52 protein-coding genes, 8 tRNA genes and 1 pseudogene (1 of these 61 running past the window's edge) are annotated in these 57671 nt (G+C 41.6%); 31 read left to right on the top strand and 30 right to left on the bottom strand.

Annotated features, from left to right (window positions below; translation table 11 throughout):
- From PE36_RS04815 to hemB, 3 genes and pseudogenes are all read left to right on the top strand, one after another.
- Positions 1–242: pseudogene (locus PE36_RS04815) on the top strand (coniferyl-aldehyde dehydrogenase); the annotation flags it as partial.
- Position 243: 1 nt separating this feature from the next.
- Positions 244–834 (top strand): TetR/AcrR family transcriptional regulator, encoded by a 591-nt coding sequence (locus tag PE36_RS04820; protein ID WP_006030838.1) that lies wholly within the window; start codon positions 244–246, stop codon positions 832–834.
- A gap of 75 nt (positions 835–909) precedes the next feature.
- Complete coding sequence (gene hemB, locus PE36_RS04825) at positions 910–1926, top strand: porphobilinogen synthase (protein WP_006030839.1); 1017 nt, start codon at positions 910–912, stop codon at positions 1924–1926.
- Between the two features lie 52 nt (positions 1927–1978).
- Here hemB and PE36_RS04830 read toward each other — a convergent pair whose 3' ends face one another.
- A complete protein-coding gene (locus tag PE36_RS04830) occupies positions 1979–2215 on the bottom strand; it encodes a DUF2798 domain-containing protein (RefSeq protein WP_006030840.1) in 237 nt (78 codons plus the stop codon).
- A 105-nt stretch (positions 2216–2320) separates the two neighbouring features.
- Between PE36_RS04830 and PE36_RS04835 the strand changes: the two genes are divergently transcribed.
- Complete coding sequence (locus tag PE36_RS04835; RefSeq protein WP_006030841.1) at positions 2321–3226, top strand: LysR family transcriptional regulator; 906 nt, start codon at positions 2321–2323, stop codon at positions 3224–3226.
- A gap of 16 nt (positions 3227–3242) precedes the next feature.
- Here the strand turns inward: PE36_RS04835 and gppA are convergent, their stop codons facing one another.
- Positions 3243–4751, bottom strand: coding sequence for a guanosine-5'-triphosphate,3'-diphosphate diphosphatase (gene gppA / locus PE36_RS04840; RefSeq protein WP_043993969.1), 1509 nt, complete (start codon positions 4749–4751; stop codon positions 3243–3245).
- Positions 4752–4784: 33 nt separating this feature from the next.
- A complete protein-coding gene (gene rhlB, locus PE36_RS04845) occupies positions 4785–6083 on the bottom strand; it encodes an ATP-dependent RNA helicase RhlB (RefSeq protein ID WP_006030843.1) in 1299 nt (432 codons plus the stop codon).
- Positions 6084–6201: 118 nt separating this feature from the next.
- Between rhlB and trxA the strand changes: the two genes are divergently transcribed.
- The 4 genes from trxA to fre all read left to right on the top strand — a co-directional run bounded on the left by trxA (position 6202) and on the right by fre (position 10394).
- The gene (gene trxA, locus PE36_RS04850; RefSeq protein WP_006030844.1) at positions 6202–6528 is read left to right on the top strand and encodes a thioredoxin TrxA; all 327 of its coding nucleotides are present in this window, start codon (positions 6202–6204) and stop codon (positions 6526–6528) included.
- Positions 6529–6802: 274 nt separating this feature from the next.
- Entirely contained in the window at positions 6803–8065 is a 1263-nt protein-coding gene (rho, locus tag PE36_RS04855; RefSeq protein ID WP_006030845.1) for a transcription termination factor Rho, read from the top strand.
- A gap of 111 nt (positions 8066–8176) precedes the next feature.
- A complete protein-coding gene (gene ubiD / locus PE36_RS04860) occupies positions 8177–9643 on the top strand; it encodes a 4-hydroxy-3-polyprenylbenzoate decarboxylase (protein WP_006030846.1) in 1467 nt (488 codons plus the stop codon).
- 61 nt (positions 9644–9704) lie between these two features.
- On the top strand, positions 9705–10394 hold the full coding sequence (fre, locus tag PE36_RS04865; protein ID WP_006030847.1) for an NAD(P)H-flavin reductase: 690 nt from the start codon (positions 9705–9707) through the stop codon (positions 10392–10394).
- A gap of 81 nt (positions 10395–10475) precedes the next feature.
- Here fre and PE36_RS04870 read toward each other — a convergent pair whose 3' ends face one another.
- The 16 genes from PE36_RS04870 to PE36_RS04950 all read right to left on the bottom strand — a co-directional run bounded on the left by PE36_RS04870 (position 10476) and on the right by PE36_RS04950 (position 22828).
- The gene (locus PE36_RS04870; protein ID WP_006030848.1) at positions 10476–11648 is read right to left on the bottom strand and encodes a heme biosynthesis HemY N-terminal domain-containing protein; all 1173 of its coding nucleotides are present in this window, start codon (positions 11646–11648) and stop codon (positions 10476–10478) included.
- 15 nt (positions 11649–11663) lie between these two features.
- Complete coding sequence (locus tag PE36_RS04875; RefSeq protein WP_006030849.1) at positions 11664–12794, bottom strand: uroporphyrinogen-III C-methyltransferase; 1131 nt, start codon at positions 12792–12794, stop codon at positions 11664–11666.
- Entirely contained in the window at positions 12795–13562 is a 768-nt protein-coding gene (locus PE36_RS04880) for a uroporphyrinogen-III synthase (protein WP_006030850.1), read from the bottom strand.
- Positions 13559–14497: a hydroxymethylbilane synthase gene (gene hemC / locus PE36_RS04885; RefSeq protein WP_006030851.1), complete on the bottom strand. Its 939-nt coding sequence runs from the start codon at positions 14495–14497 to the stop codon at positions 13559–13561. Before hemC ends, PE36_RS04880 begins: the two co-directional genes overlap by 4 nt.
- A gap of 258 nt (positions 14498–14755) precedes the next feature.
- Complete coding sequence (locus PE36_RS04890) at positions 14756–15409, bottom strand: hypothetical protein (protein WP_006030852.1); 654 nt, start codon at positions 15407–15409, stop codon at positions 14756–14758.
- Between the two features lie 51 nt (positions 15410–15460).
- Positions 15461–18580 (bottom strand): efflux RND transporter permease subunit, encoded by a 3120-nt coding sequence (locus tag PE36_RS04895; protein WP_006030853.1) that lies wholly within the window; start codon positions 18578–18580, stop codon positions 15461–15463.
- Positions 18580–20034, bottom strand: coding sequence for an efflux RND transporter periplasmic adaptor subunit (locus PE36_RS04900; protein WP_006030854.1), 1455 nt, complete (start codon positions 20032–20034; stop codon positions 18580–18582). Before PE36_RS04900 ends, PE36_RS04895 begins: the two co-directional genes overlap by 1 nt.
- Before the next feature lie 8 nt (positions 20035–20042).
- Positions 20043–21299 (bottom strand): TolC family protein, encoded by a 1257-nt coding sequence (locus PE36_RS04905; RefSeq protein WP_006030855.1) that lies wholly within the window; start codon positions 21297–21299, stop codon positions 20043–20045.
- 576 nt (positions 21300–21875) lie between these two features.
- Positions 21876–21951, bottom strand: a tRNA-Lys gene (locus tag PE36_RS04915).
- 55 nt (positions 21952–22006) lie between these two features.
- A tRNA-Val gene (locus PE36_RS04920) sits at positions 22007–22082 on the bottom strand.
- A 39-nt stretch (positions 22083–22121) separates the two neighbouring features.
- Positions 22122–22198: transfer RNA gene (locus tag PE36_RS04925), tRNA-Met, on the bottom strand.
- Positions 22199–22249: 51 nt separating this feature from the next.
- Positions 22250–22325 (bottom strand) — tRNA-Lys (locus PE36_RS04930).
- A gap of 56 nt (positions 22326–22381) precedes the next feature.
- Positions 22382–22457, bottom strand: a tRNA-Val gene (locus PE36_RS04935).
- Between the two features lie 39 nt (positions 22458–22496).
- A tRNA-Met gene (locus PE36_RS04940) sits at positions 22497–22573 on the bottom strand.
- A 38-nt stretch (positions 22574–22611) separates the two neighbouring features.
- Positions 22612–22687: transfer RNA gene (locus PE36_RS04945), tRNA-Lys, on the bottom strand.
- A gap of 65 nt (positions 22688–22752) precedes the next feature.
- Positions 22753–22828: transfer RNA gene (locus PE36_RS04950), tRNA-Val, on the bottom strand.
- Between the two features lie 407 nt (positions 22829–23235).
- On the opposite strand from PE36_RS04950, the gene PE36_RS04955 reads away from it, so the two are divergent.
- Both PE36_RS04955 and PE36_RS04960 read left to right on the top strand, forming a co-directional pair.
- Positions 23236–25740, top strand: coding sequence for a class I adenylate cyclase (locus tag PE36_RS04955; protein WP_006030857.1), 2505 nt, complete (start codon positions 23236–23238; stop codon positions 25738–25740).
- A 939-nt stretch (positions 25741–26679) separates the two neighbouring features.
- On the top strand, positions 26680–27336 hold the full coding sequence (locus PE36_RS04960; RefSeq protein WP_006030859.1) for a Qnr family pentapeptide repeat protein: 657 nt from the start codon (positions 26680–26682) through the stop codon (positions 27334–27336).
- Positions 27337–28040: 704 nt separating this feature from the next.
- Here the strand turns inward: PE36_RS04960 and cyaY are convergent.
- Entirely contained in the window at positions 28041–28352 is a 312-nt protein-coding gene (cyaY, locus tag PE36_RS04965; RefSeq protein ID WP_006030860.1) for an iron donor protein CyaY, read from the bottom strand.
- Positions 28353–28428: 76 nt separating this feature from the next.
- Here cyaY and PE36_RS04970 point away from each other — a divergent pair, with 76 nt between their 5' ends.
- The 8 genes from PE36_RS04970 to PE36_RS05005 all read left to right on the top strand — a co-directional run bounded on the left by PE36_RS04970 (position 28429) and on the right by PE36_RS05005 (position 36238).
- Positions 28429–28641, top strand: a complete 213-nt coding sequence (locus tag PE36_RS04970) for a lipoprotein (RefSeq protein ID WP_006030861.1) — start codon at positions 28429–28431, stop codon at positions 28639–28641.
- Between the two features lie 68 nt (positions 28642–28709).
- Positions 28710–29966, top strand: a complete 1257-nt coding sequence (gene lysA / locus PE36_RS04975; protein WP_006030862.1) for a diaminopimelate decarboxylase — start codon at positions 28710–28712, stop codon at positions 29964–29966.
- 57 nt (positions 29967–30023) lie between these two features.
- Complete coding sequence (gene dapF, locus PE36_RS04980) at positions 30024–30854, top strand: diaminopimelate epimerase (RefSeq protein ID WP_043993972.1); 831 nt, start codon at positions 30024–30026, stop codon at positions 30852–30854.
- The gene (locus PE36_RS04985) at positions 30851–31576 is read left to right on the top strand and encodes a DUF484 family protein (RefSeq protein WP_006030864.1); all 726 of its coding nucleotides are present in this window, start codon (positions 30851–30853) and stop codon (positions 31574–31576) included. The genes dapF and PE36_RS04985 overlap by 4 nt, the downstream gene beginning before the upstream one ends.
- Positions 31554–32555, top strand: coding sequence for a tyrosine recombinase XerC (gene xerC / locus PE36_RS04990; protein WP_006030865.1), 1002 nt, complete (start codon positions 31554–31556; stop codon positions 32553–32555). The genes PE36_RS04985 and xerC overlap by 23 nt, the downstream gene beginning before the upstream one ends.
- Entirely contained in the window at positions 32555–33271 is a 717-nt protein-coding gene (locus PE36_RS04995) for an HAD-IA family hydrolase (RefSeq protein WP_006030866.1), read from the top strand. The genes xerC and PE36_RS04995 overlap by 1 nt, the downstream gene beginning before the upstream one ends.
- 46 nt (positions 33272–33317) lie before the next feature.
- The gene (gene uvrD, locus PE36_RS05000; RefSeq protein WP_006030867.1) at positions 33318–35486 is read left to right on the top strand and encodes a DNA helicase II; all 2169 of its coding nucleotides are present in this window, start codon (positions 33318–33320) and stop codon (positions 35484–35486) included.
- 110 nt (positions 35487–35596) lie between these two features.
- Positions 35597–36238, top strand: a complete 642-nt coding sequence (locus tag PE36_RS05005; protein ID WP_232286530.1) for a chromophore lyase CpcT/CpeT — start codon at positions 35597–35599, stop codon at positions 36236–36238.
- A gap of 72 nt (positions 36239–36310) precedes the next feature.
- Here the strand turns inward: PE36_RS05005 and rarD are convergent, their stop codons facing one another.
- The 6 genes from rarD to PE36_RS05035 form a co-directional block, all read right to left on the bottom strand.
- Positions 36311–37219 carry an EamA family transporter RarD gene (gene rarD, locus PE36_RS05010; RefSeq protein WP_006030869.1) on the bottom strand — a complete coding sequence of 303 codons (909 nt, stop codon included), beginning with the start codon at positions 37217–37219 and terminating at the stop codon, positions 36311–36313.
- Positions 37220–37315: 96 nt separating this feature from the next.
- Entirely contained in the window at positions 37316–37810 is a 495-nt protein-coding gene (locus tag PE36_RS05015; protein ID WP_006030870.1) for a thioesterase family protein, read from the bottom strand.
- 117 nt (positions 37811–37927) lie between these two features.
- Positions 37928–40069 carry a hypothetical protein gene (locus PE36_RS05020; RefSeq protein WP_232286531.1) on the bottom strand — a complete coding sequence of 714 codons (2142 nt, stop codon included), beginning with the start codon at positions 40067–40069 and terminating at the stop codon, positions 37928–37930.
- A 28-nt stretch (positions 40070–40097) separates the two neighbouring features.
- Positions 40098–40778 (bottom strand): polyphosphate polymerase domain-containing protein, encoded by a 681-nt coding sequence (locus PE36_RS05025; protein WP_006030872.1) that lies wholly within the window; start codon positions 40776–40778, stop codon positions 40098–40100.
- Entirely contained in the window at positions 40775–43387 is a 2613-nt protein-coding gene (locus PE36_RS05030; RefSeq protein WP_006030873.1) for a CotH kinase family protein, read from the bottom strand. Before PE36_RS05030 ends, PE36_RS05025 begins: the two co-directional genes overlap by 4 nt.
- Before the next feature lie 2 nt (positions 43388–43389).
- Positions 43390–44112 carry a DUF4956 domain-containing protein gene (locus tag PE36_RS05035; RefSeq protein WP_006030874.1) on the bottom strand — a complete coding sequence of 241 codons (723 nt, stop codon included), beginning with the start codon at positions 44110–44112 and terminating at the stop codon, positions 43390–43392.
- Positions 44113–44355: 243 nt separating this feature from the next.
- Between PE36_RS05035 and recQ the strand changes: the two genes are divergently transcribed.
- Both recQ and PE36_RS05045 read left to right on the top strand, forming a co-directional pair.
- Positions 44356–46176 (top strand): DNA helicase RecQ, encoded by a 1821-nt coding sequence (gene recQ / locus PE36_RS05040; RefSeq protein WP_006030875.1) that lies wholly within the window; start codon positions 44356–44358, stop codon positions 46174–46176.
- Between the two features lie 67 nt (positions 46177–46243).
- Entirely contained in the window at positions 46244–46537 is a 294-nt protein-coding gene (locus PE36_RS05045) for a DUF3630 family protein (protein ID WP_006030876.1), read from the top strand.
- A gap of 14 nt (positions 46538–46551) precedes the next feature.
- Here PE36_RS05045 and PE36_RS05050 read toward each other — a convergent pair whose 3' ends face one another.
- Both PE36_RS05050 and PE36_RS23915 read right to left on the bottom strand, forming a co-directional pair.
- Complete coding sequence (locus PE36_RS05050) at positions 46552–46917, bottom strand: STAS/SEC14 domain-containing protein (protein ID WP_006030877.1); 366 nt, start codon at positions 46915–46917, stop codon at positions 46552–46554.
- Positions 46918–47071: 154 nt separating this feature from the next.
- On the bottom strand, positions 47072–47203 hold the full coding sequence (locus PE36_RS23915) for a DUF3149 domain-containing protein (protein ID WP_083797978.1): 132 nt from the start codon (positions 47201–47203) through the stop codon (positions 47072–47074).
- Between the two features lie 682 nt (positions 47204–47885).
- On the opposite strand from PE36_RS23915, the gene PE36_RS05055 reads away from it, so the two are divergent.
- Together PE36_RS05055 and PE36_RS05060 are read left to right on the top strand one after the other, a co-directional pair.
- The gene (locus tag PE36_RS05055) at positions 47886–48323 is read left to right on the top strand and encodes a Panacea domain-containing protein (RefSeq protein WP_006030878.1); all 438 of its coding nucleotides are present in this window, start codon (positions 47886–47888) and stop codon (positions 48321–48323) included.
- A gap of 2 nt (positions 48324–48325) precedes the next feature.
- A complete protein-coding gene (locus PE36_RS05060; RefSeq protein WP_006030879.1) occupies positions 48326–48742 on the top strand; it encodes a hypothetical protein in 417 nt (138 codons plus the stop codon).
- On the opposite strand, the gene PE36_RS05065 is transcribed toward PE36_RS05060, so the two are convergent.
- Complete coding sequence (locus tag PE36_RS05065; protein ID WP_006030880.1) at positions 48739–49449, bottom strand: tyrosine-type recombinase/integrase; 711 nt, start codon at positions 49447–49449, stop codon at positions 48739–48741. The two genes, PE36_RS05060 and PE36_RS05065, sit on opposite strands and share 4 nt — an antisense overlap.
- On the opposite strand from PE36_RS05065, the gene PE36_RS24530 reads away from it, so the two are divergent.
- From PE36_RS24530 to PE36_RS05105, 8 genes are all read left to right on the top strand, one after another.
- The gene (locus tag PE36_RS24530) at positions 49448–49624 is read left to right on the top strand and encodes a hypothetical protein (protein ID WP_006030881.1); all 177 of its coding nucleotides are present in this window, start codon (positions 49448–49450) and stop codon (positions 49622–49624) included. The genes PE36_RS05065 and PE36_RS24530 overlap by 2 nt on opposite strands.
- A gap of 544 nt (positions 49625–50168) precedes the next feature.
- Positions 50169–50468 (top strand): hypothetical protein, encoded by a 300-nt coding sequence (locus tag PE36_RS05075; RefSeq protein WP_157517760.1) that lies wholly within the window; start codon positions 50169–50171, stop codon positions 50466–50468.
- Between the two features lie 91 nt (positions 50469–50559).
- Entirely contained in the window at positions 50560–51189 is a 630-nt protein-coding gene (locus tag PE36_RS05080) for a DUF2971 domain-containing protein (RefSeq protein WP_006030884.1), read from the top strand.
- A gap of 134 nt (positions 51190–51323) precedes the next feature.
- Positions 51324–51719, top strand: coding sequence for a hypothetical protein (locus tag PE36_RS23670; RefSeq protein WP_006030885.1), 396 nt, complete (start codon positions 51324–51326; stop codon positions 51717–51719).
- Between the two features lie 118 nt (positions 51720–51837).
- Positions 51838–52461 carry a hypothetical protein gene (locus PE36_RS05090; RefSeq protein WP_006030886.1) on the top strand — a complete coding sequence of 208 codons (624 nt, stop codon included), beginning with the start codon at positions 51838–51840 and terminating at the stop codon, positions 52459–52461.
- 447 nt (positions 52462–52908) lie between these two features.
- A complete protein-coding gene (locus tag PE36_RS05095) occupies positions 52909–53577 on the top strand; it encodes a hypothetical protein (protein WP_043993975.1) in 669 nt (222 codons plus the stop codon).
- A gap of 222 nt (positions 53578–53799) precedes the next feature.
- Complete coding sequence (locus PE36_RS05100; RefSeq protein ID WP_006030888.1) at positions 53800–54471, top strand: 7-cyano-7-deazaguanine/7-aminomethyl-7-deazaguanine transporter; 672 nt, start codon at positions 53800–53802, stop codon at positions 54469–54471.
- A gap of 169 nt (positions 54472–54640) precedes the next feature.
- The gene (locus tag PE36_RS05105; protein WP_006030889.1) at positions 54641–55783 is read left to right on the top strand and encodes a 1-acyl-sn-glycerol-3-phosphate acyltransferase; all 1143 of its coding nucleotides are present in this window, start codon (positions 54641–54643) and stop codon (positions 55781–55783) included.
- 33 nt (positions 55784–55816) lie between these two features.
- Here PE36_RS05105 and PE36_RS24350 read toward each other — a convergent pair whose 3' ends face one another.
- Positions 55817–55975 carry a hypothetical protein gene (locus PE36_RS24350; RefSeq protein WP_006030890.1) on the bottom strand — a complete coding sequence of 53 codons (159 nt, stop codon included), beginning with the start codon at positions 55973–55975 and terminating at the stop codon, positions 55817–55819.
- A 1009-nt stretch (positions 55976–56984) separates the two neighbouring features.
- Here PE36_RS24350 and polA point away from each other — a divergent pair.
- Positions 56985–57671 carry the start of a DNA polymerase I gene (polA, locus tag PE36_RS05110; RefSeq protein WP_006030891.1) on the top strand. It continues 2109 nt past the right edge of the window, so 687 of the gene's 2796 nt are visible here — the first part of the coding sequence; it begins with the start codon at positions 56985–56987; its stop codon lies off the right edge, out of view.

Raw genomic sequence — 57671 nt, forward strand, 5'->3', positions numbered from 1 at the left:
GAGAGACTATTTCCGGTGGTGTTGCTATCAATGATACAATTATGCATGTAGCAGCGGAAGATGCTCCATTTGGTGGTGTTGGACCTGCAGGTATGGGGCATTATCATGGTGTTGAAGGTTTCCGTACTTTTTCAAAATCAAAAACCATATTGAAACAAGGCAAATTCCATTCTACGCGCTTTGTTCACGCGCCTTATGGGAGTTTGATACAAAAAATAATTTTGAAATTTTTCTTGAGATAATATGACTAAATCAAAAAGAACACTGATCTTGGATGCCGCATTAGCGTTATTCACGATCAATGGTTTTCACGGCACCACGACAGCTGCGATTGCACGTGAAGCTAAAGTTGCCACGGGTACCTTGTTTCATCACTTTGCGACCAAAGAAGCGTTAATTGAAGCCTTGTACCTTGAGGTGAAAAAAGAATTTGCGCAGGCGCTGTTACAGAAAAATGATCCAGATTCGGTGTTCCCATTAACCGATATTTGGGTTAACGGGGTCACTTGGTTAGTCTGTCAGCCTCAAAAAATGGCGTTTATTCTACTATGTAGCCATTCACTTTATTTTGATAAAAAGATCCAACTGGCGATATGGCAAGAGGTATTAGGCTTTTTTACCCAGTTGCTTAATGCCGGTATTAAAAATGGCACTATTAAGGACCTACCTATCCAGTACCTACTCACCACATGTGAGAGTATCTTATTATCCACTGCGAGTTATGTGTATGCATTACCTGCGGCAGATCAAAAGGCTGCGATTAATTCGTCAATTAGTGTAATTGTTGATGCTATTTCAGTACCAGGTGCTGATATTCACTTACTCTCGCGGTAAGATGAGCATATAACCAAGTTCAAATCCTTGAACTTGGTTGCCCAATTCGCATTCCTATCCTCGCAAGGAGATATCGTGAGTAAAACTATTCTAGGCGGCTTTCCGAACCGTCGCCCTCGTCGTAATCGTAAAAATGATTTTTCTCGCCGCTTAGTTGCAGAGCATCAATTAACGGTGAATGATCTCATCTACCCGATGTTTGTATTGGAAGGTAATGGCCGTCGCGAAGCTATTGAGTCAATGCCGGGTGTTGAGCGTTTATCGATTGATTTACTGTTAGAAGAGGCCGCAGAATTGGTCGTGTTAGGCATACCAATGATTGCCATTTTCCCGGTAACGCCGTTAGAACAAAAAAGTTTACAGGCTGAAGAAGCCTATAATGCCAATGGCTTGGCACAAAAAGCGGTTCGAGCGTTAAAAGCGTCATTCCCTGAGTTAGGTGTGATGACTGATGTGGCGCTAGACCCGTTCACGACGCATGGTCAAGACGGTATTATTGATGATAGCGGTTATATCCTTAACGATATTACCACGGATATATTGGTGAAACAGGCGCTTTCTCATGCTGAAGCTGGCGCTGATGTTGTTGCCCCGTCAGATATGATGGATGGTCGTATTGGCGCTATTCGTGCTGCGCTTGAAGAAGCTGGACATGTAAATACCCAAATCATGGCTTATTCTGCAAAATATGCATCTAATTACTATGGTCCTTTCCGTGATGCGGTGGGTTCCGCGAGTAATTTGAAAGGTGGCAGTAAGGTTACTTACCAAATGGACCCGGCTAACTCTGATGAAGCCCTGCAGGAAGTCGCGATGGATATTGAAGAGGGCGCTGATATGGTCATGGTTAAACCGGGCATGCCTTATTTAGACATTGTTCGTCGGGTTAAAGATGAGTTTGGTGTACCGACATTTGCTTATCAAGTCAGTGGTGAATATGCGATGCACATGGCGGCAATTCAAAATGGTTGGTTGAAAGAGCAAGAGTGTGTTCTAGAATCATTACTCTGCTTCAAACGTGCGGGTGCTGACGGCATTCTGACGTATTTTGCCAAACGTGTGGCAATCTGGTTAAAAGCACAGAATGCTTAATTGCATACATATAAATAGTTAAACGAGAACCGGGCAATTGCTCGGTTTTTTATTATTTGGATTTAAAAATAAAGCGATCGAGAATTTTATTATAAAATGTTGAGAAAGCGAGGCCAATAATAAAAGAAAACGGCAGTGCTGTAATGGTGCTCTGTAACCAAAGTGCTAGAAACCCTTCTGTTAACCCTTGTTGTTGCAATATTATAACCGCAGACATAGACGTGCTCATGGTGATTGCCATGCATGATCCCATGACCAGTCCTTTAAGTTTTAATGATAGTTGTGGCATAAAAATAACTTCCTGAATTAACAAAACTGAGCGTTAGCATAAGGTTAATTATATTATTTCATTTATATTAGTAAACTGGCTTTTTTGAATTAGTAGCATTCATAAATGAAATCAATAGATTTAAACTCTCTGGCTTGGTTTTGTAAGATTGTCGAGCAGGGCTCGATCCAAGCCGCAGCGCAATTATTGTTGGTGCCAGCACCGACGTTGTCACGGCATTTGAAGCAGTTAGAGCAGCGTTTAGGGGTTAAGTTACTGAATCGTTCGGCTCATGTTATGGAGTTAACACAAGAAGGTCAGCGTTATTATCAGGGCTTACATGCCAGTATCAATGCGATTGACGAAGCGTTATTACAACTTGAGAATGATAATGTTAGTTTGACTGGCATGATCCGTTTGTCAGCGCCAAATTCGGTAATTAATAGTTATTTAAATCTTTGGTTAATTGAATTTATGCAAACCTATCCCGGGGTTAAATGCGAGCTGAACACAGCCTTAGATGATAATCAGGCAATCTTGGAGGGCGTTGATTTAGCACTGACAGTATACCCTTCTAAACAAGCTGATTGGGTGCAAAAAAGGTTATTTTCGCGCACCTTTTGTGTTGTGGCCAGTCCGGAATATTTAATCCTGGCTCGGGCGCTTGATAATCCGACCATGCTTAGCGAACATCATTTATTAGGCAGTAATTCTGACCATCAATGGGTCTTTATTAACGGCGACGATAGCACTGTGGTCAGTCCTAGTTTTCGTTATATTAATAATGATGTGCATAATATATTAGCAGCTTGTTTACAGGGGCTCGGGATCTGTTGTGTGCCGGAATTTTTTATTCGTCAGCATATTGGCAAAGGCAGGTTAGTTCAATTACTAACGGATTATCAATTACCGGAAAGGGGCTTGTATATGACTTATCCGGATCGGGTGTTACTCCCTTTACGGGTGCGGCGCTTAATTGATTTTTTGACCGAGAAGTTTACTGTGATGTTAGAAGATAAGCGCGTTGGTTAACGCGTTTATCAAAGCTTTACTTTGAGAGTTCAACAATCTGTAATGATAACTGATGTTGCGCTTGTAATTGCTGCTCAATTTTTAATGCCGCTGCACGTAATGGATGCTGGGCTAACCACTGTGCGGGTAAAGTGATGATTAAGGTATTTTCTTCTGCGAGAGTGAGTGAGAAATTTGGGATCGTACCATCAGTGCGTCGCAAGGCTAATGTGCATGATACTCTTAAAATACGACAAAGCAGTAACGCACTTGCGTAGCTGATTGCTGATTGTTGCGCTAACAAAGATAAATTTAATTCATCACGCTGATTAATCAATAACGCCGACAGCAGTTGTTTCTGCGCTTTGGTAAAACCAAGCATCACAGTGTTATCGATAATATAAGCGGCATGTTGTGGCGCTTTTTTATAATCAATTGATAAACCGATTTCGTGTAAGCCGCTGACGTAAGCCAGTAAAGGACCGGCTTGAGTATCGTCTGCTGCAAGGGTAGATTTTAACTGATCGAAGGCTTTTAGCGCGGTGTGTTTAACACGCTCAGCTTGTTCTTGATCTAACTGATGTTTTACCATCAATCCATAGACCGTTTGTTGGCGAACATTGTGACTGGCACGGAGTCCGGTCATTTCGTAAATCACGCCTTCTCTTAACGCGCCCCCGGCTAAAAACATATTGTTAATTTCGAGGCTTTCAAATAACGCGGTAAGAATAGCTAAACCACTGGTAAATACTGGCTTTCTATCGGTTGCTAAGCCTTTAATATTCAGGTTATCAATATGAGCACAAGCAATAGCTTGCTGCTGAATACGGTGTAGTTTAGCCAGTGTTATGTGTTCGTTTTCACCTTGTGCAACCATAATTTCTTGCAGGGCTTGGATCGTACCGGAAGCGCCGATACAAGTATCCCAGCCCAAGGTTAAATACTTTTCTAGCAGAGGGTTCAACACCGCTTTTGCCGCATCAATAGCCAGCGTAAAGTTATGTTGATTGAGCTTACCATCTGTAAAATAGTGCTTTAACCAAGTGACACAACCCATTTTAAAGCTATAAAGTAATTTAGCTTGGGCTTGTTCACCAATAATGAGTTCAGTGCTAGCGCCGCCAATATCCACAACTAAACGATTACCTTGACCACTGCTGGTATAGGCAACGCCTTTGTAGATAAGTGCAGCTTCTTGTTCCCCGGAAATAATATTTACCGGATGAGCCAATATTTGTTCTGCTGTTGTCAGAAACTCCGCTACGTTATTCGCTAAGCGTAATGTCGCCGTGCCAACAATACGAATATTCGCAGTCGGAATATCCTGTAATTGTTCTGCAAACAAACTTAAGCAATCCCAACCACGTTGTAACGCGGCTTGGTCAAGATGATTGTTGGCATCAAGGCCGGCAGCAAGTCTCACTTTGCGTTTAACTTTAGCTACAGTTTGTAGACTATTGTTAATTTCACGAACAACCAGCATATGAAAGCTGTTTGAACCAAGGTCAATGACAGCATATAAATTTGACGAACGTTTTTTACTCACACTAATCACTTTATCTATAAACAAACTATTTAATTAATGGGTTTTGTTATGCGTATTATGCTGACGTTGGCCAGTACGACGCGTTCTGTTATTGCGATCACTCATTGATCTTGAATTACCTGGACGCGCACGTTTCGTGTGAATTGGTCGTGGTAAGTCAGTGAGCAATGCTGATTTATCGTAATGGCAAACCGGGATCGTACCTTCAATGAATTCTTCAATCGCGGGTAAATTATAAATGTATTTTTCACAAGCGAAGCTAATTGAATGACCTTCTGCACCAGCACGACCGGTACGGCCAATACGGTGTACGTAATCACCACAATTATCTGGTAAATCATAGTTAAATACATGACTTACTGCAGGAATATGTAGACCACGTGCTGCCACATCTGTTGCGACTAAGATGTCTAATTTACCTTGGGTAAACTGCTCGAGAATGCTGTTACGTTTCTTCTGCGGGATATCGCCAGTTAACAAGCCAACGCGATGTTTATCTGCCGCGAGGTGTCCCCAAATTTCTTCACATTTGTGTTTAGTGTTAGCGAATACAATAGCGCGTTCTGGCCATTCTTCTTCGATTAACGTTTGTAACAGAGCCATTTTGTCATCATTTGACGGGTGGAATAGCTCTTGAGTAATGCTGCTGCCAGTCACTTTTTCTGCTGGAACCGTCACTTCTTCTGGTTCATTCATGTGCTGATAAGCCAGTTCGCGAATATCCCAAGTAAAGGTAGCTGAAAACAGTAAGTTTAGGCGCTGTTTTGGCTCCGGCATTTTACGCATTAAATAGCGTATATCTTTAATGAAACCTTGGTCTAACATGCGATCGGCTTCATCAAGTACTAATGCTTCAACACCAGACAAATCCATTGCTTTTTGTTTTTCAAAATCAATAATTCGGCCAACGGTACCAATAATAATATCAACACCTTTTGCAAGGTTATCACGTTGAATATCGTAGCTTTCACCACCATAAACCAGCCCCATTTTAAGGCCTGTCGCTTTGGCGATTGGTAATGCATCTTTATGAATTTGAATTGCAAGTTCGCGAGTTGGCGCTAAGATAATGGCGCGAGGCTTATTTTTTGGACGATCTTCAGCGACTGGTTTTTTCAATAAATGATGGAAAATAGCGGCTAAAAATGCAATCGTTTTGCCTGTCCCTGTCTGTGCTTGACCGGCGACATCTTTACCTTTGATGGCAAATGGCAAGCTAAGCGCTTGAATTGGTGTACAATATTCGAAGCCTGACGCTTCTAACCCAGACAGTACGTCGGCATTAAGGCCAAACTGGGAGAACTTATGTTCTGTAAGATGTTTTTTGCTCATTTAATTAGCATATCAGGTTAAGCTTGCATTAAGAACTTAAATCTATTGAAATAGGGCAATGAGTCCCACATATATATAGTAACTATATAGTAACGAAATTATTTTATTGGAGTAAAAAATGAGCGACAAAATTATTCAGCTAACGGATGCTGCTTTTGATACGGATGTTATAAATTCAGAATTACCTGTACTAGTTGATTTCTGGGCTGAATGGTGTGGACCTTGCAAAATGATCGCACCAATCTTAAGTGAAGTTGCGGAAGAGTACGCAGGTAAAGTAATTATCGGTAAACTAAATATCGATCAAAATTCAGGTACGCCACCTAAGTTTGGTATTCGCGGTATCCCGACTTTATTGTTATTTAAAAATGGTGCTGTAGCAGCAACTAAAGTTGGCGCATTATCAAAAGCGCAATTACAAAGTTTTCTAGACGAAAACCTGTAACATGTAAAATACTGACGAGATTTTGTTTTTTAATCTCGTCAGTATGCTACTATTCAGTGGACGAATAAAATTATTAATGCTAATTTCACTGTTCGTTTATTGTTCTATGTGTCGAATCAGACATCATAATCAATGATCCAATCATTGATTCAATAACTCAAAAATATCGATTCATTACTTAGTTAATGTTTCACACACTCGATCATTGATTCAATTACTTTATCCTTGGTTGACTCCCGTTACGCAAAGGTTGCATAAGCTCGAACTCATCATTATGAATTTAACCGAATTAAAAAACACACCAGTTTCTGAACTTGTAAAACTGGGCGAATCTATGGGTCTAGAAAATCTGGCTCGCTTAAGAAAACAAGATATCATCTTCTCGATCCTAAAAGCTCACGCGAAAAGCGGCGAGGACATTTTTGGTGATGGTGTTTTAGAGATCTTGCAGGATGGCTTTGGGTTCTTGCGTTCAGCAGACAGCTCATATCTCGCCGGACCTGATGATATTTATGTATCACCAAGTCAGATACGTCGCTTTAACTTGCGAACGGGTGATACCGTTGGCGGTAAAATTAGACCGCCAAAAGATGGCGAACGCTATTTTGCGCTGTTAAAGATTGACCAAGTTAACTATGACCGTCCAGAAAACTCTCGTAATAAAATCCTCTTTGAAAACCTAACGCCAATCCACCCGATTGAACGTCTTCGTTTAGAACGTGGTAATGGCAGTACCGAAGATATAACCGCACGTATTCTAGATTTAAGTGCGCCGATCGGTAAAGGTCAACGTGGTTTAATTGTGGCACCGCCGAAAGCCGGTAAAACCATGTTATTACAAAACATTGCCTCTTCAATTGCGTTAAATCACCCCGATGCGATATTGATGGTTCTACTTATCGATGAACGTCCGGAAGAAGTAACAGAGATGCGCCGTCTGGTGCGTGGTGAAGTTATTGCTTCTACTTTTGATGAGCCCGCGAGCCGTCATGTACAAGTAGCAGAAATGATGATTGAAAAAGCCAAGCGTCTTGTAGAACACAAAAAAGACGTGATCATCTTACTGGATTCTATCACCCGTCTGGCACGTGCTTACAATACGATAACGCCATCATCCGGTAAGATCTTATCTGGTGGTGTTGATGCCAATGCTTTACACCGTCCAAAACGTTTCTTTGGTGCTGCACGTAAAGTTGAAGAAGGTGGTTCTTTAACTATTATCGCAACAGCATTGATTGATACTGGTTCGAAAATGGACGAGGTCATTTACGAAGAATTTAAAGGTACAGGTAACCAAGAGTTACACCTTAATCGTAAAATTGCAGAACGTCGTATTTATCCTGCGATTGATTTCACGCGTTCAGGTACCCGTCGTGAAGAACTATTAGCAGATAAAAATGAGCTACAAAAAATGTGGATCCTACGTAAGATTATTCATCCAATGGGTGAGATCGATGCGATGGAATTCCTGATTGATAAGCTGGCCATGACGAAAACGAATGATCAATTCTTCGAAGCAATGAAGAAGCAAAAATAATAATCGTTTAAGTTAACTGTCTGTGATTAATATTTAAAATAAACGCCATACATTTTGTTTTTATAACAAGTGTGTGGCGTTTTTTTTTCAAAAAATAGCGTGGAATTGTTTATGAAATATAAAGATCTGAGAGACTTTATTGCCTTACTTGAAAGCAAAGGCGAATTAAAACGTATTCATCAAGAAATTGACCCGTATTTAGAAATGACGGAAATTTGCGATCGCACATTAAAAGCAGGCGGTCCGGCATTATTATTTGAAAATCCGAAAGGTCATACTATGCCGGTATTGGGTAACCTGTTTGGTACACCCGATCGCGTGGCGATGGGTATGGGTCGTGAAAGCGTCAGTGAACTGCGTGAAGTGGGTGAGTGGTTAGCTTATTTAAAAGAACCTGAGCCACCGAAAGGTTTTAAAGAGTTAATGGAAAAAGTACCGATATTTAAACAGGTACTGAATATGCCCACCAAAAGACTGCGTAAAGCACCTTGCCAGGAAATCGTGTTAACAGGCGATGACGTTGATTTAAGTCAGATCCCTATTCAGCATTGCTGGCCAGGAGACGTGGCCCCATTAATTACCTGGGGTTTAACGATCACCCAAGGTCCTTATAAAAAACGTCAGAATTTAGGTATTTATCGTCAGCAAGTGCTGAGTAAAAACAAATTAATTATGCGTTGGTTATCACATCGTGGTGGTGCGCTGGATTTTAAAGAATTCCAAGAACTAAACCCAGGTGAAAACTACCCTGTGTCTGTGGCGCTAGGTGCTGATCCCGCAACAATTTTAGGGGCGGTAACGCCGGTACCAGACTCGTTATCTGAATATGCTTTTGCAGGTTTATTACGGGGTAGTCGTACTGAAGTCGTTAAGTCTATTTCCAATGATTTAGACGTGCCAGCGGGTGCTGAAATTATTTTGGAAGGCTACATCGCGCCGGGCGAAATGGCAGAAGAGGGCCCTTATGGTGATCATACTGGTTATTATAACGAGACTGACTCTTTTCCTGTCTTTACGGTGACGCACATCACGATGCGTAAAGATGCCATTTATCATTCGACGTATACAGGCCGTCCTGCGGATGAACCTGCGGTACTGGGTGTGGCGTTAAACGAAGTCTTTGTGCCTATTTTACAAAAGCAATATCCTGAAATTGTTGATTTTTATTTACCGCCAGAAGGTTGCTCTTATCGCATGGCGATAGTGACAATTAAGAAACAATATCCAGGCCATGCGAAACGCGTGATGCTGGGGGTATGGTCATTCTTACGTCAGTTCATGTATACCAAATTTGTGATCGTCTGTGATGATGATATTAATGCGCGCGATTGGAAGGATGTGATCTGGGCGATCACCACCCGCATGGATCCTGCGCGTGATACCACGCTGATTGAGAATACGCCAATTGATTACCTTGATTTTGCATCACCGGTATCGGGTCTGGGCTCAAAAATGGGCATGGATGCAACCAATAAATGGCCGGGTGAGACAGATCGCGAATGGGGAACACCGATTGTGATGGATGAGAAGGTTAAGCAGCGCGTCGATGATTTATGGGACGAATTAGGGATTTTGTGATATAAATGAGCTAGTTCATAAAAATTCGTGCTTGTCAGAGATTGAGATTGAAAGGGAATGTATGTTAAGAATTAAGTGTGAAGTGACATTATTAGAGTCGTATACAGAGACTGTATTTAACGTGAAGTTAAAGCCAGAACAAAAAGTTGAGTTCCAGGCTGGACAATATCTAATGGTGGTCATGGCCGAAGACGACAAGCGCCCATTTTCTATTGCGTCAAATCCAAGTAATAATGATATTTTAGAATTGCATATTGGTGCATCAGAACAAAATTCGTATGCAATGCAAGTCGTTGAAAGACTAAAATCAGGCACTATCGAAATTGAACTGCCAGGGGGTAATGCTGGCCTAAGAGAAGAGTCTGAGCGTCCTTTAGTATTAATTGCTGGCGGCACTGGTTTTTCTTACACAAAATCTATTTTAGAACGAGCTGTAGAAGTTAGCTCTCGTCCAATCTCATTATATTGGGGTGCACGTGAAGCATCGCATTTATATGCATTCTCGTTGGCACAAGAATTAGCTGCCGCGCACCCACAGGTGACGTTTATTCCTGTTGTCGAAACAGCGCCAGAACAATGGTCTGGTAAAGTTGGCCAAGTGCATAAAGTGGTGATGGATGATGTTGCAGATTTAGCTGCGTGTGATATCTATATCGCCGGTCGTTTTGAAATGGCGGGTGCAGCGCGTACTGACTTTGCGCCATTAGGTGTGAAAGACCATTTATATGGCGATGCATTTGAATTCATTTAATCGATAGTTAATTTGCTCGTATAAAAAAAGCCGTAACAAATGTTACGGCTTTTTTATTATCTGCAATTTAGTAATGGTTAACTAAACGTGCTGATGATAGTTTAAACTTTGCTTATATGTTGTGTTGGCATCATTAACTAGACCTAATTTCTCGTAGGCGTGTGCGAGCGCGCAATAAGCAGAGGTAGACGGTGATTGGCTTATGCCTTGGCTTAATTCGTCAACTGCTTCATTCCAGCGACCTTCTTTCACCATTAACTGACCAATACATACTGCTAATAGGCCAGAACCTTCACGTGTTTTTTGTAGGCGCTTAAGGCGTTCGATTAAGGCGTGGTAGTCAGTTAGGTTTAATTTTGGCGTTAAACGGATCAGCTCTGGGTATAACTCATTACTTAACGCATCCATCATCAGCAGGTAAGCAGATTGGTGATCATTGCGACCCATCAATAGGCTTGCTGTTTCAGCTAAATAGCGGCCGTCATGTTTCAGTGTCTTAGGCAATGCGCTCCAAGTATCAAGCAAGCCTGTACTACCTTGCTGTTTAGCTACTTCACCTAAATGTTGGAAATGACTATGTTTACTTAGCTCATCTGCTTCATTTGAGGTTAATAATTTTTGTTTTTGCAAGGGTGGAATAAGCGCGAGTAATTGGCCCCATTCTTTTCTTTCAATACACACGTCTTTGAATAACGCGAGTACCACTTTATGCTTTGGATATTTGCCATGTAAAGTGGACAGAGATACAAATGCTTGTTCAAATTGTTGCTGCTGAATTTGCAACTTGGCTTGGGTGAGCTCGACTGCAAGGGTATTTTTATCGGCGTTCTCGAGCGCTAATAATAAATACTCATCACGTTTTCTTTCATTACCCAATTCTTGTGCTGATTGCGCCGCAGTAAGGTAGTTTAATACCGGTACTCGTGCTTTTTTGGCTGCTTTTAAAGTTAACGTTTCTGCTTTTTTAAAATCGCCACTGACTAATGCTAAGATGCCTTTTTCTGTTTGTATTTTAGCACGAGCTTGATGATAGCGATTAAACCAACCTAGACTGTGAGTCAGTTTATTGATTAATGCTTCGATTGCTAATAACGCAAAATAGAAGCCAACGACCATGATTACGGCACTGCTCACCGTTGCATCAATGATATAGTCTCCGGCCGCAATCATCACATAACCTTTGTTGCCGATTAAGTAAGGGGCAACTATTGCACCTGCAAGCAGCAGCGCGATTAATACTATAAATCTAACCATGTTCTCTGCCTCCGCTTATTCTGCGCCAGTGTTATTTGTTAATGCGTTGATTTTACGATCTCTAATTGTCGTTTGAATCAATGCGGCACTGTTTAATTTAGTTGGGTATGTTGTCGTTATGATCTCGTTACTGAGACTATCCAAACTCGCTAACATACTTGTTGTTGCTGGCTGGTTGACGTCGTAATAACGTTTGATCCAGGCTTTGGCTGTTTTTAGCGCCTGGTTAAATTTAGCTTGGTCTTGACGATGTACGGCTAACTCAGCTTGTAATAATTGGGTTTTTAAATTTTCAGTTAAATACCAAGCTGTTTGTGGTGATAGTAGCGCATCGACAGAGTTATCTTGACGGCGAATAGTAATAAAATTATCGCTGAACGATTTCCATGATTTAGTTAAGTTGGCTTTCCAATCAGCACTATCACTCGACAATTGCGTCTCAGACGCCACGATTTCTGGACGGGTAAACCCGGCTAATGCCAAGTTATCAACTTCTTCTGCTTGGATCGCGAGTTTTAACGCTAAACCATCATGATCAATGTGGGGTAATTTACTCAGGGTGGTAATGTCTTGCTCAATTACTTTACGCAGTGGTAATAGGCTCGGATCATTTAATTGCGTTAGACGACGACTTGCTGATGATAATAATGCGAGGCTGGTATCAATATCTTGCTCTAAGGCTATCTTACGGCCAGCGATTCGAATTAAATACTCGGCTTCTGCAAGCATCCATTCATTAGGGTTACGCATTTTCAGGTTAGCTATTGCAAGCTGTACGGTTTCCAATTGGGCAGCCGTTAATTTTTCGCTGCTTTGGATCTTAGTCAGTTGTTGCGTGGTTTTGGTTAATTGGTTAGCAACAATTTGTTTGTCTGCGCTTAGCTGTAGGCGTAACGATTGCTGGGTATCTTTTTGATCTTGTAGCTGCGCTTGTAGTTTTGCCAATACTTGTTGTTGCTGCAGGTTTTGTTGATGACTATGATAATAAAGACCAGCACCAAGCCCTAGCGTTAATAATATCGCGACGGCACCTGTGACTACACCGGCTTTACTTGCTGGTTTACCTTCCGTTGCGGTCGTGTCAGTCGAGCCATTATTTGTTGTTTTAGTATTGGCACTTTGACTGCTATTCTTCTTGTCTGTCATTTAGCTTATTCCTATCTGCATATCCAATTGCTTAATAGCATTAAATAATGAATTATTTGATGCACCAGTAGCAATGGTGACGTGTTCTATTCCTAACGTATGAGCAAGTGCTGCTATTCGTTGACTAGGAACAATAAAGTGTAAGTTCAGTATCCAAGGTAACGCTGTGTAGGGTATCGTTTTTATCAGATTACCTAGAATTTCACCGCTAGTGATAATAACACTATTGATAGCGAATTGTTGCCACTTATTAATCAGCATATCTGGATCATAATCTGGAGCAGTTCGTTGATAAACTTCACAATATGTCACGTTTGCGGTGCGTTTGGTAAGATCTTCGGCCAGCGTTTCTCGGCCACCATTACCGCGTAGAATGACAATTTTTTTGTGTTCTACTGATGCGTTGGCGAGTAGTTTTAGCACCCCTTCGCTATCATGTGTATCGGGTATTTGGGCGTGATTGATACCGTACTTCTGCCAGCTAAGTGCTGTCGTTGGGCCCACTGCAATATAGTTAATTTGCTGTGGCCAAGTTCTATTTGCGTTTATTAGACTGGTGTTAGCATAATTTACAGCATTATCGCTTATGGCAATAATATAGTCATCGGGCTGTAATTCTGCCAGTAATGAGCTGACTTTAGTAAACTGTTGTCCTGCAGAAATATCGATAAATGGACAGCATAAGGCTGCCCCATCGGCAGCCTCAATTTGGCGAGCAAGTTGTTCGCCTTTAACACGTGGGCGAGTGATTAACGCCCTGATCTTCATGTGTCAGATGAGTCGTAAACAGCGGCTAAAATTTCTTTTGCACCTTGTGCCAGTAATTTATCTGCAAGTTCTAAACCCAGTTGACGGGCATTTTTACGGTCACCACGGATCTCGGCGCGAATTACTTCAGTGCCATCTGGCTTGCCAACCAGTCCACGTAACCACAACTCATCACCGTCGATTATCGCGTAACTACCGATTGGTACCTGGCAACCACCTTCAAGCGCTAAGTTCATCGCCCGTTCTGCCAATACGCGATCACTGGTTAATGCGTGGTTTAATGGTGCAAGTAGTGCTTTTACACGTTCATCATCAATGCGACATTCAATGCCTACAGCACCTTGGCCAACCGCTGGCAGACTTTGCTCTGGCTCAATATAGCTAGCAATACGGTATTCCATATCCAGACGTTTTAGACCCGCAGCCGCTAAAATGATGGCATCATAGTCTTTGTTATCAAGCTTATTCAAACGCGTATTCACGTTACCACGTAAGTCCATAATTTTTAGATCTGGACGGGCTTCGCTTAACTGGCATTGACGGCGTAAGCTACAAGTACCAACTATTGCACCCGGTGGTAGTTCTTCAATCTGACGATAGGTATTTGAAACAAATGCATCACGAGGGTCTTCACGTTCACAAATGACTTCTAAGTCTAAACCTTCTGGAAATTCAACTGGCACATCTTTCATTGAATGCACGGCGATATCAGCACGGTTTTCAAGTATTGCCACTTCAAGCTCTTTCACAAAAAGACCTTTACCACCCACTTTTGCTAACGGCGTATCTAAAATGATGTCACCCTTAGTTACCATTGGAATTAATTCAACGGTAAGATTTTGATGGATCGCTTCTAGACGTGCTTTTACATATTCAGCTTGCCACATTGCCAGTGGGCTCTTACGGGTTGCAATTCTTAGCGTTTCAGTTGCCATGTTATTTCCAAATTTAACTAGATTGGCTAAATATTAACAGATTTAATCTGTTAATGGTTGATCTAAGATGGGGTTATTTGTAAAAAATACCGCTTATTTAACGACTCAATAACATACGTAATTGGGCCAAAAGTAGTAAATTATTTAGTGGGAAGTTGCGTGATAGATAAGTAATGGCGAGGTTGAGATCATGCTTATAGCGTGGGTTATTAGGCTGCAGCGCGTTCTGCTGCAGCTTAATAAATTAATGACGATTAATTAGTCGCAATTAAGGCGGAATGCTTTATGACTTTTCTTGATGTGCTGCTTAATGTTGCCAAGTGCCGTTTTAACTTCACCTTTTGTTGTTGCGTCTTGCAACTGGTTAAAAAGGTGCGTTAATTTGTCTATACCTTGCTGGTAATCCATATGTTGCATATGGGTACTATGATCCATGCCTTCCATATTCGCCATATTGCTGTGGTCCATGTCTTTCATGTTTTGCATGTTCGCCATGTTGCTGTGGTCCATGCCTTTCATGTTTTGCATGTTCGCCATGTTGCTGTGATCCATGCCTTTCATGTTTTGCATGTTCGCCATGTTGCTGTGGTCCATGTCTTTCATGTTTTGCATATTAGCCATATTGCTGTGATCCATGCCTTTCATGGTTGGCATGTCTTGCTGCAGTTTTAACGGTACTTCATCTTTCGCCTTCGTGCTGTTCGCCAATAATTTTGTCAGCTGAGTTTGCATTGCGGCTTGGTCTCCACGCTTAAATGCACCGACATAGGTTTTTAAATCATCACTCATCTCTTTCATGATACTGCCGAGTTGGGTATCTTTACAGTGACCGTCACCATCGCTGTGGGCAAATGCCGCTGAGCTGATTGCGGCGCTAAGTGCGATTGCTATGGTTATCTGTTTAAATATCATGTTGCTTCCTTTTATATAAAAACTTAATTTATTTATTGTTACTCGACTCTGTTAATCAATCATTTGAGATTTTAAACTGACTGATTTCCACAAGTAGAATGACGCTGGTAATACTAATAGTGTCAGAATAACGGCTGAGCCCATGCCACCAATCATAGGTGCTGCAATACGTTGCATTACTTGTGAACCGGTACCGTCACCATACATAATGGGTATTAAACCTATGATCACCGTCGCGACAGTCATCATCACGGGACGCACCCGAAGTCCAGCTCCATCCATCACCGCTTGCTGTAATTTAGCTTTGGTTAACTGACCCGTTGCCAGCGTACTTTCTAATGATTGGTTTAAATAAACTAACATGATCACACCAATTTCTACCGCAACACCGGCTAAAGCGATAAAGCCAACCCCAACGGCAATGGAGAAATTATAGTTGAGTAAATATAACAACCAGATACCGCCAATCATAGCCAGGGGCAAGGTGGCTAAAATAAGTAACACTTCGCCAACGCGGCGGAAAGCTAAATACAGTAATAGTACAATAATCGCTAATGTGGCAGGGATCACTACCGATAGCGTGGCTTTAGCTCGTTGCATATATTCGTATTGCCCCGACCAGGTAATTGAATAACCCGCCGGTAAGACGAGCTGCTCGGCGACTGCTTGCTGAGCATCGATCACATAAGAGCCAAGGTCGCGGCCATCAATATCCACGTAAATCCAACCGTTCGGGCGGGCATTTTCGGTTTTGATCATCGGTGCGCCGTCTTCGATGTAGATATTCGCGACATCACCTAAAGCGATCCGCGCGCCTTGCGGTGTGACCAGTGGTAATAACCTCATCTGTTCGATGCTGTCGCGATAAGCTTGCGGATAACGGATATTCACTGGGTAACGCTCTAAACCTTCAATCGTTTGTGTCACGTTCATACCACCGACGGCGGTGGAGATCACCGCTTGAACATCGACAATGCTAAGGCCGTAACGCGCGGCTTTTTCACGTTGAATATCAACCTTAACATAACGACCACCGGCGACGCGTTCGGCATAAGCGGATGCGGTACCAGGTACGTTAAGCAAGATCTTCTCTATCTGTTTACCTATTTTTTCGATTTCAACTAACTTTTCACCGGCGATCTTGATGCCAATCGGGGTTTTAATACCTGTTGCGAGCATATCGGTACGGGTTTTGATTGGCATCACCCAGGCGTTGGTTACCCCTGGGAATTGCACTAATTGATCCAGTTCTTGACGTAAACCTTCAGAGGTCATGCCTTCTCGCCACTGGGCTTTGGGTTTTAGCGTAATAAAGGTTTCTATCATGGTTAATGGCGCTGCATCGGTGGCGGTTTCGGCTCGTCCTGCTTTACCCCAAACCCGTTCTACTTCTGGTACTGTTTTGATTAATTTGTTGGTTTGTTGTAATAATTCTCTGGCTTTACCTATGCTGATACCTGGGTAGGTAGTTGGCATATACATGAGATCGCCTTCATCCAATGGCGGGATAAATTCACTGCCGATTTTATTCACCGGGTAAAAGCCGACGACTAATAATCCGGCCACGAGGCAAAGTAACAATACCGGGGATTTTAAGCTTAATGCCAGCACCGGACGGTATAGCGCAACTAATCCACGGTTAATCGGATTTTTATGCTCAGGTAATACTTTACCGCGGATGAAATAACCCATTAAGACGGGTACTAAGGTGACAGCCAGTCCCGCCGCGGCGGCCATTGAATATGTTTTGGTGAAGGCCAAAGGCGCAAACATTTTGCCTTCTTGTCCTTCCAGTACGAATACGGGCACAAAACTGAAGGTAATGATCAGCAACGAGAAAAATAGTGCCGGACCCACTTCAGACGCCGCTTTCGCGATCACCTGCCAACGATTGGTATTGGTTAGCGGGGTCTTTTCTATGTGTTTGTGGACATTTTCGACCATCACAATCGCGCCATCAACCATGGCGCCAATCGCGATCGCAATCCCCCCGAGTGACATGATATTGGCATTAATGCCTTGCCATGACATGATGATAAAGGCCACCATAATGCCAATGGGTAAGCTGACTAACACCACTAACGAACTACGAATATGGAATAAAAACAAGGCACAAACGACGATAACGACAAGAAATTCTTCCAGTAATTTCAGGTAGAGATTCTCGACTGCATTATCGATTAATGTCGAGCGATCATAGGTGGGAACAATCTCAACACCTTCCGGTAGCGAGGCTTGTAAGGTTTGCAGTTTGGCTTTTACTGCGGCGATCACTTCACGTGCATTCTCGTTATAGCGCATGACGATAATGCCACCCACCACTTCACCTTCACCGTTAAGTTCGGAAACGCCACGGCGCATTTGTGGACCAAGTACAATATCGGCGACATCACCAAGCAGTAATGGCGTACCCGTGCTGCTGAGCTTTAAGGGGATGTTTTTCAAGTCATCAATTGAGCTAATGTAGCCATTGGCTCGTACCATGTACTCGGCTTCGCCCATTTCGATGACGCTGGCGCCTGCTTCCTGATTCCCATCTTTAATCGCTTTGGTGATCAATGATAATGGGAGCTGATAACTGCGCAGTTTATCTGGGTCGACAATGATCTGGTATTGCTTAACCATACCACCAACCGTGGCGACTTCAGATACACCGGGCACTGTTTGCAGTTCATACTTTAAAAACCAATCTTGAATACTGCGCAGTTGGCTTAAATCGTGATTACCGCTGGTATCGGTCAGGGCATAAGAATATACCCAACCCACACCCGTCGCATCAGGGCCTAACGCCGGTTTGGCAGTGCTGGGTAAATTTGGTGTTACTTGCGATAAGTATTCTAACACCCGTGAACGCGCCCAGTACATGTCGGTGCCATCAGCAAAGATGACGTAAACATAGGAATCACCGAAGAACGAATAGCCACGTACCGTTTTGGCTCCGGGTACAGATAACATCGCCGTTGTCAGTGGATAGGTGACTTGGTCTTCGACTACCTGAGGTGCTTGTCCGGGGTAACTGGTTTTAATAATAACCTGGACATCGGACAGATCGGGGATCGCATCAATCGGGGTATTTTTGATCACGTAACTGCCGTAGATCAGGATCACTAAAGTGGCGAGTAACACCATGATGCGATTGTTAATCGACCATTCAATTATTTTCTTGATCATTACAGCTCTCCCTCATCATCAAAGTCTAACCAAGATAGGTCTTCATCTTCAGTGGTGGTCGCTGGTTTTTGGGTTTGCTGCATTTGGCTATGGTCCATTGGTTCAGTCATATCACTGTGGTCCATGCCTTCCATCATCCTATTATCTCTTGCCCCAATACGAGCAAAATCGGCGGTGAGACTCGATTCTGAGTCAATCAAAAATTGCGCGCTGGTGACAACGTTATCGCCATCGTTTAAACCCGCTAATACTTCCACATAACCTGCGGACTCTCTGCCTAAGGTGATCTTGACTGACTGATATTGGCCATTGCCTTTGGCAAGTACGATACGATCAAAGTTACCGGCGCGAATAATCGCTTCACGTGGTACTTGTACTGAATCGGTTTGTATTTGGCTGATTAATTTTAATCGCGCGAACATATTCGGTTTTAATTGCTTATCAGTGTTCGTAATTTTCACCCGTACTTTTAAGGTTCGGGTCACCGCATTTAATACCGGATAGATATAATCGACTTCACCAAGCCAAGTTTTACCTGGAAAACTGTCTAATTGCATTTCGGCTTTATCACCCATTTTCACTAATCCGGCCTGTGATTCAAATACCTCGGCTTGCAGCCATATTTCGGTTAATTGACCGGCTTCGACGATTTGTGCTGACGGGGAAATATAGGCGCCTTCACGTATGCTTAATTTAGTGATGTAACCGGATTCTGGCGCATAGATAGTGATGTTCTGCAGTACTTTTTTACTGCGGTTAACTTGGTTGATTTGGTTTTGGCTGATGCCCAATGCCGATAATCGATGTTTGGCTGACGCGATCAGGGTTTTATTGCCGATGCGTAAGGTATTAAGCAGCTCTTCCTGTGCTTTGATGAGCTCGGGTGAATACAGAGAAAGTAGTTTTTGGCCTTTATTTACATATTCACCTTCGCTATTAATATAAAGCTTATCTACCCAGCCTGATACGCGGCTGTTAATTTGCCACAGGGTATCTTGATTAAACTCTAACATACCGACGGTATTGATCTCGGCAATGAAAGGGCGTAATACGGCTGTTTGAGTGCGTACCCCTAAGTTATTTTCTACTCGCGCTGAGATAGTGACTAAACCGGCATCGCTTGCGGTTGTCGCATCGGCATAAACCGGGATCAAGTCCATGCCCATTGGCGATTGACCCGGTTTATCGCGACGATAGTTAGCATCCATGGGCGCGACCCAATAGAGTAACTCTGGTTCTGCTGCTTTGGTGTCGGCATAAACAGGGACGAGATCCATGCCCATCGGTGATTTACCGGGTTGATCACGACGGTAGTTGGCATCCATTGGTGCGACCCAATAGAGGATACTTGGTGCAGCGGTAGTTTCGGTATTATTTGTTTGTGGATTGGTAAACCAGGCACCTACTGCAATACCGAGTGCCAATGTGATTGAACTGGCTAATAATGTTTTCATGTCGACCTCTATAATGCTTGAAAGTAGCGAATGCGGGCTAAAGTTTTTAAACTTTGGAAATGCAGTTGATGGTATTCGAGCTCGAAAGCCTGTTCATCCATTAATGCTTTGATAACTTGTTCAAAATCATTGGTATTAGCTTGGTAGCCTTGCATTACTGCCGCACTATTTAATTTGGCTTGTACCAGTAACGTGTCTTGATAACGTTGCATCCGGGCTTCGGTATTATTGAAATTAGCGATAGCACCATTTAATATGCCATTGAATTTTATCAGTAATAAGTCTTTTTCAGCTTGCTTCATGCCTTTACCTTGGGTGGCTGCGATCACCACTTGATCCTGGCGGTTACTGGTAAAAAGCGGAACATTCATCGTGACAAAACCACTGATTAAATCACTGCGACTAGAGCCGGTATTCATGTCCATGGTTTCGCGGTGACCATAGCCAATATCCACTTTGAATGCGGGTTTATACGATTCATTGGCGGAGGCAATGGTATTTTGAGCGACATCAATGGCTTGTTGCGCGGCTAATACTTGTGGGTGACTGGCGAGTAATGCGTAATGTCGCACCTGTGCTAGCTGCGCATACTCACGACTTTGTGACCATTGTGGTAATTGCGGATCTAAGTCGGTAAACGCTTGCGGGCCAACCCAAGAGACCAGTTGTCCGCGTAAGGCTTGCTCTTGCTGGGCAAAGGCGGAAATTTTGTCATCAAATTTCGCTAGTTCAAGTTCTGCCTTTATTAGATCTTGATTTTGTTTGTAACCAAGTTCGAATTGGCGATAGAGATTCGTTACGTTCTGACGGAACAGATCCTGATTTTTAACCAGTATCTGCTGTGCCATACGGGTAAAACGAATATCGAACCAAAGTTCTCTGATCTGCAGTTTTAATTCCAATTGACGATTTTCTGCTAAATGCATACTTTGTTGCGTTTGTAGGGTAAATCCTTTGGCATTGAGCTCGAGCGTATCACCCCGTGCGAACTGTTGTGATAGGCCAAGACTAAATTGAGTCATGGGATCGTCTGACAACGAAAAACTGTCGATCGGTACATTCGCTAAACCGAGTTTTATCATTGGATCGGCAAGTTGCGATTGGCTGATGGCTTGTGCTTTAAAGCTCGCTTGTTGAGCTCGATATAATGTTGCGGAGGGATCGCGTTGTAGCGCAATATTTTCTGCAACAGATAGCGTTAATTGTTGGGCATTAACATTTAATGTCAGTAATGCTAATAACCCCAAATAAAATTTGGATGGCATGGTATTCCCTTAATTAATTGGTGTTTAAAAACGATTAAAAATCAATTAATGAGAGGAGGGCGATAGAGGCTATCTTGGTGTTGTTTTAGAGGCGGGGTTAATTCGTAACGTAGCGAGTTACTTTGTTTATAGCTGTTTAAGAGCAGCTTATTATTGTAATTAATAAATGATGATACGCAGGTGGTATTACAGTCATTACAATTATCCATATTGCTGCAATCTTCGTTATCATATTGGTTTGTGGCATGCTGAACTTGCGGATTATCATGCTGCATTTTACTCATACTATCTTGAGAGTCGCATGGCATGTTTTGCATATCACAAGAAATAGTAGCGGACATAGTTCGCATGCTCATTGCCTGAAGCGGTAATGAGAATGTGTTTATTAATACTAATAAAATTAATAGCACTATGCGCATAAAGTAAAATACATTAAAAGTGAATGATGAATATAACGGGATGATAATCTTTACCTTAAGGGGAAGGTCAAGTGTTGAGGTGGGGATATTGGTGGTAAATTTTAGGTATAAAAAAACCTCGATAAACGAGGTTTCTTTATTTATTCTGGTAAGAAAGTGGTGGGCTGTGAAGGATTTGAACCTTCGACCAATTGATTAAAAGTCAACTGCTCTACCAACTGAGCTAACAGCCCCCGAATTCTTTCTTTTATAGCTTTATGTTTTATGACATAAACACCACAATTTAAGTGGTGGGTCCTACTGGGCTTGAACCAGTGACCCTCGCCTTGTAAGGGCGATGCTCTCCCAACTGAGCTAAGGACCCACAATATTTTTTAGCGATAGTTGTGGCTATCGTTTAAACTGGTTGCGGGAGCAGGATTTGAACCTACGACCTTCGGGTTATGAGCCCGACGAGCTACCAGACTGCTCCATCCCGCGACAATTTTGTTTTCACTGCTTATCTAATAATAAGAAATAACAGTAAGAAAGTGGTGGGCTGTGAAGGATTTGAACCTTCGACCAATTGATTAAAAGTCAACTGCTCTACCAACTGAGCTAACAGCCCCCGTATTCTTTCTTTTTATAGCTTCATGTCTTATGACATAAACACCACAATTTAAGTGGTGGGTCCTACTGGGCTTGAACCAGTGACCCTCGCCTTGTAAGGGCGATGCTCTCCCAACTGAGCTAAGGACCCACATTATTTTTTAGCGATAGTTGTGACTATCGTTTAAACTGGTTGCGGGAGCAGGATTTGAACCTACGACCTTCGGGTTATGAGCCCGACGAGCTACCAGACTGCTCCATCCCGCGACAATGCTGTGTCTTACTTACGTAAGTTATAAAGAAAGTGGTGGGCTGTGAAGGATTTGAACCTTCGACCAATTGATTAAAAGTCAACTGCTCTACCAACTGAGCTAACAGCCCCCGAATTCTTTCTTTATAGTAAATCCCGTTACTTATCTTATAAAGATATAACCAGACTTAATATATGGTGGGTCCTACTGGGCTTGAACCAGTGACCCTCGCCTTGTAAGGGCGATGCTCTCCCAACTGAGCTAAGGACCCCATACTTTCGATTAATGTTGGAAACGTTGTTTTGAAGCAGCGCCCCTAATCGAGGAGGCAGATATTATCCAGATCCAAATGTTTATGCAACCCCTAAATCAATTATTTTATTTAAATTGATTGCTTGCGATCTTTTTTACTGCTTTTTGCCTACAAAGTGCGCGTAATTGGTTTGTTTACAACAGAGTTTCTAATAGTAGGAAACAAATTAACGAACGGCCACAATAATATGAATACCAAGTTACCCTAATCCAACATTAATAATGTGACTATTTTGGCGCTATAAGTTTACCATTATCTAGAAAACTGTTAGCATCATCACACTTCTATGCCTGCCTTATAGGCTAAATTTTATTGTAAAAAATCAACAGAATTTAAGCATGGGTTCTCTCATTTAAGGTTTTATTTTGCAGAATAAAATTGCTGAACTGAAACATAAAGCTAAGTTGTTCAATCAGCTTAGACTTGATCGCGCCTTATCCTTAATGGATGATAATGGGCGTAAAGTGACAGCTATTTTACCTCTTTTACTGCATTGTAATCACCCAAACTTACCTGTTTATCTTGATGGTGCAGTGCCAACTGGCATCTGTTTATTTACCCCAGATGAACAACAACAAGATTATTTAACCTCATTAAATGTAGCACTAGATGATGACAAATGTATCACGTGCTCACCAATATATAGCTTATATGCGATGGGGAGTACCGGTTCCATCGGTCAAAATTGGCGTAGTGATTTAGATATTTGGGTATGTCACGATCCTGCCATGAGTGATGAGGATGCGCAGTTATTAGAGCAAAAATGCACATTGATAACCGCGTGGGCTGAGACCTTTAATGTTGAAGTTAACTTTTTCTTGATTGCTGAAGATAAATTTAGAAAAGTGAATAATGCAGTGATGACGAAGGAAAGTTGTGGCAGTGCTCAGCATTTCTTGTTACTCGACGAATTTTATCGTAGTGCACTGCGGATCGCAGGTAAACCAAGCCTTTGGCATATATTGCCGGTTGAATTTGATAATAATTATGATGATTATGTTGATCAATTGGTGGTAGATGGTGTCATTGATCGCGAAGAGTGGGTCGATTTAGGTGGTTTCCCGTGTATCCCCGCTGAAGAATATTTTGGTTCAGCGTTGTGGCAGCTCTATAAAGGCATCGATTCTCCTTATAAGGCGGTATTGAAAACCTTATTAATGGAAGCTTACTCGGCGGAATACCCAAATAACCGCTTGTTATCGCAAATCATGAAAGAAAATTTTCAATTGGCGTCTTCACAACAATTAGCTTCTTCACCGCAATTGGCATTATCACACGATACCTATTACCAGATCTTAATCAAAGTAACGGCTTATCTCGAGAAAATCGGTGACAATGCCCGCGTTGATTTATTACGTCGCTGTTTTTACTTGAAAATGTTTAGCGGTAATTGCGCGGCAGAAAAGCTCGCGCGCCCAGAATGGCATCGAACCTCTGTTGCTGAAGTCATTAGTGAATGGAATTGGCACCCTGATCGTATTGCCCATCTGGATAATCGTGACAATTGGAAGATCGAGCAAGTACAAGAAGCACATCCCGAATTACTTGATGCCATGATGAAGGGTTATCGTAATCTGATTGGTTTTGCCCGTCGTAATAATATTAGTGAATCGATTAATCCAGCCGATATCGGCATCTTATCGCGTAAGTTATATGCCGCGTTTGAGTCTCTGCCGGGGAAAGTGACTTACATAAACCCCCAGATCTCGCCAGACTTATCCGAACAGCAACTCAGTTTTGTGCAAGTACCCGATGGCCGTTTTAATAATTCCGGTTGGTACTTATATAATTCGTCGTTAGAGCCAATGCAGATTGTTGGTCGTAAACCTTTAGAGCATAACGGTTATCTGAGTAAGTTGGTGGCATGGAGTTACTTCAATGGCTTGATGGCGGATAAAACTCAAGTGGATATTTTCAACCAAGATTCAGATATGAATAGCGATGTATTGAATTCATTCTGCAAAGATCTTAAAAGTAAATTTCCTATTCAAGCAAAACCTGCATCGAATCAAGCATTAAGCCGACCTTGTGAAATTCGCGACTTATCCATATTTTTGAATTTAGAATACGACCCGACCAACCATTGGGGCGGTCGTATTATTGAATTTGATACCAATACCAGTGATGTATTTTCATTTGGTGATTGTAAAGCTTGCTTAGTCGGTAGTATCGACCTGATATATCGTAATTCTTGGAATGAAGTACGTACGCTGCATTTTTCTGGTGAAGAACGTATTGTCGATGCATTAACCACGATCATGGGCAAGATGCATCAAGATGCAACGGAACCCGATTCAATTAAAGTCTTTTGCTATAGCTTACATTTCCGTGGTTTGATCCGGCATAGTTTCGAACGCTTGGTACGTGATTGTATTAGTACCCGATTACAGCGTGATAAAGATCAGATTGTGAAAATGATCACGATTAGTGACGACCGCTTTGGTATTTATTTTGAACGCCGCGGTGTGTCTATTCGTAAACTAGAAACCTCTTTGGATCTGTATAACCATATTTCAGAGCGTAAATTACAGCAAATGCCGCTACGAATTGATAAAACCACCACGGCTGAAGGTACGCCATTAGCGGTGGAATCACATTCATCAGAAGGGTTAGTGCAGTTCTTCTTTGAGAATTATAAAAACGGCTTTAACGTTTATATTGTTGATGAGGCTAACCGCGTAGAAACTTACCAGCATTTAAGTGGCAATAAAGATGAGCTGATCAAAGGTGTGCACCGTTTTTATACCAACTCCCAAGAAGAATCTCGTAACGAAGGTGCCTTTGCTAATTTCAACTTACCGCAATTTTACGATATCGTTTATTCCGAAAATAAAGAATTAGAAGTCATTCCTTACGTATCCACTAAATAACCCCCATTTTATATAAATAATTCTTATCGCTTAGTTGGTTTTATTGAAAACGGCTAACGTTATTTTATAGTTTGTTTTTGCACTGTAAGACATCGTCCATTTAAGCTGTAAGATTATGCCATTTATCTATTGTAGTCGTATTCGTTTTAGCACATGTGATACACTCTGTCCTGAAATTTAATGTGTTGATATAAAACAACTTAATTATTTATGTGACTTGGATCTTGTATTTATTTTGAAAAATAAGTAATTTCCGTGTTGCAGCAATATCGGATTTCTCTATAGTAGGTACCCGTAAGGACGCACAACATAGTTGGTAAGGATTACTGACTAGATATGGATTATCGAATAGGATTTACCACAGGATGTGGTCGCAAGGAAAAGTCTTCAGGATGAAGATGCGATGGACACTCAACGGATATGAGTATAAAGGACACCTCCAGGATGGAGATGAAATAAATCGGCATGATTTATTGTACCAGGATGGTAATAACAAAAACCCGATGGATTGGGAGTTAAACCTAAAGGAAATTAGGTAAGTCAATTTGCAGGGAGCAAAATAAGTTCAAGGATTGGGCTACATGACTACTTAAGGACGGCATTTATGCCGTCCTTTTCTTTTATCTGCGTTTTATTTCTACTGCTCTTTCAATGATAACCAAGCGCTTGATTTGCTGGTTTATCGTACGATCCCTTGCCGTTATCGCTCATTTATTACCATGCCTTTTGATAGCGTTTAACAACGCTTACATGAATAGTTGTTGAGCATTCGATTGCCATCCAGTTATATTCATTTTATCTTCTCTACAGCGTAATTACCCCGCTCAAAATGGCAGTTTTATTAACCTGCTTTTATTTAAAATAACGCATGTAATAGTGCTAGGTAAGATGCCTATGTTGATAGTAATCTGATGCTAATTCGAGCAAGAGAACAAGATTATGAAGACGACTGATAACACCTTTATTGAAGCAGACTTTACCGATCAGGATTTAGAATCGATGATCTTTACTCGCTGTGCATTTCACCGTTGTAATTTTAATCATGCGCAGCTCAGTGATGCGCAGTTTATTGATTGCCAATTTTTTGAATCGGGTAACATCTCTGGCTGCCGATTCGATTATGCCGATTTAAAAGGCGCGAGTTTTAAAAACTGCGATTTAAATATGAGTCAGTTTGTTGGGGCTGAGTGTTTTGGCATTGAATTTCGTGGCTGCAATTTGAAAGGCGTAGACTTTAATCGCGCTAGTTTTGCTAATTACATTACGCAAAAGTCCTTCTTTTGTTCTGCGTACATTACCCAGTGTAATTTGAGTTATGCCAATTTGGCTGATCAGCTGCTCGAAAAATGTGAATTATATGAAAACCGTTGGACGGGCTGTAATTTAGTGGGGGCCTCATTACAGGGCTCGGATCTGAGCCGTGGTGAATTTTCGCAAGAGAGTTGGCAGCAGTTTAATCTTCAACATTGTAATTTAAGTCACGTGGATCTCACCGGTCTCGACCCAAGACGGGTTAATTTACAGGGTGTGACCATTTGCAGTTGGCAGCAGGAACAACTATTAGCGCCTTTGGGATTAATTATTCATGGTGATTAATAAGGTTGAGTGATCACGATCACAGATTAACTGCTGTTCATTCATACGATACCGGCGTTGAGATTATTGGCTGTTACCGGCGTGTAAGAGATCGACTATTTATGTTGATAGACAAAGTCGCTATATTTAAGTGTGATCCTAGGCTGTGAATAGATTTATTGCTATTACTGTAATGCTTAAAGCCTATTCTCGCGGTATTTGTAGCGATTCGCACTGAGGAATTAGTGTTCATGCACTAATGTAATTTGTTTTTTATCGCTATTTATTGTTTTTAGGTTTGCTATATTTGTTTCCAGAGACGCAGGAAGCTCATCAGGATGATGACTTGGCACTCTATATGAAACCGCAAGGATGTGGTGGATTACAAGGATAGCACTCACGGATTTAGAGTGAATAAAGGACACCTCCAGGATGGAGATGAGAAGCAGGTTAGGATGACTTGTTAGGCTAGGATTGCCAAAGGAACAACTCAAAGGATTGGGGAAAAGTGAATCACCTAATGGATTAGGTAAATGTCTAAGTGCAGGGAGCACAATCAGTTCAAGGATATGAGCTATTACGACAACGTAAAAGGGCTGCACTAGTTACTAGTGCAGCCCTTTTCTTTTGCCTAAAATTTACTTTCACACAAGCAAGACCTATCACATAAACAATACCAGTCACGTAAATCCGGTATTATTTACGTCATAAGAATTCACTTCATATTAGAAACTAACGTTTTCACCGCCTTGATTTTTAACGGCCTCAGTTAATACTGCTGACAATACTTGTTGAGTGCGGTTATCAACCCATACATCATTGATTAATGCGAAATGGTGGCCATTGGCTTTTGTTGCTACCCATATCTGGTGTAATGGTGTTTGTTTGTTTAAGATAATTTGCGAACCATCACGACAGTATAAAGTCAAAATACTGTTGCTGTTTTCATAATCGAGTTCAACATCACTGTCATCAATGATCTCTTCAAAGCTTATTAATAGTTCGTCAACCTGTTGGTGGAATTCTGAATCAGTCATTTTTTATTAATCCTATTGCTTTTAATTTTGTCAGTGCGATTATAAGGGATAGAATTAATTTATCATTGAGTCGGTTATGAGCCAAGCAAGAAAAACAATATTTATTACATTAGCCTTTATGTTTAGCGCTGGTTTACTCAGTGGTTGTGGTATTTCAGGTCCTTTATATGCACCAGGCACGGGACCCGATGCCAACAAAACCAAACAAATCCAGGTAGCAACACCGGCTACCGAAAGTGTAGAGCGTGATGACGCAGCTGGCAAGACGCTAAGTAGCGACGCAGAATAAACATAATATTGGCACATGATGTGCTGTGAATGAGTTAGTTTACGAATTAAAAGACAAGGAATAGAGCATTGGATTACTTTAATTATCAGGATGATGGCCAGTTATTTGCGGAACAATGTGCAGTTGCAGACGTAGCAGACAAATTTGGTACGCCAACGTATGTATACAGCAGAGCGACAATTGAACGTCATTGGCATGCATTTAATGATGCCGCTGGTGCGCATCCGCATTTGGTTTGTTATGCCGTAAAAGCTAATTCAAATATTGCCGTGTTAAATGTGCTGGCACGTTTGGGCTCGGGTTTTGATATTGTCTCTGGCGGTGAGCTATTACGGGTGATTGCGGCCGGTGGTGATCCAAGTAAAATTGTATTTTCTGGTGTTGGTAAAACCGTCGCAGAAATTAATTTAGCGCTCGATCATAATATTCATTGTTTTAATGTTGAATCGACGCCGGAACTGGAACGTATTAATGACATTGCGCTGAGTCGCGGTGTCCAGGCGCCGATATCGATTCGCGTGAACCCTAATATTGATGCTGGCACTCATCCTTATATTTCGACCGGTCTGAAAGAAAATAAATTTGGTATCGATATTGATTTAGCCGAAGGCGTGTATCAAGTTGCAAGTAAAATGCCGGGGATTAAATTAAAAGGCGTTGATTGCCATATCGGTTCACAATTAACCGAGTTATCACCCTTCTTAGACGCTGTAGATAAGCTTTTGCTATTAATTGATAAATTATCAGCGCAGGGTATTGTACTTGAACATCTCGATGTTGGTGGTGGCTTGGGCGTACCTTATAACGGTGAAACACCCCCACAACCCGCTGAATATGCGCAGGCATTAAAAGCTAAATTAGCGGGACGTAAACTGGCGCTTATTTTTGAACCAGGTCGGGCGATCATGGCCAATGCCGGTATTTTGGTCAGTAAAGTTGAGTATATTAAACTTACGGAACATAAAAACTTTGCTATCGTTGATGCTGCCATGAACGATCTTATTCGTCCTGCGTTGTACAGTGCGTGGCAAGCGATTGCACCAGTGAACAAATCATTAGAGCGTGAGTGTTTAAACTATGATGTGGTTGGTCCTATTTGTGAGACCGGCGATTTTTTAGGTAAGAACCGTGATTTAACGATCGCGATGGATGATTATATTGTCGTCCGTTCTGCCGGTGCTTATGGTTCAACCATGAGTTCAAATTATAATTCTCGTAGTCGCCCTGCCGAAGTGATGGTGGATGGTGATGTTGCCCATTTGGTCCGTCGTCGAGAAGGACTGGCAGAGATCTGGAAAGACGAAGCGATTTTACCTGCGGAATAATAGTTTACCTGCGTAATAATAGTTTACCTACTGAATGATATAAGGGTACAGGGTCATATGTTTATACAGTTTTCAAAGATGCACGGTCTGGGTAATGATTTCATGGTCGTAGACTGTGTTACTCAAAATGTATTTTTTAATAATGATAATATCCGTCGTTTGGCAGATAGAAATACCGGTATTGGCTTTGATCAACTACTTGTGGTTGAAGCGCCTTATGATCCTGATCTTGATTTTCATTATCGTATCTATAATGCTGACGGTAGCGAAGTCGAGCAGTGTGGTAATGGTGCACGCTGTTTCGCTAGTTTTGTTCGTCATAAAGGCTTAACCAATAAGACCAAGATTGCGGTAAGTACCAGTGGCGGTAAGATCTCCTTGCAGGTTGAATACGATGGTCAGGTTACGGTGAACATGGGGGTGCCAGAATTAGCCCCGGATAAAATTCCGTTCCGTGCCACCAAGCAGGAAAAAACCTATATTTTACGTGCGTTAGACAGCACGGTATTTTGTGGTGCGGTGGCGATAGGTAATCCGCATTGTGTGACAATCGTCGATGATATTGAAACTGCACCATTGGCCGATCTTGGTCATGCGATCGCCCATCATGAGCGTTTTCCTAACCGTGTTAATGCTGGCTTCATGCAAGTATTATCGCCGGACCATGCCAAATTACGGGTATATGAACGTGGTGTTGGTGAAACCCAAGCTTGTGGCACTGGTGCATGTGCCGCGGCGGTGGTGGGTCAATTACAAGGGAAGCTCGGCCAAGATGTGTGTATTGAGCTGCCTGGTGGTAAATTGCAAATCTCATGGCGAGGTCCAGGTACACCGGTATTTATGACCGGTCCGGCAACACATGTATACGATGGACAAATTAATATATGATCGACGTTGAAGCTTCGATGTTGATCGCGGAAAAGCCTGCTATTTCAGAGCAAAATGTGATTGCTTTTTTGCAGGCTGACCCTGATTTTTTTGTGCGTAATAATGACTTAGTCGATACGCTAGCTATATCTCATGGTGCGCAAGGCTGTGTGTCTTTAGTGACATTGCGGTTAGAAAGACAACGCCAACGCATTGCAGATTTAGAGCTGCAGTTACAGCAGTTAGTGGCGATTGCTGCAGACAACGATAAATTATTCCGTATCTATGCAGATATTTATACGGCGCTATTTAATTGCACTTCTGTGATGCAAATGCAGCGCATTCTGGTGACGCAGATCCAATCTCAATTGCCGTTAGCGGCCGTCAATTTACATCTGAATGAAGCTTATTTTCACCTTAAATCGCAATATCTGCCGCTCGCTATTTCAGCTGGGCAGTTGGTGCGTATTCGTCAAAAACAGTTTGCCGGTGGTGATCATTACTTTGGCCCTGTTACAAGCGCTGATAAAGCATTACTGTTTGGTCAAGATGCCTTGGTTAACTCGATGGCATTAATGGCATTGGGCGAGCGTGGAGAGTATGGTTTACTCGCTATCGGTAGTGCTAACGCCGATCATTATCAAGCGGGCATGGATAACTTGCTGTTAGGTCAGCTTTGCCGCATTATCTCTACCCTGTTACCGCAACTGATGCCTTCACGTGACAACGCCATTAAAAAATAATACTACTGCAGGTAGTGAACTACCTGCACGATCTGATCTACCGACACAGTGCGATTTACCTGTGCAACTGCTGAAACCTATCGAACGATTTTTACGTTATATCACCAGTGAACGACAACTGAGTCTACATACTGTGCGTAATTATCGCCGCCACCTGATCTTATTCGCCGAGCAAATGCTGACGTTACCGATCACGGAATGGCGTGCGCTTGATGCATCTCAGGTTCGCAAGTTAGCGACCTTAAATCATAAACTGGGTCTATCACCTCGCAGTCTAGCAACCAAATTATCAGCCCTGCGCAGTTTCTGTGATTACTTGGTATTACAAGGTGATCTCACCGCCAACCCTGCGAAAGGTGTATCGGCACCACGCCAACATAAACCGTTACCGAAGAACCTCGATGTTGATGAAATTAATCAATTATTATCCGTGTCTAATGCGGTAGAGTCTGACGACCCGTTTTTAGTGTTACGTGATAAAGCCATGATGGAGTTAATGTACTCGGCGGGTTTGCGGTTAGACGAACTGGTTAATTTGGATTTAACAGACGTTAAGTTGCGTGAAAAAACCATGCGGGTAATTGGTAAAGGTAATAAACAGCGCCAGTTACCGATTGGTAGTATCGCGATCACGGCATTACAAGCCTGGTTAGCAGTACGTGGTGAATATGCTGACAACGCGCAACCGGCATTATTTGTCAGTCAGTTACGACGCCGTATCTCTCATCGTAGTGTACAAAGCCGGATGGCGAAGTGGGGCCAACAACAAACGCTGACTAGCCATGTTAATCCCCATAAGTTACGTCATTCATTTGCGACTCACATGCTCGAGTCGAGTGGTGATTTGCGTGCGGTACAGGAATTATTAGGGCATGCCAATATTAGCACCACCCAGATCTACACCAGTTTGGATTTTCAACATCTAGCCAAAGTGTATGATGCCGCTCATCCTCGTGCGAAAAAGAAAAGAGAAGACTGATGAAATTCTATCGACGATTACACCAGATCAAAGCCATGAGCTTCGATCTTGACGATACCTTATATGATAACTATCCGATCGTGCGCCGTGCCGAGGCTTGGATGCACATGCATTTACGCAGTCAATATCCGCACATTACCCATTTAGATAATAATGCTTGGTTACAATTAAAGCGCCATGTTCTGCATCAACAACCGCACTTGATACATGATGTCAGTGGCATCCGTATTGCTTGTTTAACCGCGTTATTTTTACGCCACGGTTATAGCGAACAAGACGCTGAGTCTGTCGCTAATACTATTTTCACCCAAGTGCTGGCAGTGCGCAGTGACTTTGTCGTGCCGGAAGATACCTTTGCCGTATTAGCTGAATTAGCGAGTAAGATCCCGTTAATTGCGGTGACTAATGGCAATGTCGATACCGATAAAATTGGTTTAACGCCATTTTTTACCGCGGTGATAAAACCCGGTAATGGCTTGAGAATGAAACCGTACCCTGATTTATTTTCATTAGCAGCAGAAACATTAGCGTTACCGCCACAACATATCTTACATGTCGGCGATCATCTTAAGTCCGATGTGGCTGGGGCGATCACCAATGGTTTTATGTCAGCGTGGTTTAATGACCAGCAACAATCGCTAATGACGAGTCCTAGAGCCAGTCATTTACCAGATATTGAAATAACGCACTTGGATGAATTAACAAGCCTGTTATAATCCCCCCATTCTACTGATTAAATATACAGTCTAAGGTGACTAAATTATGGATGTATCTCTCTTACTGGACGGCCTCAACGACAAACAGCGTGATGCTGTTGCGGCACCACAATCGAGTATGCTGATTTTAGCGGGTGCTGGTAGTGGTAAAACCAGAGTATTGGTACATCGCTTAGCTTGGTTAATGCAGGTGGAGCAGTGCTCACCTTATTCTTTATTAGCGGTGACCTTTACTAATAAAGCCGCCGCAGAAATGCGTGGCCGTGTTGATAAGTTATTAGAAGGCCGTCAGCAAGGCATGTGGATTGGCACTTTCCATGGTATCGCCCATCGGCTATTACGCGCCCACCATTTAGATGCAGGTTTACCGGCTGAATTCCAGATCATTGACAGTGATGATCAACTGCGATTATTAAAACGTTTGATCAAAGCCATGAACCTTGATGAGAAGCAGTGGCCGGCTAAACAAGCGATGTGGTATATCGGCGGTAAAAAAGACGAAGGTCTGCGCCCTGAACATTTACAAGCCTATGATCCGATTGAACGTAACTGGATCAAGATTTATCAAGCCTATCAAGAATCTTGTGATCGTGCCGGTTTAGTCGATTTCGGTGAGTTGTTATTACGATCGCACGAACTTTGGTTGCATAAACCCCACATTTTAGCCCATTACCAAGATCGGTTTTCTAACATTTTAGTGGACGAATTCCAAGATACCAATAACATTCAATATGCGTGGTTACGTATGTTGACCGGTGATCGCGGTAACTTGATGATCGTCGGTGATGATGATCAGTCTATTTACGGCTGGCGTGGCGCACAAGTGGCTAACATCCAACGTTTCCTCACTGATTTTGAAGGTTCAAAAACCATTAAGCTGGAACAGAATTACCGTTCGAGCAGTAATATTCTCAATGCTGCCAATGCACTTATTGTTAATAACAGTGAGCGTATGGGCAAAGAATTATGGACCGAAGATAAAGAAGGTGACCCGATCTCTTTGTATGCGGCATTCAATGAAGTCGATGAAGCACGTTTTGTTATTGGCCGCATTAAAGAGTGGCAAGATCAAGGTGGTTCACTCAGTGACTGTGCGATCTTATACCGCAGCAATGCCCAGTCTCGCGTACTCGAAGATGCGTTATTACAAGAACAACTTGCTTACCGTATCTATGGTGGTCATCGCTTCTTTGATCGTTTGGAAGTAAAAGACGCAATGGCGTACATGCGCCTGAAGAATAATCGCGATGATGATGCGGCATTTGAACGTATTGTCAATAAACCGACCCGTGGTATTGGTGAACGGGCCTTATCATTATTACGTGATGCTAGCCGTGAGCAAGGTTCAACCTTGTGGCAAGCGGCGATCTATCTACTCGATAACAATTTGATCGCAGGCCGGGCGGCGAGTTCGATCCGTAAGTTTGTCGAACTGATCACCGAGCTGGATAACGATGTTGCTGACTTAGCCTTGCATGAACAAATCGATCATGTGGTTTTATACTCAGGCCTAAAATCTATGTATCAGCTGGAAAAAGGCGAGAAAGCCCAATCACGTATCGATAACTTAGAGGAACTGGTTTCTGCTGCCCGCAGTTTTCAGATCCCCGATGACAGCGAAGAAATGACCGAGTTATCTGCATTCTTGGCCTTTGCGGTCTTAGAATCTGCTGAAGGACAAGCCGATGAGTTTGAAGATGCAGTGCAATTAATGACATTGCATTCGGCAAAAGGTCTAGAATTCCCCGTGGTATTCATGGTTGGTGTTGAAGAAGGCATGTTCCCAAGTCAGCAATCGACGGAAGAAGCGGGACGTATGGAAGAAGAGCGCCGTCTTTGTTATGTCGGTATTACCCGTGCCATGAAGAAACTCTATATTAGTTATGCAGAGTCGCGTCGTTTATACGGTAAAGAGATGAATCATCGACCATCACGCTTTATTCGTGAAATACCAGAACAGTACATTGAAGAGATCCGGTTAAAAACCCAAATTCGCCAACCAACCCAGTTTGGGCGTTTTAGTGCGGGTGCAGAAAAAATGTCATTTGAGTCGACTGGTTATCAATTAGGTCAGCGTGTACTGCATGCTAAATTTGGTGAAGGTATTGTGATGAACTATGAAGGCAGTGGTCCGCAATGTCGTATTCAAATTGAGTTTGATCAACTGGGCAGCAAATGGTTGGTAGTATCTTACGCTAGATTGCAGGCGCTATAGTCAGCTTCAACTTTTTATAGTATAGTTGCGCGATTTTTTAGGATAGTATCACCGCATATTGAACGCTAACTTGGATGTTAGCGCTGCCCATGCGGCTACAGGGAGTTATTTTGATATTACGATTTATCGTCGCGCTAATGTGCTTATTCAGTTCATTTGCTTATGCTGCTGTATTTAAATCAGAAAATACGGCGTTATTAAAGCAATGGTTAGTTGGCGTACATAGGTCGACTAATGATGTGATTCAAGGACGCGAAGTTAACATCGGCCTCCAAGTGCTGCCTATTTGGCAAGATCGTCTTGATGGTGAATGGTTATATGTTGAAGGTCGTATTATAGGCTCATCAAGAAAACCATTTCGTCAGCGTATTCTACAATTAGTCGCTACGCCGAATGGTTTAATTCGCTTATACAGTTATTCTATTCCGCGCGCATCTGATTTTTCTGGTGCTTATTATGCTCCGCAAGTATTGGCGAGTTTAACTCAATCTCAGTTAAGTATTAGTAATAACTGTGAATTACTCATTGAGCTAAAAGTGACGAATACATTTGTCGGTGAAACCGATACTGATTCTTGTATGATGAAGACTGGCATCCCATTTATGACGAGCTTTTTTGCGGTATCGGCAGTGAATATTTCATTCTTAGATGGTGGTTATGATCAGTTTGGTCAATTAGTATCGGGTCGATTTGATGTTCCCGTTACTTTTTTGAAAATTGAAAATTATGATTTGCATGCTAATAGCGAATAACATAAGCACCCGGTTGCAATTGCCCTCGGGTGCTATGATTAAACCTCTACTTGTCTACTGACGCGAGCGTCACTATGAAGATTTTAATTTTGCTCGTTGGTGACGATTGTTTTTAAAACCATCGATGCTAAACACCACTAATCCAGCCCAAATAAACCCAAACGTCAGCAGTGTTTCGGTATTGACGACTTCATCATAAAGCGTCACACCAAGAATAAAGATCAGTGTTGGACCTATGTATTGGAAGAAACCTAACGTGGATAAAGGTAAGCGTATAGCGGCATGATTAAAGCACAGTAGCGGTATGGTCGTGACAAAGGCGGCACTGAGTAACAGTAAATTTAGGTGCATACTGTTGGCACTCAGATCCGATGTCGCTGAGTCCGCGAAGATAAATAAATAAGTCGCGGCAACGGGCAACATGATAATCGTTTCAATCAACAAACCAACCAGCGCATTAAGATGTAACTTCTTGCGTAATAACCCATAGAAACCAAAAGTACAACTTAATACCAAGGCCACCCATGGCAGATACCCTAAGGTAATAACTTGAATTAAGATCCCGATCACCGCAAGTAAAATAGCGGCCCACTGTAACTTGCGCAGCCTTTCAGATAAAAATACCATGCCAAGTAACACGTTAATAATCGGGTTAATAAAATAACCTAAGCTGGCATCGAGTAAATGATCGTTATTTACCGCCCAAATGTAGGTTAACCAGTTAACACTGATTAGTAATGAGGTGCAGATTAGTAATAACACATTCTTCGGCACGGATAATACCGACTTTACCATCGGCCATAATCTAAATAGGCTCAGCAATACCGCAATTAAGATACAAGACCAGAGCGCGCGGTGGGCTAAGATTTCATAAGCTGGTACTTGGTGTAATTGTTTAAAGTAAAGCGGAGCCATGCCCCACATTACATAAGCAAGAATGGCGAATATCACCCCTTGCTTGGTATCATTGTTGGTTGTCATTGATTATGCCAGCGGTTTTTGTAGGAATAAATAGATCAGCTAGCATAACAATGATGGATAATCAGCGATAGTGATATTAATAATCTTTATTATTACTTAACCGACTAAATAAGTGCCGGTACCAAAAGCAATATGAACCCCTTCTTGATTGTGCAGTTCCATACGTGTTACTGCCACTTTATTACCGGAACGAATAATCTGTGCTGTGGCGGTAAATTCATCACCCCAACCTGGGCGTAAATAATCGACTCGTAAGTCTATCGTACCAAGCGATCTTAGGTTTTTATGGAAGTTAGCGGCAGTTTTTATTGTCATCTGTGGGATGGCAGCCGCGGCGACTAACATGCCGCCTGCAACATCAAGCAGGCTTGCGGTCACGCCACCATGCAGTATTTTTCGGATCGGATTACCAATCAATTTATCATCCATGTTGATACGTAATTCAATACTGTCTGTGGTGTAGCGGGTGATCCGCATGCCGAGCAGATCGTTAAATGGCATTTGGTTCATAAACATATCACTGATGAAATCTAACATTTGCTGTTCAGTGAGTTCTTGGTCAATTACATCTTGCTCGGTCATTGTTTGCATGCGTCCTGCCTAGGCTATCTGTGTTATCGAAAATCAATGTTCACACACTGTGAGTTACGTTAAGGTAGCTCACTTTCATTGAAAAAACACCTGAAATATTGCTTAGCTTGCATTTATTTATAGTGATTGCGGTGCTGGCACGAGAATTATCCCTTGATAACCGGTTAACGTGATTGTGCTGATCACGTCACTTAAGCTGCCATTGGCATTGAGTCGACGATAGCGTCCGGGCAGTTCGAGGGTGATGCTAGCTAGTTCACTGAATTGTTTGTTTTTACCCTTTAGGTCGGTGTAATAGAGTATTAAGCCCTGTTGATACTGTCGTGCAATCACGGCTTCTTGCGGTGCTGTGGTTTGCCATGGCAGCGTCAGGGCGGATTTACGGTACAGGTAAAACCAATGGCTTGGGGTGATGGGCAAGGTCTGCTTATTCAGCGTTATTTGGGTATCGGTACTTGATGCGATGGTGTTATTAGCGCTATCAACATATTCGATTGCCGGGTAATTTGCCGGGGCTGGAATCGGGTTACCTATATCCTGTTGCAACATGGCAGTGGGCTGATACGCGACGTTATTGGGAATGCCGGGTTGGAAGTAATTATCTACTCGGGTATTTTTACTGGAATAATAAAAACTCTGATTCCATTGCTGATAGAAATCTAACGGCGGATTATTCAATAGGTAGAAGATCGCGAGGTTAGTGGTTTGATCGTGCTGCCAGTTTGTCTGGCTATGACCTTGCCAGCGTACTTTCCCGCCTTTGCGCATATGTGCCATTAGTACGCTACGTTTACCCTGTGCGCTTAATAAGAAGTGCTCCCAACGCTGCAATAATCCGCGTTGTTGGGATAGACCGAGACTGGGGTGAATATAATCTTCTCGTACAAAAAAATTAAACCCAGCGACCAGCGGTTGTAAGTCGGGTTGGCTAAATAGGTTTAAATCCGAGATATTAGCGCCAATCCAAGCTTGTGAGTTGATGTGTTGTAAATGTTGATTAAAGGCACTCAGGCTCTGCCAATAGAAGCTGCCAGCTTGCCGGACGGGCAGTTGTAATTCGAGGATCTTGCCGCCTTGGGTGGTTGGAAATTGGGTGCGATTGGGGACGCGATACAGGGAGTCATTATAAGCCCCTTGATAGCCCCGTTGATGCCAATGCTGCTGGAGGTAATTACTTAACAAAGTGCGGTTATCAGCGGAGAATAAGTTGACATAACACAGCGCTGACATTTCATTCCACATCCGACCTAATGGGATCAAGCGTGCTTGATAAGGTAAGCGCGCACTCGCATGGCGGTTTAAGCGTTGTTGGTATTCACGATCATCAATATAGCCATCGTTATTGTTATCGTTAATGGGATCCCAGCCAGGGATCGTGACAAAGTGCTTATTTGATTTTTCACTCCATTGATACCAGCTTGGTAACCGTATTTTGGTCAGTGTTGCATCGGTGGCTAGATTATTAAATGTGATCTTCAAGACAAAAAAACGGGCATGTTTAATGTTGAGGTGGCCACCTAACTGCGCGCTGAGTGGCGCTGCAATAGCCACGCGAGGCCAGCTTGTTGGCAGTGACCAGCGGCTGGTTAGTATTGTTGATAACGGCTGTTTTAATAGTGGTTTCCAGCCATATTCAAGCGTGTTGGTGCTGATATCTTGTGTTGCATGCGTGATGATCATGTTGGCATGTTCTAATTGCTCACCACTCAATTCAATATCCAGCCCGGTTAATTTTTCGGATGAGAATAGATATAAGCTTTGATTGTTTTTTAACGCTAATCCTTGCTGCATCGGCATGCGAATGCGTGTTATCTGACCTTGCTGAGAGAGTGTTGAAGCTTGCTGGACCGCAACAAATTCGGGCATGCCGTAGAGTGGGGTATGCGCGCCGTGCTGGTTATTGGGTATTTCAAATTGGGTGTCATCCTGAAAGTGGAGAAACAATGATTCATAGTCTTGCTGTTTTTCTGTCATCCAGTGCCGTAACTGTTGTTCTTTCTTGCCCATCTGCCAATCGAGTTTTTGACTATACATATAACCTAACTGGATGATTTTGTTTGCTTTATATTGACGATAATGTCCGCCGATACTGATATCGGCATGGCTGTCTTCCCATTGTGATACGGCAGTGGCAGAATTAAATTGTTGTTGTAAATGAGGTGCCGTCGCGGCTTGCTGGTTACCGGTGAGCACCCACGCCGTACCCGCGGAAGGGTATATCTGGCTGACAGCGTTGGATGTTGATACGAGCACCATCATTAGGACTGCACAGCTGCCGAAAATAGCGCTATACATAGATTAGATGTCTTACACCGTTGACGTACTTTGAGTGTCGTGATGGATTGAGTGGGCAGCGGCTAACTAACTCACTGAGCAGGCGTTCGTATTGATCTTGGCATTTTAATTCCAGTAACACATAATCGCCCATTCTTCGTGAGCGAGTGGTATTCGGCTTACTCCAATAACGTTGATCGTATACTTCCATATTACTGTCCAGTGTGGCGCGTATTCGGCCACAAAAACTGATCAAGTACTGACGCTTATAGCGACCGAGTAAGATTGGATAAGTTTGGCTGTCCCATTCTGACAGTGCTTGCAGTGATAATTGTGATTGGCAGTGCTTGATATGCTCTGACCAGGTGATATTGGGATCATCAAAATTGAGCTGTAAAGGATAAATAACCTTATAACCTTTACCGCTTCGACGTTGTTTAAATTCAAGCTGTGCTTTACCGGCGTTAGTAATGCCGTGATACCAACGAATACGCATCTTGTTACGGTTGCTGATACCAGTGAGGTTTTCGGCAAAGCAAGCCATTTGGTAACTATCAAAATACACGCTATTCACATATTGGTCTGGGTGATGCTGGCGAAATCCCATTGATGATAATCTTAACCAGGACAGCATGTGTTCTAGACGATTAAGCGGGATCGGTATTTTAACTTCAAAGCGATAGTCTTGGGTCATTTTGGTTTGTCCGAGCGCATGGAGCTAGTATAAAGTTTCTTCACGTTTAACTTTTTAGCTATTTGTGGTTGGCCATCTAAAGACAGCGCATTATTTTTCTGGAGCATGCTAATGTCACTGCAGTTAGTACAGCTAAAATTAGATGCTTGTAGGCTAGCACCGCCAAAGAAGGGTTTTTTCATATAAGCCATAAACAAGTAATGTTTAATATCGACAGCGGTGATATCGTCGACGATAACCTGTGAGCCATCCTTGGCGACAATGCCAAATGCCGCGCTATTGACTTGGATGTTCGCGGCATCGACATAACTGTGTTCACCTGCTGAAATGGCTTTATCACGGATCTGACTAAACTGGCTATTACGTACTGTGATGTGAGAACCACTGATATCGATTGCATCACCACCGGATCTTACGCCGACCGTATTGAATTGACTGTCAGTGATCTTACCCTTACAAAAGTCACAATCAAAACCATCAGAATAAGCATTTTCGATGATTAATTTAGTCAAATTAAATCGACTATTAATCATGTTCAAGGCATCTTCAGAGCGATTATCACGTAGCGTTATATCACTGCCATTAAGGTCGACATCGTACATGTACAGCGCCCCTCTTGGTTGCCAGTTACCTTGTTTGGGGCTGGCACTGGCGGCCATCTCTAAATGTTGGATGGTGGATTTACTGCCCGAGCCGAATACCGCAATACCTTGCCAGTTTTTTTTACTACTTGCGGTGAGTGTGACTGGATATTGAGTACCGCCTTCAATATCCAGCTGGCCAAAAATAAGCATTCCGGCGGACTTGCTAAAACGTAAATGGGTATTTTCCGGCAGGTAGACACGGGTATCGGCAGGGGTGATCAGATAATCATTTATTTGCCAATGACCGGGTTTAAAATACCAACCATCTTGTTGCACTTCAATAAAGTGGTATTTAGCCAGTACGTCTGACTCCTGGTGCATCGGCAGTGGCCGTGGCAAGAAACTGGTGGCGGACTCGCCTAACTGAAAGCGAAAGGTTTGGAGCTTGCCATTACCCTGACGGCTGAGTAACTTAATGGTGTAAGCATCACGATGAGCAATAATCAAACTGTCGTCGGTTTGGTTACTCGGTAGGGTAAAGGGTAACTCAGGGGCATCAGTTAAACTAATTTCACTGCCCCATTTGTCACTGACAATCAAATCGATGATAGATATAGGTGCTTGATTGTTATTGCGCAGTTGCAGCTGTTTTTGGTTGTTGTGATAGCGGAATTGGCTCGCGATATCCCAGGGTAATTCAGCACTAAAGGTATCAACATGGCGGTGCCACTCTGCTGGCATGGTTGGCAGTGTACGACAGCCTTCAGCTAAACATTGGGCATGAGTAATTAAACTATCAAAATTATAACCTTGCAGTAATGGTGAACCATGCTGCATTTTTTTGATTACTTGCTGCTGTAAAATGTCTAATTGTTCAGGTAATTTGTTGTTAACAAGGGTAATAAGGTGATTGAGCGCTTTATCGTATTGGTCTTTTACTTTGTCATCGTCAAGCATGGCTTGGATCAACGGGAATTGGGCACTGACGGGTTGCAGTAAAATTTTATCTGGTACCGGCGATAATGCTTCATCACTTTGGATCGGTTCAAGTTTGGCGGTATGTGGGTTGTAATAAAAACGTAAGTTGTTCCAACTAAACGCATGCCAGGCAGACCAGAGATCAACGGTCGCTAGATATTGGCCTAGTTTACGACTGTCAAACACATCGGATGCCTTGCGGCGTTGATTGAGAAAATCACTGAGTAAGGTTAACGCGATCTTACGCTGCTGATTTAAGCTCGGATCACTGATAGCCGCATTTTGTTGGAATACTTTGGGACGAAATACTTTGTGTAATTGACCATTATCCTCATTCAGTGTGGCTTGCTCTAATTTTAGGATGAGTCCCTCGGTACGGTTATTATTGGCCAGCAACTCTTTGGCAAATACTTCTTCTAATAACATTAACCCCCAAGGCGTGCCATTAACGGTCAAGTTCACCGGAATGTGTAACGGAGAGATAATATCAAACCCGGCGATGTCTAAGGTGTTACTAAACAATAATGGCGCGTGATTACCCCGCACATTGGGGCTAAGCAGGGCAAATCGTTTTACTTTTAATATGCTGTTTTTACCTTTTAACTCGACCCGTAATGACCAACGCTGTGGTCCCGCGACATGGTCTAATAAATCGCCTTGTAGACGTACCTTGGCGCTATATTTGTTTTTTAAGTAACTGACACTGGCTTTGACCTCAGCGCGTTGGTCGGGGATCTGACCTTCTTGTAATGCTTGTTTTCGATCGGCAACCAAGCGCATCCAATCTTGATATTTAATATCTAACTGTAAGTTAGGGATATTATTATCGGCATTGAGGTATTTTAGTGGCGCATCAAGCAGGGCGTTTAATAGTTGTTTATTCTTGGTGTTGCTATCGGTACTGTGTGCAACAAAACCATGTTGGATTAAGGCGTTTTTGACGGTTTGTGGTGCTGGGATGATAAAGAGTAGTATTAATAATATCCCGCCAATCGTATACCAGCGCTCGCGCTTAGCAAACCGCGACCGGTTTTCGGATAGGATCATTGTTACACCCCAGCAATGTTATGTTGCTCGAGTAATGATAACGATACGCCTGGATAGCGTAGCTTTAACGCTTCAAATAAGTTATCTAAATGCTCACTGTTGGCAAACGAAATAAAGAAGGTGGCTTCCACCAGTTGTTGCTCATGATCGTAGCGCCGCAGATCACTGCGGGTGGTATGCTGGGTAAATATCCGTTGCAGTTCACTGATACTGACTTCATTCTCACCGTCATGCTGGTGGCGCAGTGATAAGAAAATACCTTTTTCACCATGATGCTCTGTTTTCGAGTGTTTGATAAAACTCACTAATATTAGGGTGGTAATACAAGCTGAGATGGCCGCCATGGTTTGTCCTGCGCCAAGGGCAACCGCGATACCAATATTTAGAAATAAATACAGCAGCTCTTCCGGCTCTTTAATTGGCGTACGAAAACGCACGATTGATAACGCCCCGACTAGCCCGAGTGCGAGTGCCAGTGACGCTTTTACAATGGAGATAATCAGAATAACGGTCAGCATCAGCAGCGGAAACAGGCGGGAGAAATCCTGGCGGTTACAAAACGAAGATGCAAAATAGCGGAAGTGCGCGCCAATTACGCAAGACAGCATGAAACCTATGACTAAGTTAAGTAATAATGGGGCGAGCATGACACTAGCAAAAGGGAAGAACATGTCCTGAACTTCATTCGGTAAAAATGCCGCTATAGCTGGATTAATTGGCTCCACAATCGACTCTCCTTGTATGTGGGGGACGTATAAATGTAATTAATTTTTATACTGTTACGATCCAGTGTAGGCAATATTTACTAGATTGATGGCAGGGCGAATATTATTTGCGTAAATTTTGTTGCGGTTAGAGTTTGTTTACTGCCTCGATATTCTGTTAAAATTGCCGATTGCGTTATATACAGCATTACCGCTATTTAGAGCATAGTCTTAAACGACTACTCAAACTGAGATCGAATCATCATGACTGCATCCGTTTCTACCCTACCATCTGCTCAAGAAGTGCTTGAGAGTGTCTTTGGTTATCAACAATTCCGCATGGGTCAGGAAGACGTGATCGCGCATGCAGTTGCTGGTCTCGATAGTCTCGTTATCATGCCGACTGGTGGTGGTAAATCATTATGTTATCAAGTACCCGCCTTGGTACTCGGTGGCTTGACGATAGTGCTAAGCCCGTTAATTTCGTTAATGAAAGATCAGGTTGATGCCTTACGTGCAAGTGGTGTTGCTGCCGCGTATATGAATTCCAGTTTGGCGCGCCAAGAGTCAGCGCAAATTTATACTGATTTACAGAATAATCGCTTACAAGTTTTATATTTGTCGCCTGAACGTTTGATGGTAGGCGATTTTTTACAATATCTGCAGCAGTTTCCGATCAGTTTATTTGCCATTGATGAAGCCCACTGTATTTCTTCTTGGGGTCATGATTTTAGACCCGAATACAATGAGCTTGGTAAGTTAAAACAGCTATTTCCGCATGTGCCGATGATGGCTCTGACGGCGACAGCAGATGATGCCACCCGAGCTGATATTCTTAATCAATTACAAATGCATGAGCCGAAAGTGAGTATGTCGAGTTTCGATAGACCGAATATTCGTTATTCACTGGTGGAAAAATTTAAAGCGTTAGATCAGCTAAAACGTTACGTGAAACAGCAAGATGGTGTCAGCGGTATCGTTTACTGCACCAGCCGTAAACGGGTTGAAGAAGTCGCTGAAGGCTTAGCTCGCGCTGGTTTTGATGCCAAACCTTATCATGCCGGTTTATCACAACAAGAACGCCAAGATACTCAAGAAACCTTTATCCGTGATGAACTCGATATCGTGGTGGCAACCGTCGCCTTTGGTATGGGCATTAATAAACCCAATGTGCGTTTTGTGGTGCACTATGATCTGCCGAAAAACATTGAATCCTACTATCAAGAAACCGGTCGCGCTGGGCGTGATGGTTTGCCTGCGGAAGCGTTATTGATGTTTGATCCGGCCGATATTATGCGCGTGCGTTATATGGTCGAGCAAACTGAAAACGAACAGCAACAGCGTGTGGAAATGCATAAGCTCAATACCATGGTGGCATTTGCTGAAGCACAAACGTGTCGCCGTCAGGTATTACTCAACTATTTCGGTGAGTTTAATGATCGGTCTTGTGGTAACTGTGATATTTGTTTAGATCCGCCGAAGCGTTATGACGGTGCGAAAGATGCACAAATGGCATTGTCGTGCGTTTATCGTGTTGGTCAGGCATTTGGTATGGCGTATGTTGTTGATGTATTAAGAGGTTCGCAAAATCAACGGGTGAAAGAGCGTGGGCACGACAAGTTATCGACGTTTGGTATTGGTAAACATAAATCGCAAGAGCATTGGCTAAGTGTGTTACGCCAACTCGTGCATAGTGGGTTATTGTTACAAAATATTACCCGTAGTTCGGTATTACAATTAACAGAAGCTGCACGTCCGGTATTACGTGGTGAGCAAGCGCTAGAATTAGCTGAACCGCGATTACAGCCGATCACCAATGTCGATAAAGCGCCAAAACGCAGTAGTCGAATTGCTAACTTTAATTATGATCGCAAACTCTTTGCTGCGCTGCGTAAGTTACGTAAAGACATTGCTGACAGTGAAAATATTCCGCCGTATGTGGTGTTTAATGACGCGTCATTAGCGGAAATGGCGGAGATAAAACCGCAAAATGATGCGGAAATGTTGGATATAAACGGTGTCGGTCATGTGAAGTTAGAACGCTTCGGCCGTCAATTTCTGACTAAAATAGCCGCTTACGATTAGTCGTATTTTATGATTAACCGTACTTTACGATTAATCGCATAGATGAATAATAGCGAAGGATAACAACATGAACTGGACACTGGCAACGCAGCAAGCGACTGACAATATTTTGATGTTAGAACATGACGCATTGAATTTTGAGAATTTTACCACGCTGGCACCGACATTGGTTGCCCTATTAGCAGCGCGTGTGTGTGAAAAAAATTGGGGTGCTGATCGTCACGCTTGGGTATTAGAATACCAAGATATTAATTTATTATTTGAATTTGAAGACTACACCTGCAGTGCATGGTTGGCGGTTGCCCGTGAAGAAGATCAGGGCATTCTCGTGGAAATAGCAGAAAAACTGGCACGCAGTTAGTTTTTCCTCTGCCATTAAAAATATTCTTCTTCGTTAAACCATAATTCCGCTTTTAACAGTGTCGAGAAACTCTCGATGGTGATCGGGTTGATTGCGGCAATGCCTGCCGTAATGGCATGTAACCATTTAGGTTCTGCAATTAACGCTATTTTATGCCAGTATTGCCAATACTTTATCCCTATTATCGCATCATCGACCAAAGCATGCAGTTCGAATCCGGCAAAGTCATCGGCGAATATCACGCAAACATTCACTTGGGGATGCTGTTTTCGTATATCGCTAAGCACGGGTTCTAATACAGTTTCATAATCACTGTGGGTAATGGTCTGTGATAGGTTAATAAACAGGTTGGCTTCAGATAGATTGACGATAGTGATCATGGACATCTCCGGGTGGCTGAATGTCCTTAATTTTTGCACTCATATTCATTAAGGCATTGATTAGGGGGTGCAAGCGGCTAACATTCATGACTATGCACTAATTATAGTCGCTTTTGCTGATAATTATTAATGTGTAGCGATTAGCCCAAGGTCGTTATCGGCTTTTCACAATAAACATTCTGATGATCACAGTTGCAATAACACAGGTGAGGGCAATGACACTGATTGAGGCTATGCCGACAGTATCAGAAAAAAGATCGCTTAAAAGTTTAGTCCAAATTTCCATCGTGTTAATCCTCTATCAGTCATTAATCAGTATTATGTGAGTAAGTATATTAGTTACTTATTTATGGGTAATGATAGCAAGTTAAAAAACCAATAAACTGATCCAGATCAGTGAATGGTTTTGTTACGGTTATGTTATTTTTAAACTGTGATAGCGATGAGTTTTTGCATTCTTATCTGGCTTGGGTATAATGCCCGTCCGCCACTTTCACTTGAAAAAAGGCGGATACAATTTAGATGGGTTCCCTCAAGCCAGTGTAAAGCCTTATAGGTCAAGGCTTGTTAATTCTTATTACTGTCTTTCTTCTCTATTCACATACGTGTCAATCCTGATTACCGCCGCCAATCTGCCGCCAATACTCTGTAAAAGTAACGCCAAAAATACCACACAACTAAATGACTTTTAGACTGATTGTTATGACTAGTTTGATGGGGTAATAGAACCTGATTATCTGGCGTTAGAAGTCACAACTGCATCGCTTGGTCTGTCGCATTTTTATCCATATAAATAATTTATCGAGTTCACGGTTTTAGGTCTAAACCACCTAATCCTATCCAAACGACACCGTAATAGGTGCTATATGACACTGTATGATGTAATATAATGTCTATAATAAAGATGAAAGAATTTAATTAATCGATTAAAAGCACCGCTATTTAATCGATTTGAGTAAGGGTATTAAATGGCTAACGTAACAGATGTTGCAGAGTTTATAATTGGGTTGGCTAATCGTGATGACGATGACATTATAACCAATTTAAAGCTGCAAAAAATAACATATTACGCACAAGGTTTTTATTTGGCTTTGTTTGATAAACCTTTGTTTGATGATGAAATTCAAGCTTGGGCACATGGTCCTGTTATTCCTGATTTGTATCATAAGTACAAAATCAATGGGAAAAATCATATCGTGTCTGACGCCATGTTTGATGCTGAAAAGTGTTTAGCGGAGCAAGAGCGCGAGCACTTAAATGATGTATATGATATTTTCGGCCAATTCAGTGCTTGGAAATTAAGAAATATGACACATGAAGAAGCGCCATGGATTGACAATGAAAAGTCGGCAAATATTATTACTAAGACTGAGTTAAAGCGTTATTTTGACACTCGAGTTGATTAGCGATGTCAAGGATAAAACCGCCTAAGGTTAATCGTAAAAATAAGGGCATTACAGCCCGAATCGAAACAGTAAATTACGATGAAAAGCCTCCTGTTTTCTCCTTGGAAAGATTACAAAATAGTAAATATTGCCTACAAAAATTAGACCAGGAGGGGAAAAGTGCATTTGCTGATGCTATTTTTCGCCGTAAAGATATAACGTGGCGTGAAATAAACAGAAGTGGTCGCCATAAATTGGGCTCTGAGAAAATGCCCATTGCATCAATCAAGGCAGCAAAGCCAAGTTTCATCACGCCTGATATGAGCGATTATTTAGTATTTAGATATCATGGCAAGAGACCTATGGTTGGGTATCGTAAAAATGACGTATTTTATGTTTTATGGTTTGACCATGATTTTACGTTATACGACCACAGTTAATTTATTCCTGCCAACGGATTTAACCTAACCGCATCCTCTAAATGGTCAGGTGCAAAATGTGAATACTTCATGGTATCCACAATTGAAGCGTGGCCTAAAATACGTTGCAGTACCAAAAAAATGCCCCCGTTTATCATAACGTGACTCGCAAACGTATGGCGTAAAACATGTGTCATTTGACCTGCGGGTAATTTTATCTTGGCGTTCTTAATGGCAGTTCTAAAAGTCGAATCGTTACAGCTTTTCGGGAATAACTTCCCCGTTCGCTTGGGCATTGTATTTGATAGTGCTGGTGATATTGGTACCGAGCGAGGCTTGTTACCTTTGGTACTAACGAACGTAACAATATTTTTTACCACATGTTCACTGCGAAGATTGGCTGCTTCACCCCAACGACAACCCGTGCTTAAGCATATCTTTGTAATAATTAGCGCATCTTTGTTATGCGAATTTTCTAACGTTTCGAGTAGACTAGTCATTTGCTCAGGCTGCAAAAATCCCATTTCAGACTGCTTATGTTTTAGCATTCTGACTCCTTCAATTGGATTACCTTTTGTCCACTCGCCTAATCTAGTTAACTCATTAAATAATGCTCTAACATAAGTCTGCTCATTGTTAACGGTTTTAGGGCTCACCTTTTCAAGGCGTAATTTTCGGTAAGCAGCAAACATGGTCTTATCAAATTTATTAGCAAGTGGGTTACCCATGACCTTTGATAACTATTGCCGTGTTGTTTGGGCTGCTGGTGACGGCAGGCATAAAAAAGCATTAAAAACGATTAACGAAGAAGTGGCGGAATATGGCAGTACGGGGCGGGTAAAACAACGGGTTATTTTGGTAAATTACTGCGGCTCTCGCGCGCTTACGGTATCCACACAATAAACGTATTTCAACGAGGTCAGGAAGTCAGTAAGACCATTATAGATAACTGCGAATTCGCTTGTATCATGATGCAAAAAATGCCCAAACCAGCCAAATACCTTGATGAACTTACAGGTATTCCCGTTAAAGGAATAATCGAGTTACGAAAGTTTGATTACATTCTGCAACAAGGCCGAGATTATACGAAAGGTAAAATCAGATGGTAAAAAGTCCCGCTGCAATGCGGGATTTTTCATCTTGAAAAGTAAAAACACATACCCATCAATACTTTCCATCACTCAGCCATTAACTCAACAAGTATTTAAACTGCATTATTCCATTTTAATGAGATCCGTCCCGCGTTGTTGAACTACTAAGTACACCAGCCCCTTGTGTATGATAAAAATATATTTAAAATTAGGTAGATACAATATCTGTAAAACCATGGAATAGAGATTAAAATAATAGGTGCAATTGCATTCTCAGAGATGACGTATTTTCAATCTAGATAAACTTATTTGGTTGATGAGGTACATGAATACGCCCTTTAATAAGGTGTTAAGCATTGAAACAAGGAATATTGATGGTTTTAAGAAAAAATAAAATCCACAGTCATATTGATTCAATGGCTGATGAAATTCTGGGATACATCAAAGAAAAAGAGCAATTCTTTGATGATCGTTGGGTTCCTGCAAAAGACATTCGGAATGATCTGGAGTTGAATTTTGTTTCTGTTCCCAAGAACAATATTCAATATGGTAAAAAGGGTTGGCTGTTTGCAATATTGGCTAGGATGCTTGAAGACAATAGTCTTGTTGAGTTTAATAAAGTAAACGGTAGCTCATTTTATCGGAGTGTTAGTTAATGCCTAATAAGGCAATAAATAAGGCAAAGTACTGTTTAGCTTTTGTTACTACGCTCGAAAATTATAGCCAATTACCATAATAGGAGTATTAATGAGCAATAAAGTCGAAATATTTAATCGCTATACGGATGTAACAGCGTTAATAGACATCCTTTCGAAAAAGCGCATGGTTTTGTTAAACCCCAATAGTTGGGATGATAATAATGATGTTTATTTTATGGCATCATATAAAGAAAAAAAGAAGTTAAATACTTTGTTGGCTCTTTGTTTCACGACTAAGTATGAAACATATCATCATTGGAGTGTATTCGCTCCCAGCAGTTCAGGCGTTTGTATTAGATACAAAAAGAGTGAACTGAAGCAGTGTTTAAATGCCGTAGACGGTGTTAAGTTCAAACCTGTAATCTACAAGGAAATTAAGGCGCTACAGGATAGTAAACTGGCTCTGTCGGATGTTCCTTTTCTTAAGCGCTACCCTTATAAAGACGAAGAAGAATATAGGGCAATTTATGAATCCGATAGCACTCACGTTATAAAGGAAATTCCTTTTGATATATCGATTATTGACCGCATAGTTTTGAGTCCTTGGTTGCCTGACCCTCTTGTCGAAACCGTCAAAAAAATAATTAAAGATATTGATGGTTGCGAAAACCTCCAAGTCTTCAAGACAACCTTATTATCAAATACCGTTTGGAAAAATACGTTAGAAAAATTGATATAACAAAAGCCTCAAGGTGTAGTGGTTCATTGACATTGGTCTCCAACTAGGAGGCTTTTCAGAGCTTCAATATGTGACCTCTTAGCATGTACCAAATTAGCTATACCACGTCACTAAGTTACTTAAGGAGTCTTGGCATGGATCTCAAAGAGTTTATCTCTGAAACATTAGTATCGATTGTTGAAGGTGTAAAAGACGCTCAAGATAGAACACAAGAATTAGACTGTTTCGTAAACCCTGGTGGTTTGATGAGAAACGTTCAAAATGTGGCTGATAATCAGGTTTGGGATAATAGAACCAATAACTTTGCTCAGCAAGTGACATTTGATATTGCCGTTACAGCTGAGGATTCATCTAAGGGCGGAGCGAAGGTAAAAGTTTTATCTGGTATTTTGGGTGGTGATATCGGAGGGGAAAAAGGTAATAAAAACTCCGTTGCAAGTCGAGTACAGTTCACAGTCCCTGTTCTGTTACCTTCCCACGATGTTGATGATCCTAATGCTAGATCTAAACCCCAACGCAAACATAGATAAAGATCATAACTTAACAAGGCCTTAAAGTCAGATTCGTAACAGTGGGCTTGGTTTTCTTCACATTTTAGCCAACTATTACTTATCGCTTTAGGCTGCGTTAAATATTCGGGGGAGTTTGATGGTCAATAATAGATTAAGTAAAAATCAAATTATAGAAATTCAGGGCATTTTGGATTTAGCCAAAGATGACTTAGATTTCTTGATTAAAAATATAGAGTATCAACTAAATGAATTTGGTGTTTTGCCTATTGATGAAGATAGCTCTATTAACCTAAACTTAGATTTCTCAACTAATTCCAAAGAGTTGAGAGACCTTCTCAAAGAAATATCTGAGATTTCAAATAAACTAACTAAATTGATTAAAAGACACGATAGTAAAGTTGATATCAATATTGAATTAGGAACTGATAATTTCGATTTAGAACCGATAAAAGTTGAAAGTAACGGCATTAAGTATTATCAGTCAATTAGTGTTAGTGAATTTTTAGCTGAATTAGACCTTAAAGCAATATCAAAATCTGAATATCACAGTACTTTTGTTAAAGCTAAGTCACAAAGTATTGTAAAAAAAATTCACCATGCATGGTCTTTTTCATGTCCAGAGAGAGCTAAACAACCAATTAAAAAATCCACTAATGACGATTTTATTAATTTAGTGAGTGTAGTTACTGGCTGGGATATTGAATTAGCCAGAAAGAATGTTTCAAATGCATTTAAACATAATAAGGAAAGTTGTAACTAAATTAGTTACGTTTCCTTCCTTATAATATTAAAAACAAAAGTTTAATATTTCACTGTCAACTAAGTGAGGTGTTAAATGTTAATCCAATTAATTCAGAATTTATCTAAAGTATCTACTATAAGATTACTGCTGATTTTCCTAATATTAGTACTTCTAACAGTAAATAGACTAATGTGATAACATTTAAAAAAACGTTAAATGGTCTGGCGAAAAGTGCGAATATTTCATGATATCGACAATTGATGCATGAGGACTGTTCGACCGTATGATAAATTTTTGATGTAGTTACAAAAAAGTATCTGAGAAAGTTGTCGATGGTTTTTCTGATGGATATCGTGCAGAGTTCGGCTACCAAAAAACAGTGTTTTTCCTAGATTTCTTGTTATTCATTTTTCAACACAGCTAAATGATGACAAAGCTTAGCAGATAAAGTAACGGAGAGTTTAAGTGGTAGATTTCTTTGGAAATGGATTATGTGTACATTGCCACTTGGCAAGAAATGAGCTTATGAGCTTTGCCTTATTTAATAAGCAGACGGAAGGAATTTGGAAGTCGAAAGATGATAACCTGCAAGATGAATTAAATGAAATATTAGAAAAATATCCGGAAAAAAGTCATGAAGATATTACGGACAGTTACTCTTGGGATCTTCATCTTAATCAATATAAATATCCAAGCCTTCATAGGGAATCTTTGATAATTACCATATTCAATTTTTTTGAACATCAATTAAATTCACTATGTAAAATATTGTATGAAAGCATTGGTAGTAGCTTGAAAATTAAAGATATTAATGGTCAAGGTGTTGAGAGGGCATTGTTGTTTCTAACTAAGGTTGCTAAGATTGATTTTTCGGCTTTTGGTTCTGAGATGCCAGTTATTAAAGGCGTGAACTTAGTTCGAAACGTTATTGTCCATAACGGGGGACAACTCCCTGATGATTCTAATTCAAAAGTAAATAAGTTTGTAACGAACTCCGAATACTTGTTTGGAATTGAAGGGCGTTATATCAACATAGGTTCGGATTTCATTGAGTTCTTCATTGATGTGTTACTTGGTTTTTTTGAGAGACTAGGTCATGAAGTGGAGAAACACATACAAATACATGACACCTAACAAAGTGGTTACCTTGTTTTCGTCGTCTTTATTATTACAATTGTTATTCTAGTTAGTAACACCAAGCACTCAGTTTGAGTGCTTTTTTATGTCTGAAATATAATTACATTGAATTCAAGGTCAGCTTTTGTATAATGCCCGTCCGCCTCCTTTCACTTGAAAAGGGCGGATACAATTTGCATGGGTTCCCTCACCCCATGAATTTAACTAAAAAGGTTTATTATGCGTGAATTAACTGCAATGCAGACGCGTCAAGCGTTGATCTGTCTCTCTTGTTTTCATATTTTAGTGATCACAGCGAGCAACTATCTAGTCCAACTGCCAATTAATATATTTGGTTTCCACACCACGTGGGGAGCATTTACTTTTCCGTTTATCTTTTTAGCGACCGATCTTACTATTCGTGTATTTGGTGCTGGCATGGCGAAACGCATTATTGCGCAAGTGATGTTACCGGCCTTGCTGATCTCGTATGCGTTATCTGTGGTGTTCTTTGAAGGTAGTTATCAGGGATTCGCTGGTTTAAGCGAGTTTAATAGTTTTGTTGGCCGCATCGCGCTGGCAAGCTTTTTGGCTTATTTATTCGGGCAGGCGCTTGATATTGTTGTTTTTAATCGTTTAAGACAATTAAAAACATGGTGGCTTGCACCAGTATCATCAACGGTATTTGGTAATCTAATCGATACTATTATTTTCTTCGCTGTGGCATTTTATCAAAGTACCGATCCGTTTATGGCGGCTAACTGGGTTGAAATTGCGACGGTTGATTATGGCTTTAAACTGCTGATTAGTTTGATAATATTCTTACCTCTTTATGGTGTGTTATTAACCAAACTGGCACGTGTTATTACATTCGAAGCGAATATAACAGCAAACTCTCCGCTGCAAAATTGAGTTAATACAACTTAGTTTTTCTCGAAGGCGAAAGGCGCTAAACTAATTCACCGACAAGTGAAAAGTTTAGCGCCTTTTTGTTTTATTACAGTAATGTATTAGTAGTTTAAGGTATAATCGCCAGGTTTGAAGTTTTACGCTTTTATTTTACACGCAATTGAGGTGCCGAATGGCAACAGCCGTGGGTTTATATGATGATATTCGTCCTTTTAATGATGACGAGATAGCAAGTGTTGTTGAACGCTTAGTTAACGATAACGAATTTATTACTGCGATCGCGCATTTCCAGTTTCCGCGTTTGATCAAGCATTTTAGCTGGGTAATATTCCCAATGATCCGCATGCTTCTGCGCGGTAAATGTCGCAACATCACCAGCGTGAGTGAAATTCAGCACGAAGTGATCGCTTATATGGAAAAAATGATTGCGAACACCACCACTCAGGTTACCTTTAATGGTACCGAGAAGTTGGATAAAGATAAGAATTATTTATTCATTTCCAATCACCGTGATATTGCCATGGATCCGGCATTTTTAAACTGGGCATTGCATCACCATGGTTTTGATACCGTACGTATTGCGATTGGTGATAATTTATTGAAAAAGCAATTTGTATCAGACTTGATGCGCTTAAATAAAAGTTTCATCGTCAAACGTTCCGCCAAGGGTGTACGTGAAATGATGGCCGCATTTAAGTCATTATCTGGTTATATTGCGCATTCAATACAAACGGAGCAACAGTCGATTTGGATTGCCCAAAAAGAAGGCCGTGCTAAAGATGGCAATGACCAAACTGATCCCGCGATTTTAAAAATGATGTATATGAATGGTAAGGGCCAGAAAATTAGCTTTCCAGAATATATGAAATCATTAAACATTGTGCCAGTGACTATCTCTTATGAATACGATCCAAACGATGTGGCGAAAGCCAATGAACTTTGTCAATTAGCAACAACTGGTGAGTATAATAAAGCTGAATTTGAAGACATAGATAGTATTGTGCAAGGTATTAATGGTTTTAAAGGTCACGTAAATATTACTTTTGGTGACGTCATTGCCGATGATATTGCTGATGCGAATGAATTAGCTGAACGTATCGATAAAACGATAGATAAGAATTATTACCTGCATGCGACTAATTTATTAGCCGCCGAGCAATTACATGCAACTGCGGCATATAAACAAGCGGCAAGTAGCGTGTCTGCAGAGCAACGGGCTAAATTTGCAGCACACTTGCAAGCTATACCGGCCACGTTACATGCCACTGTACTCGCTGGTTACGCTAAGTCAGTCGAAAAACAGTTAGGCAAATAATCATAATCAGAGATAGCCTCAGGTTATCTCTGATTAAAATGTTTTTCGTATCCCCAAATTAAATCCTAATGCATTAACTTCAGTGGTGATAGCAATATCGGTAAACTGATAGTCTAAGCCAAATCCCCAGGCCACCGCAGTATTACTATCTTCAAATGTTATATTTTTATTATCCGCAAAAAATTTACCCATAAAAACAATTCTTTTGCTAATAACGCTTGCAAACGTTAATGAGAATGATTACTATTAACTTGTTCTTCAGGAAGTCAGTATTTATTTCGGTAGGACAAGACATTGCTCACATTGCTTCCGGGTTAATTTTAATCCATTACTCCTTGCAGGGTAAACCGAATTTTTTCGGGCCGGTAGATCAAACTTCTTATCCCTCGATAAAAGTGAAGTTTGATTGATACCGGCTTTTTATTTTCTGCTGCTTTATAATTCCAACGCTTCTGTATTAACGCGCTATTCTCGATTATCCGCATCGCTTTACGCCGTCAGGTATTCTGTGTTTCAGTCATTGAACATGATATTTAATGAGGCTTTTTTATTTTTGTGATTAACTGCAATTATTTTAGCTTTATATAAATAAACACTTGCAAACGCAAATGAGAATCGTTATTGTTAACTTGTTCTTCAGGAAGTTAGTATTTATTTCGGTAGGACAAGACATTGCTCACATTGCTTCCGGGTTAATTTTAATCCATTACTCCTTGCAGGGTAAACCGAATTTTTTCGGGCCGGTAGATCAAACTTCTTATCCCTCGATAACAGAGAAGTTTGATCAATACCGGCTTTTTATTTTCTGCAACAAATCATTCTTTATTAACTCAAATCAAACATTTCGATACTTACCTAGTGTATTATTTTTAATCATCATGGCTTCTTTTTACACATAAATACCGTGGTGTAAGATTCTTTTCCACATATTATAAAATCGTTAGATAACTTTGGATCTTACTTATTACTATCGTAAGCAACTGTTAACTAATGTATTTTTGTCATTGCCTTCAAGATCTTTACAGCGTGTCTATTTTTTTGATCGTCATTGTTAACAGAGTTATCCACAGTTAGATCAAGATCTATGATCGAGTGGTTAAGATCTGATCTCAAGATATATTTTTATCATCAACATAGCGTGAATTCGCGGCTTGTGGCATGCTTAGTCTATTCATCATTTATTTCATTGAGTTTAATTTTTATGTCTACGATCCCTAGCAATCCCCTTGTGCTTGTCGATGGCTCTTCGTATCTGTTTCGTGCTTATCATTCACCGCCGCATTTAACCAATGCTGAAGGTATGGCTACGGGCGCTGTGTATGGTGTCGTTAACATGTTAAAGAGCTTATTAACCCAGTTTGACCCTAGCCATATTGCGGTTATCTTTGATGCCAAAGGTCCTACATTCCGAAATGAAATGTACCCAGAATATAAAGCTAATCGTCCACCGATGCCAGATGATCTCCGTTGTCAGATCGAACCTGTGCATAAAGCTGTTAAAGCGCTGGGTTTACCGTTGATCTGTATTTCGGGTGTTGAAGCCGATGACGTGATCGGTACGATCGCGAAACAAGCAAGCGCAGAAGGTCGTGCTGTATTGATCAGTACTGGCGATAAAGATATGGCGCAGTTGGTTGATGAGAATGTCACGCTGATCAACACCATGACGGATACGGTATTGGATCCACAGGGTGTTAAAGACAAATTTGGTGTACCACCTGAGTTGATCATTGATCTGCTCGGGCTCATGGGTGATGCGTCGGATAATATTCCTGGCGTACCTGGTGTAGGGGCGAAGACGGCGTTAGGCCTATTACAGGGGTTAGGTAGTATTAAAGATATCTACAATAACTTAGACGCGATTGCCCCTTTAGGTTTCCGTGGCTCG

Source organism: Moritella sp. PE36, assembly GCF_000170855.1.
GTDB lineage: Bacteria > Pseudomonadota > Gammaproteobacteria > Enterobacterales > Moritellaceae > Moritella.

Bases quoted from the DNA above. Each gene is read 5' to 3' on its own strand.
- recQ (WP_006030875.1), top strand. From the start codon at position 44,356: ATGACTGCATCCGTTTCTACCCTACCATCTGCTCAAGAAGTGCTTGAG.
- rho (WP_006030845.1), top strand. From the start codon at position 6,803: ATGAATTTAACCGAATTAAAAAACACACCAGTTTCTGAACTTGTAAAA.
- PE36_RS05025 (WP_006030872.1), bottom strand. From the start codon at position 40,778: ATGACCCAAGACTATCGCTTTGAAGTTAAAATACCGATCCCGCTTAAT.
- PE36_RS04970 (WP_006030861.1), top strand. From the start codon at position 28,429: ATGAGCCAAGCAAGAAAAACAATATTTATTACATTAGCCTTTATGTTT.
- PE36_RS04870 (WP_006030848.1), bottom strand. From the start codon at position 11,648: ATGGTTAGATTTATAGTATTAATCGCGCTGCTGCTTGCAGGTGCAATA.
- PE36_RS05080 (WP_006030884.1), top strand. From the start codon at position 50,560: ATGAGCAATAAAGTCGAAATATTTAATCGCTATACGGATGTAACAGCG.
- PE36_RS05060 (WP_006030879.1), top strand. From the start codon at position 48,326: ATGTCAAGGATAAAACCGCCTAAGGTTAATCGTAAAAATAAGGGCATT.
- PE36_RS05090 (WP_006030886.1), top strand. From the start codon at position 51,838: ATGGTCAATAATAGATTAAGTAAAAATCAAATTATAGAAATTCAGGGC.
- PE36_RS05105 (WP_006030889.1), top strand. From the start codon at position 54,641: ATGGCAACAGCCGTGGGTTTATATGATGATATTCGTCCTTTTAATGAT.
- PE36_RS05065 (WP_006030880.1), bottom strand. From the start codon at position 49,449: ATGGGTAACCCACTTGCTAATAAATTTGATAAGACCATGTTTGCTGCT.
- PE36_RS24530 (WP_006030881.1), top strand. From the start codon at position 49,448: ATGACCTTTGATAACTATTGCCGTGTTGTTTGGGCTGCTGGTGACGGC.
- rhlB (WP_006030843.1), bottom strand. From the start codon at position 6,083: ATGAGCAAAAAACATCTTACAGAACATAAGTTCTCCCAGTTTGGCCTT.
- cyaY (WP_006030860.1), bottom strand. From the start codon at position 28,352: ATGACTGATTCAGAATTCCACCAACAGGTTGACGAACTATTAATAAGC.
- PE36_RS05030 (WP_006030873.1), bottom strand. From the start codon at position 43,387: ATGATCCTATCCGAAAACCGGTCGCGGTTTGCTAAGCGCGAGCGCTGG.
- PE36_RS04830 (WP_006030840.1), bottom strand. From the start codon at position 2,215: ATGCCACAACTATCATTAAAACTTAAAGGACTGGTCATGGGATCATGC.
- PE36_RS04995 (WP_006030866.1), top strand. From the start codon at position 32,555: ATGAAATTCTATCGACGATTACACCAGATCAAAGCCATGAGCTTCGAT.
- PE36_RS05100 (WP_006030888.1), top strand. From the start codon at position 53,800: ATGCGTGAATTAACTGCAATGCAGACGCGTCAAGCGTTGATCTGTCTC.
- trxA (WP_006030844.1), top strand. From the start codon at position 6,202: ATGAGCGACAAAATTATTCAGCTAACGGATGCTGCTTTTGATACGGAT.
- uvrD (WP_006030867.1), top strand. From the start codon at position 33,318: ATGGATGTATCTCTCTTACTGGACGGCCTCAACGACAAACAGCGTGAT.
- PE36_RS04875 (WP_006030849.1), bottom strand. From the start codon at position 12,794: ATGACAGACAAGAAGAATAGCAGTCAAAGTGCCAATACTAAAACAACA.
- PE36_RS05045 (WP_006030876.1), top strand. From the start codon at position 46,244: ATGAACTGGACACTGGCAACGCAGCAAGCGACTGACAATATTTTGATG.
- ubiD (WP_006030846.1), top strand. From the start codon at position 8,177: ATGAAATATAAAGATCTGAGAGACTTTATTGCCTTACTTGAAAGCAAA.
- PE36_RS24350 (WP_006030890.1), bottom strand. From the start codon at position 55,975: ATGGGTAAATTTTTTGCGGATAATAAAAATATAACATTTGAAGATAGT.
- PE36_RS04890 (WP_006030852.1), bottom strand. From the start codon at position 15,409: ATGATATTTAAACAGATAACCATAGCAATCGCACTTAGCGCCGCAATC.
- PE36_RS05050 (WP_006030877.1), bottom strand. From the start codon at position 46,917: ATGATCACTATCGTCAATCTATCTGAAGCCAACCTGTTTATTAACCTA.
- PE36_RS04835 (WP_006030841.1), top strand. From the start codon at position 2,321: ATGAAATCAATAGATTTAAACTCTCTGGCTTGGTTTTGTAAGATTGTC.
- PE36_RS04960 (WP_006030859.1), top strand. From the start codon at position 26,680: ATGAAGACGACTGATAACACCTTTATTGAAGCAGACTTTACCGATCAG.
- PE36_RS04985 (WP_006030864.1), top strand. From the start codon at position 30,851: ATGATCGACGTTGAAGCTTCGATGTTGATCGCGGAAAAGCCTGCTATT.
- rarD (WP_006030869.1), bottom strand. From the start codon at position 37,219: ATGACAACCAACAATGATACCAAGCAAGGGGTGATATTCGCCATTCTT.
- PE36_RS04820 (WP_006030838.1), top strand. From the start codon at position 244: ATGACTAAATCAAAAAGAACACTGATCTTGGATGCCGCATTAGCGTTA.
- PE36_RS05015 (WP_006030870.1), bottom strand. From the start codon at position 37,810: ATGCAAACAATGACCGAGCAAGATGTAATTGACCAAGAACTCACTGAA.
- PE36_RS04880 (WP_006030850.1), bottom strand. From the start codon at position 13,562: ATGAAGATCAGGGCGTTAATCACTCGCCCACGTGTTAAAGGCGAACAA.
- PE36_RS23670 (WP_006030885.1), top strand. From the start codon at position 51,324: ATGGATCTCAAAGAGTTTATCTCTGAAACATTAGTATCGATTGTTGAA.
- PE36_RS04900 (WP_006030854.1), bottom strand. From the start codon at position 20,034: ATGAAAACATTATTAGCCAGTTCAATCACATTGGCACTCGGTATTGCA.
- PE36_RS05020 (WP_232286531.1), bottom strand. From the start codon at position 40,069: ATGATGGTGCTCGTATCAACATCCAACGCTGTCAGCCAGATATACCCT.
- hemC (WP_006030851.1), bottom strand. From the start codon at position 14,497: ATGGCAACTGAAACGCTAAGAATTGCAACCCGTAAGAGCCCACTGGCA.
- PE36_RS23915 (WP_083797978.1), bottom strand. From the start codon at position 47,203: ATGGAAATTTGGACTAAACTTTTAAGCGATCTTTTTTCTGATACTGTC.
- fre (WP_006030847.1), top strand. From the start codon at position 9,705: ATGTTAAGAATTAAGTGTGAAGTGACATTATTAGAGTCGTATACAGAG.
- PE36_RS04905 (WP_006030855.1), bottom strand. From the start codon at position 21,299: ATGCCATCCAAATTTTATTTGGGGTTATTAGCATTACTGACATTAAAT.
- dapF (WP_043993972.1), top strand. From the start codon at position 30,024: ATGTTTATACAGTTTTCAAAGATGCACGGTCTGGGTAATGATTTCATG.
- PE36_RS05055 (WP_006030878.1), top strand. From the start codon at position 47,886: ATGGCTAACGTAACAGATGTTGCAGAGTTTATAATTGGGTTGGCTAAT.
- PE36_RS04895 (WP_006030853.1), bottom strand. From the start codon at position 18,580: ATGATCAAGAAAATAATTGAATGGTCGATTAACAATCGCATCATGGTG.